We start from the raw sequence: 57,671 nt of genomic DNA, 5'->3' as shown, positions 1-57,671 counted from the left end.
AAGGAACAAGAACTACCTTATTTTCTACGGAATGGTATTGATAAAACACATCGCCGCATCGAATGTAGATATTTCCTTTCTGATCCTCAGCAAATGATTCAACGGTTATGTCTTTTGGATGCTTTGGCTCAAAGTAGAAGCGTCCTATCAAATTGAATTTGTATCTGGAAGGATGATAATAAAGAAGTCCCTGATTAAAAGTACCCAGCCAAAGACCTCCTTGTCTGTCATAAAACACAGTGCTTATTTCGGTATTAATGATGCTTCCATCCACTTTTTTTAATGTAGGGATGTATTGTTTTTCTCCGGTTAGGTTATTAATGATCCAGATTCCTGTTTTGCAACTGATGTAAGCTTTATGATCAACGGTAATTGCTAATGTATTAAGAGTATAGCTGGTTTCCAGTATTTTTTTCCAACTGCATTTTTGGATATCAAAAAAGAAAAAACCGCCTTTAATTCCGTTTCGTAATTGATAAAAACCTTTGCTTCCTTCAACTACCATCGAGGTATTCTTAAAATTAGCATGCTCTGCCGGGGAGTATGCGGTACTGCTGTAGCGTTTTCTTTTTGTTTTCAGATCATAACACACTACTGCTCCGGTACTGTAAAAGAGGTATAAGTTATTCTTAACGGAAGCCAAATCTTGTAAATTGCCATCATTGGCTCCTGTGTCTATAAAATAATCGGAATTATTTTTATAAAGTTTGTTCCTGCTCAGTAGCCATAGCCTGCTGTCTGAATCTACGAAAAGATTTTCGACAGGTTTTTTTAATCCTTTATTTTTAAAATAAGATCCCGGGTTCGGGACATATTTTTCAGTATACAGGTCTAAACACATCAATTTGTGAGTGTCTTTAATCCATAGAAGTGAATCCCTGTCTTTATAAATTCTGTAAAACCCATCGTAACCTTTTAGAGGAAAAACATGAGCAGCGGTCTGGTGTATATATTTAAAATTTTCTCCATCGTAGAGGTTTAAATTACCGCTGGTTTTAAAAACCATTCTTCCGTCAGAAAGCTGTAATATATAACGAATTTGATTATCACTTAGTCCTTCTAAAACGTTAATTGGCGAAAACACAAAATTACCGGACTGGGCACCGGCAACATGTATTGCTAACAGAATGATTGTAATTATTCGGGATAACGGATTCATTTTGTAATAATATCAAATAATTTTCAGTTTTTCTTCCTTACGAACTGAAAAAAAGTTTTTGGTTACCAAATTTTCTTAAATTTGTAATGCCGAAAATTGCTGAAAACTGCAATTTTAAGGTTTTTAAATTGTACAGAAGTTCTTTTATTTATTGGTCTTAACCGCTACTCAGATTACTATCCTTTTGGAATGATCGTGCCTTCTCGTCATGGGAAGTCTGAAACGTATCGTTATGGGTTCCAGGGGCAGGAGAAGGATGATGAGTTGAAAGGTGAGGGTAATAGCTTGAACTATACTTTTAGGATGCATGACCCGAGGGTGGGAAGGTTTTTTGCAACTGATCCGCTTGAGGCTAAATATACTTACTTAACACCATATCAATTTAGTTCTAATCAACCTATTCATGCTAATGAATTAGAAGGTTTAGAGAGTAGTAAAGAATTCGCCCCGAGTTTTTCTGCTCCTATTGCTAATCAAAATCCTAGAGCGCAAGCTGAAACTGTAAGTACATTACAACCTCGTGGTTACGTAGGGCCATCTTTAAATTCAACGCTTAATTATACGAATAGAATAGATATTGCATCTATTAATCCAGAAGTAAATGGTTTTAAAATGAGCAATCCTTCTGCACAGACTACACAAGTACAACATGCATTAGGAGAGTTTTATGATCAAGCAGGCAAATTTTCCACAAAGACAAACAGTTCTTTTATATCTACTTCAGAAAGATTTTTTGGTGGGAAATCATTTAAAGGTTTTGGTAATCAATTTTGGATTGATATGAATATTATAGCTAAGGAGGGTATTGGTTATACTTCAAATATGGAATTGCAGACATTAGTAACAAATAGCTTAGATGAATATCCTCGTGGGAGTAAATGGCTCAATGGGGATGTTCCGCTAAATAAAGAAGGTTTATTTACGGGTAATGTTCCAGCAAGTGCAGTTAGCGGTAGAGGAACTATGATTTTAAGAGGTCTTGGGACCGGTTTTAAATTTGTTGGAGTTGTAACAACAGCTTATGATGTAGGGAAAGCAGTTGATAAAAGTATTGCGATAAAATTATACAAACCTGCTGTAGATGAGAGTATTAGACAAGGAGGTTCTTGGGGTGGAGCTGCTTATTTAGGGCCTGCAGCTGCTGCTCTTTTCTCATTGACTGGACCTGGTGCTGTTGCAGCTGGAGTTGTAGGAGGAATTGTGGGGGGAATTGTAGGGGGAATTGGGGGCTATTTTGTTGCTGATTTTGTTGCTGATGAAATTGATAAAAATTAAATTTTTATGATAAAGAGAATTATAAAAAAAATAATTTATTTAAAACAATTAGTTGATTCCAATTATGGTGTTTATTATGGTTGGGAAGTGATTTATAATAATAAATTAATAGTCGAATTAAATTTTACATTCACAAGGTGTAGAAAAATGCATTTGTACGAATTGAAAATCTTAAATAATGAGTTTCTATATGATATAAGTTTAAAGGAAATAATTGAGTCTGGAGCTATCTTTAGAAATAAATATTTTAAATCAATACAACTAGTACCCGAGGTTGATTTCTATCTTACCTATTATCCTAATTTTAATTTAATTGGGGCAGAATATTTATTTATTGATTTTAAAAAAGATATTAAATACAATAAATTTTATGAAATAATTTTTGGTTTGTTATTTTTTTATCAAGAGTTAAAAGGACATAAGATTATAGAGCAAAATGAACATTGTAATGAGATGTAAATCCGAGAATTGGTAGTTTTTTTGCAAGAGATCCTTTATCACATGAATATCCTTGGTACACGCCTTATGCGTTCAGTGGTAATAGGGTTCTAGATATGGTTGAACTTGAGGGATTAGAGCCTAAAAAGAAATCATTTTGGGCAGGTTTTGGCGAATCAGTATTAAAAGGATTAATACAAACTGTAAACCAGATGGCGCTGATATATCAAACCAGATAGCTCAGATGTGACCCGATTGCGGAAATGTTTTCGTGTCCTCAACGATGGAGACACAAACAATTAAAAAAAATCCAGATAGCTTAGAAATGTTTTCCCTCATCACAACGATAGAAACGAAATATTAGAACTCCAAATCAGATGGTGACCATGAAAAAAAGTATTATGTTTTGCATTGTCAGCATGGACGATTTGTTGTTCTCTTGATATCAATTTTACTATAAATATTATCGGTTCAACTCAAACTTCAAGTTTCAAACAAAAGGATCGTTTATCAACAATTATTGCTTTCCAAAATAATTTAGATTATTCAGAAGAATCGCACCGAAGGGATAGGGATGGGGAAGCTTCAGTAGGAATTAATTTTTGTGATACAATTTAAAATAAAAAAGCTCCAGATTTCTCTGAAGCTTTGTGTAGTAGCCCGTAGCGGAATCGAACCGCTCTTACATGGATGAAAACCATGCGTCCTAACCGATAGACGAACGGGCCTGTTTTGCTAATGCGGGTGCAAAAATACAATGAAATTTAAAATAGACCAAATGATTTTTTAAAGTTATTGTTTTAATTGTTCTCAAAATATCATATTTAAAAATAATCAATCGTAAATGAGTTACGTTTTTTAAGGTGTATTTATTTGATTGATAATTGATTGTTTTATATAAAAAAAGAGTTAACAAAGTCTTTTTATTAAATAATGATTTTTTAATAAATTTTAAAACTATTTTAAAAATTATTGTTTTGAAAGAATATTCTTTTATGTTTTCTATTGCTTTTTTAGATTTTTATAATCTGCTTAACATAAAATGGCATGCTTTGCCTCAAATTACAAAAAAGTAATTGCCTTTTAATTGAATAAAAACAGCAATAATATCACAACTAAATTATTGTCTAAGCCTTGTCTAATTTTCTTCCTGGATTATAATAATCTTCAGCTAATGCTACGGTTTTGTCTTTTATAGCATTTTTGTGTATATAATCATATGGTTGAGTTATGAATTAAAAAAAACTACAATTTTTTTAGGGTTGTAGTTTTAATGTTTTGTATCTTATCGTTGTGGGCACGGAAAAAATTTCCGCGCTATAGTTGCGAACTATTTTATTCTAAATTATTATTTGATAATTTGAAGATAATTGTTTAAAATCTTTTAAAATAGCTAATCGTCATAAACTGTTTTATTGAAATTTATAGTAGTCCTAATTTTTTAGCTTTCCCTACAAGATCTTTATCGCTGCCTTTTCCTTTTAAAAGCTGATCTTTTATGTTAGCTTTTCTTTTTTCTATAGCACTCATTGAAAGTGGAATATACTTAGGAAGATTAATAGTTTTAACTCCTTTAGAAATTAAGATTAAGATTTCATTATCATGGATATCCCAATTTATATTTTTTTTAAATAATTCTCTTTGAGATTCTATTATAGTATGACTTTGAAATATCTCTCCATTAATAATTTTTTGGCAATTTGATGAAAATGATTGAGAATCAAAATCGCTTTTAGAAAAGAATCCTTCTGGATTTATCTTTTTTATGATTTGATTTATAGTTACCGGATCATTGTGCATTGTGAGTATTATTATCTTACAATTTGTGAATTTTTCTCTTATGAGTACTGCTAAATCTACGCCACTATCAATATTACAATCTTTATATGGAGGAAGCCTAATATCTAATAAAGCCAAATTAATATTTACTTGTCGTTTTAGACTTAAAAAAATTTTGTTATATGCATCTTCACAATTATAACTTTTTATAAAATTTGGTTTTTTTTTTAGAAAGCCACTTTCAGTTAATAGGTTTATATAGCCGTCAACAATCATAGGATGATCATCAACAATTAAAATCTCATAATACATATTTTATCAGTAATTTTCTGTCAATGCCCAAATCTACTGTTTTTTTAAAACATCTTTTTTTTTACGATATTTTTTTTGTTTTAAAAGAGCAGATATAACAAACTAATTCAAAAACAATTGTTTTTTAACTAAATGATAAAATTATTAAACCTATCTCTTGCAAAAGTATGAACTTTCTTTATTGACTTATTTTTTTAGGATTTAATAAAAATTACAATAATTATTAGCCTCATCACAACAGTAAAAATAAAAACCGTAAATTTTATCTGAAAACTCCGTAATTTTTATAGTAATGCTACTGTTATTTTCGTACAAATTAGTTGAATTTACCATTGAAAGTTTAATGTTTTAACACTTAGAAGAACTATTGTTATATAGTTTGTTTGGATATCAGTATACAATTTTTGAAAGCTGAAACAAAACATTTGCCTTGTATTATTAAAAGATAAAATCTCAAGAAAAACATTGCGGTTCAAAAACAATGGCAAATTAATGAACTGAGTTGAATTATTTTAGGACAATTGAAAAACAAAAGAAATTTCAATTAAAAAACTATAATAGCAGTTTGTAGTAATATTCTATTATAAAAGTATAATAATAAATAATTTAAGTACTTGATAGCAAATAAATTAAGAAAATAACAAAAAACGATTGTGGATATAAAATTTACCTTACCGCAGCAGGATATATATATTGATCAGCTTATACATCCTAATGAACCAATATACAATATTGGGGGCAAAATTGAAATCAAGGGAAATCTAAATATTGAAATATTTAATAAAGCCTACACCGAGCTTATTAAACAGCACGATGCTATGAGAATTATTATAGCTGGAGATCCAGAAAATGTAACCAATACAATATTAGATGAAAATACTTCTAAATTAGGATTGGTTGATTTTTCTCATTCTAAAAATCCACTTGAAGAAGCTACCTTGTATATACAAAAGGAATTTATAAAACCTTTTGCTTTATTTGATGGAAATCCTTTGCACGTTTTTACTTTAGTTAAAGTAACAGATAATTACCATTATTTATTATCGATTTATCATCATATAATAATCGATGGATGGGGGATCTCTTTAATGTTCAGTAGATTAGTTCAGAATTATAATGAGATTTTCGAGTTTGGAAATATTAGAACAGTATATCCTTTTAGCTATAATTGTTTCATAGAAGACGATGCCTTATATCAAAATTCCAATTCATTTTCTGAAGATAGATTATATTGGATACAAAAGTTTCAGTTTTTACCTGAAAATTTGCTTGAAAAAATAGATGACACTATAAAAATTAATAAAAGTAGTCGCAAAGAATTGATTATTAAAAGAGAGGTTTATAATCAATTAAATAGTTTAGCACTAGAATATAAATGTTCTACTTTTAATTTAATTCTGGGGATTTTATATACTTATTTTGGAAGAAAACATCAAAATAATGATTTTGCAATTGGCTTACCTGTTTTAAATAGAAGTAAATCCAAATTTAAGAAAACTGTTGGTCTCTTTATGGGGATTTCTCCTTTAAGAATTGCTTTTGATTTTGATTATTCTTTAAAAGATTTAATCACCAATATTAAAAATCAATTAAGAGATGATTATCGTCATCAAAGATTTCCCTTAGGTAAACTAATTCAAGACCTTGGAGCTTTTACTGAAAAACAGAGATTATTTAATATTACACTTTCTTATGAAAAGCATAATTATGCTGCTAATTTTCAAAATACCCAAACAAAGGTAATCCCTTTAACTCATGGATCAGAGCAGGTAGCTTTGGCGATCTATATTAGAGAATTTGATGAATCAGAAGATGTGAAAATTGACTTTGATTACAATCTTAATTATTTCGATGCTTTAAGAATATCAGAAACTATTAATCATTTTGAAAATTTAATTAACATTATTTTAGTTTCCCCGAATAAAAAGTTAAAAGAATTTGATTATTTAACTAAATCTGAAAGAGAGCGACTGCTGACTACATTTAACGATACATATGTAGACTATCCGAAAGAAAAAACTTTAATAGATTTATTCGAGGAACAAGCAGAGAAAACCCCATTAAAAGAAGCTGTAAAAGATGATTTTCAGTCCTATTCCTATTTTGAAATAAACAAGTTGTCAAACCAAATAGGGCAATATCTTATTACAATTTATGGCGAAAAGGATATATCACCAATTGCGGTTTTATTAGGGAGATCTGCTAATATGATAGCGGTTCTATTGGGAATATTAAAATCAGGCAGATCCTATATTCCATTGGATCCTACATTTCCAAATGAACGATTGAGTTATATTATTAATAATAGCAGGAGTAAAATTATTATAAGTGAAAAAAAGTATGAATTAGATGGAGTTGAAGATTTAGAAATAGTAGCGTTAGAAAATATTTTAGCAGGAATTAATGCATTTGACGATCGTAGGTCTAAGACTATATTACCTAAAGATACAGCCTATATTATATATACATCAGGTTCAACTGGAAATCCCAAAGGCGTTGAAATACGCCATCAATCCTTGCTCAATTTTTTGACAAGTATCCAAAAAAAACCAGGAATCAAAACAGGTGATATATTTTTTTCGGTGACAACTTATTCATTTGACATTTCAATTTTAGAGTTTTTTACGCCATTATTGTCAGGAGCAACTTTATATATTGCTAATCAGGAAATTTTAGCAGATCCGAACACTATTATTCTAAAATTAAAGGAGATACAACCAACTTTAATTCAAGCAACACCAAGTTTTTATCAAATGTTGTTTAATGCTGGCTGGCTGGGAGATAAAGGATTAAAAATATTATGTGGCGGCGATTTATTAAGTGAAGCATTAGCTGTAAAGTTAATTGATTATAATTTAGAAGTATGGAACATGTATGGACCGACAGAAACTACAATTTGGTCCAGCATAAAAAAAATAGAACATCCAAAAGATGCGTCGAACATAGGGAAGCCAATTGACAATACACAGTTTTATATACTGGATTCATTTTTAAGCCCGAAGCCAATTGGTACATCTGGAGCGATTTATATTGCAGGGGATGGTTTGGCGAGTGGATACTATAAAAATGAGACATTAACCAAAGAAAAATTTATCAAAAATCCATTTAATGAAACTGTTTTGCTTTATGAAACTGGCGATGTTGGAAAATGGAATGATGATGGTGAAATTAAGTTTTTGGGCAGAAATGATAATCAAGTTAAGATTAGAGGGTATAGAATAGAGCTAGGTGATATTGAGAGTGTTATATTGCAATTTTCAAAAACTTTAAAAGAAGTAGTTGTAGAAGCAAAGAAAGTTAACCAAGAAAAAGTATTGGTTGCTTATCTGATAGCAACTTCAGATATAAATGAATTGGGATTAAGAAATTTCCTTGTAAAAAAATTACCAGGATATATGATTCCAAATTTTTATGTAAAGCTAGACTCTCTTCCCTTAACCCCTAATGGAAAAATAAATCGAAAAAAGTTACCGGAGATTGAAAGTAAAGATATTCTTAAAAATGAGTATGTAAAGCCAAGAAATGAAATAGAATATCATTTAATTAAGATCTGGCAGGAAGTATTATTTATAGAAAGGATAGGAACAGCAGACAGTTTTTTTGAATTAGGAGGACATAGTCTCAAGGCTTCGGTTATAATCCATCGGATTTTAGTCGAATTGAAAATAGTTGTTAAACTAGTTGATTTTTTTAATAATCCTACCATAAAATCATTAACCAATTTTATTTTATTAAATAATATGACTAATGATTTGGTACTTTCAACAAGTAGTAAAATGGATATTTCTGATTTAGCAACACCTCCACAAATGCGAATGTATTTTCTGCAGAATTTGGATCAGAAATCAACGGCATATAATATGCCTGTGTTTTATAATGTAAAAGGGCAAATCAATTTTGAAAAATTTAAAAAGTCACTTGAAAAAACTATTAATCAGCATGAAATTTTGAGAACTTATTTTATTATTGAGGATACAATTTTAAAACAATTTTCAACATCTTTTTCCAATGTAAATATTGAGTACTATAGCATTTTTGATGATGAGTCTGAAAATAAAATACTTGGTTCTTTTATCAAGCCCTTTAATTTAAATGAATACCCATTATTTAGAGTTGCAATTGTCAATAAAGGGGATAATAATTATCTTATTCTGTTAGATTTTCATCATATTTTGATTGATATTATTTCTGCTGAAATAATATTTGAAGATTTTATTTCACATTATACAGAAGAGAAAACAATTAAATCAGCAGTTACATATAAAGATGCAATTAAAGAGGTGTTTTTTCTGGAGCATAATAAAGAGAGGCTTTTTTGGAAGAAATACTTAAAAGAATATCAAAGAAAAGAGTTTCCGCTGGATTATAAACGAGAATCAAAAGGCAGATTTAATGGAAAAAAATATGAGCTTGATTTAGAAAATGAAATTATAGGAGAAATTAAAAGAAAATCAGCTGAACTGGATGTTTCACTATTTCAAATACTAATTTCAATGATTTCTATTTGGATGTCAAAAATTCAAAAAACGGACGAAATTTTCTTAGGCATACCTGTTTCAGGCAGGGATAAAATACCTGAAAAAAGAGTAGCAGGATTGTTTGTTAATACTTTGCCATTAAAAATAAGTGTGAATGCTTGTAATTCAGTTGCAGAACAAATAAAGAATGTAAAAAATAATGTACTAACAGTTTTAGAACATCAGAATTTACAATTTGATGAAATTCTGGATGAAATTAAATATAAAAGGGAATTAAACAGAAACCCAATTTTTGATGTATTGGTTTCGTATCAAAATTGTAATAATTCTAATATTGAGAAAAGATTTGAAACAGAAATTAAAAGGATAGATACAGAGAATAACTCATCAATTTTAGATTTATCTATTTCAGTTATTGAAAATAAAGATTCTATAAAACTGGCTTTTGAATATAATGATTTTTTATTAAAATTAACTACAGTTGAATGTTTATCAAATGATCTAATCCATGTCATAAATGAGTCATGCAAGAATCCAAAACTTTTAATTTCTGACATTACTGTTGGTGAGTATAATAATAAAGATAATGTCACTCCTCAAAAAACCGAAAGAAATAAATCAAAACCAAAAAATGCAGATGACAGAGAAAATAACATTGAGAATGAAAGTTTGCAGTTAATTTGGAGTAAGATTTTAGGCGGTATAAATTTTAATGATAATGATGATTTTTTTGATATTGGAGGAGATTCATTGAAGGCATTAATACTATTAAACCGGGTTAATAAAGTTTTTAATGTAGATATAAACTTAAATACATTTATTGAGAGCCCAACATTTGAAGCTTTGTCCGATATGGTAAATAGTAGTAAAAAGAATGAAACTACAGAGTCTTTATATTCTCCTATTTACAACTTTAGAAATAATAATAATAACAATAAGCTTTTTTTAGTTCACGATGTTTCCGGAGATACAAATGCATACAATAGTCTTGTGCCATACTTATCTTCTGATTTTGATGCATATGGGATTAATTTTTATGAGAAACCAAAAAAATATCCAACAAATATTACTGTAGAAAAAATTGCCAAAAAGTATGTAGATGCAATACTTGCTATGGTTAGCGACAGTAATAATATTTACATTGCCGGATGGAGTGCTGGAGCAATTATAGCATTTGAAATTACCAGACAATTAGAAAAGATAAATAGGAATGTAGCAAAATTAATTTTAATTGATGGAGGGCTTTCAAATATAAAAGAAGAAAAAAAATTCACAAAAGAAGCTGAAACTAAATGGATCGAAAATCATCTAATGATGAATGATTTTGAGAATGATTTAATGGTTTCATATATGAATTTGGAAGAGATGTGGTTATATTTTATTAACAATTTAAAAATTAAGAATGATGTTTTGGGCGTCGTTAAAAATAAATTGAAATTAAAAATGTCAGGTCTCCCTTTTATTGATATTAATGAAGATTTAGACACTTTATTTTCAAAAATTAATTTGATGAGAACAATTAATTTATCAGTTGATAATTATAAAAACGACAAGAAAATTAATACAGAAACAATCATTGTAAAAGGTTCAAATTCTGATATTGATATTAATATTAAAAAATGGTATACAATCATTGATAAAATAAAATTTGATGAGATTGAAGCTGATCACTTTTCTATTTTGAAACATAAAGACATGATTAAATTAATTAAAAAAATATAATGGAAGCAATTTCAACAGGAACATTTGACACTGAAACTTTTGTAAAAGGAAAAGGAGCATGGTTATATGATAAACAAAATAAAGCATATTTTGATGGTACGTCTGGAAGTGGTGCGGTTAGTTTAGGACACCAACATCCTTATGTTACCAGAGCAATTATATCACAAGCCGGTAAATTATCTCACACAGGATGTAAATTGGGGTCAGATATTAGAGAGAAATTGGCTCAAAAGATAGTTAGTATGTGTCATTATCAGGATGGAGCGGCATTGTTTACGGTAACTGGAAGTGAAGCTGTTGAAGCAGCATTAAAAGTTGCAAGAGCATATACGGGAAGAAAAACTATTGTACACTGCAAATATGCATATCATGGTAAAACATCTGGATCATTATCCTTAACATGGAGAGAGAGTTTTAAAAAGTATTCTAATTTAAAAAATAATAATTATTTAAGTATCGATTTGCCGGATGCAGATGCTAATGATGAAGAACAAAAATCTCATATAAAAAATATCAATGAACAGTTTACAAAGCTTTCATTAAAAAATGATTGCCCTGCTGCTATTGTTATTGAACCTATACGTGTTACAGAAGGATTATTGTCTCTTAATAAACAATTTTTAGAGGATTTAATTAATACAGCTCATGCATTTAATTGTATAGTCATTTTTGATGAAATATATATTGGACTAGGAAGGTGCGGACAACTTTTTTATGCAGATCACCTGATTGCTAAGCCAGACCTTATTCTGATTGGAAAAACATTGGGAAATGGAATGCCTATATCTTTAATCGTAGGAGAAAAAAAAATAATTAATTCTCTTCCTAATGGTATTCAAACTTCAACATATTCCGGAAACCCTATTTGCTGTGCAGCTGCATATGCTAGCCTGGAAGTTATTGAAAAAGAACGTTTATGGGAAAAAGCTCAGGTTTTAGAAACCGAATTTTATGAGTTTTTATCAAAAGCAGCCCGAAAATATAAATTCATGTCAAATATTAGAGCTCATGGAGCATTATTTTCATTTACATGTGTAACTCATGATGGTAATCCATTTCCTGTATTGGCAAGCCAATTTAAAAAGAATGCATTAGATAAGGGGTTAATCCTTTTTTCAGGTGGATTTAATGAGAGTATTGTGAAATTAGCACCACCAGTATTGATGACTTTGAGAGAAAAAAGTCAGTTCAAATATTTAATAAAAGAAACATTGAGAAGTATTAATGTAATAATATCAGATATAGAAAATGGCATTTAGCAAATTAAACGATGAAATTTTAAAAAAAGATTTATGTACTGGGTGTGGAGCGTGTGATTTAGTATGTCCTAAAGACTACATAAAATTTAATGAGGTGTTTGCTGAACCTATTACTAGTAATATAGAGAATTTAAATTGTGGAGATTGCAATTTGTGCTATGATGTTTGCCCTGGTTTTGATGCTAAAACCGCTGAAAATGAAAAAATAATATTTGGAAGAGTAAGAAAAGATGAAGAAAGATGGTTAGGTATTACAGAAAAACTTTATGGAGGAAAATCGAATGATCCTGAAGTTTTTAACCGTTCATCTAGTGGAGGATGTGTTACTACCTTTTTACAGGCTGCTACGAAAAGATATCAGATAGATTATATTTTGGTAATGGGGAGAGATGAGATTAAGCCTTGGCGTTCTGCGCCTATTTTGGTTCAGGATGCCAGTAAGTTACTAAATTATTGTCAATCCACATATCAGCTATCACCATATCTTGGTAAATTAAAAAAAATTTACAGAGATCATCCTGAAAAAAATATTGCAATTGTAGGGTTGGCTTGTCATATTCAGGCCATAAGAAAATTGCAGCAAATTAAAGGGGAAATAGGGGAATGGGCCAAAAATAAAATTAAGTTTTTAATTGAAACGGCTTGTTCTTCGAACACTACATATGCAGGTACAGAAGAAATAATTAAAGAAATAGCTGGTTTAGAATTAGAAGATGTGAAAAGTATACATTATAGAGAAGGAAAATATCCTGGAAATATTGTAATACAAACATTATCTGATGACACTTATGAAGTTCCTTTTTGGAAGGCTCTTCATTGTTTTAAGAAGAATAAGACACACAGATGTTTATCATGTGCTGATTGGATGTCAGGGCTTTCAGATGTTAGTGTATCAGATGGAGATCCTAATATCTTTAAATCAAGTTTAGGATTGGATGATATAGAAAAACATGGACGTGTATTTATAAGAACTAAAATAGGAATTGAATTGGCTAATTACGCTGTTGATAATGATTTTATAACATTATGGGAAATTAATTTTGGTGATATTAATAAGAACCTTGGATTAGAAAGAAAGAAAAATAGAAGAATCTTTTATGAACAGGGAAATAGTCCCATTCCGTTAGCTCCGATTTTAAATTTCAAGGAAAATTCTGAGTACATAACAGATGAAGAACTCATCAAAATACCGATACAATTCAAAAATTAAATAAAAAGAATGGAAATAATTATCAATAACTTTTTAAATTCTTATGATGATTCTGATATAAGAGAGATATTACCATCAGATAAATCAATTTCACAAAGAGCACTTCTAATTGCATCCTTACAAGAAGAACCTGTAATTATAAAAAAGCTTAATTATAGTAATTCGATATTACCATTGTTAGAAGCTCTGAAAAAACTTGATGTCCCTTTTGAAAAGAAAAATAACGAAATTATAGTAGGAAAATTAAAAAAGAAAGAAACAACAGAGGTTCCGTATTTAAACTTAGGTTCTTCAAGTGCAGCTGCACGTTTTTTAATTGGAGTTTTAGTCGGATTGGAGATCAGTGCAGTAATTGATGGGGATAATACTTTAAGATCCAGACCAATGGATTGGCTAATAGAACCATTAATTGAATTAGGAGCTAATATTGAATATTTGGAACAAGAAGGAAAGCTACCTATTAAAATTATTCCTTCTAAAATTCGTTCTGGTTCTGTAAAAATAAAAATAGGAAGTGCACAAGCAGTTTCGGGAGTACTTTTTGCGGCTTATGCGGCAAAAATTGATGTTGATATAGAAAGACCTGTTATTTCCAGAGACCATACTGAACGCTTGCTCTCATATATAGGAAATATTATTACGGTTCATGAAAATAAAAGTTTGTCTTTTCGGTATAATAAAAACAACAAATATAATGAACACACTATTCCCGTTGATCCTTCAGGAATAGCTTATTTGATAGCAGCACATGTTTTGCAACAAAGGAAAACAAATCTTCATATTAAAGGAGTGTGTCTAAACTCAACCAGGATTGGATTTATTGAATTGCTTAAAAAATCAGGAGCAAAAATAGAGTTTGAAAATGTAAAAGAATATAAGGGTGAGCCTATTGGCGATATAGTAGTGCTTCCTTCTATTATACAAAAACCACTTTATTTAGATGATTCTTATCTTTTTCATTCTATGATCGATGAAGTTCCTTTAGCCATTTCATTATCATTATTTATAAATGGAGTATCTGAGTTTAAAAATTTAGATGAATTAATTTTTAAAGAAACTGATAGAATTGAAACGACTATTAAAATGTTAGAGAGCTATGGAGCTTCCGTACAACGCAATAATAATTCTATAAAAGTTTTTGGAAAACAAAAGTTAATTGCAGGATCTATTCCAAGTTTTTATGACCATAGAATTGCAATGTCGGCTGTTGTAGTAGGAACATCTTTAAAAGATGAATCAAGAATCTTGGAGTCAGAATGTATCAATACTTCGTTTCCAAATTTTACTCTTACCATGTTAAAGTTGGGTTATAAAATAGAAGAAGAATGAGAAAGGTAGTCGTAGAAGGAAAACTAGGGGTAAAAATAATTGAAACTAAAGAACCGATTTGTAAAGAAGGGCAGTTAAAGATTAAGAATGCCATTACTCTAATTAGCCCTGGAACTGAAATTCATTATATCAATTTATGTACAAGTAACAATACGAATTTGTCTTTAGGATATTGTGCCTCAGGGTATGTTACTGAAATAGGAAAGGGTGTAGCGGAATTTTCGGTAGGTGATAGAGTTGTAGCTATGGGATGGAACTATGCAACACATAGTGAGGTAATATGTGTTCCCTACAAATTATGCGTAAAAATACCAGATAATTTATCTTTTGAAAATGCAGTTTTTGCTAATTTAAACGCTACCGCTTTACATGCTATAGATAGGGCAAACATATTAATGCAAGATAATATTTTAATAATAGGATCTGGATTGGTAGGACAATTAATTGCTCAATCATGTAAGCTAATTACTTCTGATGTTACTATAATGGATTATTCATTGGAGAGATTGGAAGCGGCTTCTTATTTCGGAATTAATACACTGCATCTTACTGAAAAAGAATTTTCATTAAAAGGAGATTATAAAAAATTCACTAAAATTTTTCTTTGCTTCAGTGGTGAGATTTCAAATAAAATATTTGCAGAATATATTAAGACCATGAATAGCTTTGGGAATGGTGTTCATAGAAGTTCTATTACTATCGTTGGAAGATTTAATTCAGATATTTTTTTTTCAGTAGACATGGGAAATATAGATATCAAATATGCAGCTAGATGTGGAGAAGGTTATCGGAATGACGATTATGCCCATGGTAATACTGAAATAAAAGTAGTTCCAGGTGAACATACTGTAACAGAAAATTTATTAAGAAGTATAAAAACAATATCAGATGGTAAAATTAAATTAAAAAAATTAATTAGCGGTGTCTATTCTTTTGACCATGCCAGCGAAGTATATAAATTAATCGCAGACTCAAAAAGCTCATTAGGAATTCTCTTTAAATATGAATAATATATGCTGGATATAAAAAAAACAATTGTATCAAATTTTGAAAGACAGGTGCTAAAAACACCAAATTCTATTGCTATTAAAACAATTTCAGAAACTACTACATATACTGAGTTGAATAATAAAGCTAATAGTGCAGCCAAAAAAATGATCAGTTTCGAGAAGAGTTCAATAAAAGGACATATATCATTACTTTTTGGACATGAAATAGATATGGTAGTAGGGATACTGGCGGTATTAAAATCAGGAAACGCATATGTTCCTTTAGACTCATCGTATCCATTGGAACGATTAAAATTTATGTATGATAATTCAGAATCTTCGTTTCTTCTGACAAATAAAAAAAATAGTAATCTAGGACTCGAAATAACTAGGAATAAAGAGTCATTAATTTTTATTGAAGATTGTTATTTTGAAGAAACAAGTAATTTAGATCTGCCAATTAATAATGATGCTTTGGCATATATATTATATACTTCTGGCTCTACAGGGAATCCAAAAGGTGTGTGCCAAACACATCATAATATACTTCATCATATTGAGATATGGATTGAGAATTTAAAAATTACCAGTAATGATAACCTAAGCTTACAGTCGGCTTATAGTTGGGATTCAGCAGCACAGGATATTTTTGGAGCAATATTAAGCGGTGCATGTTTATATCCTGTTAAAATAAAAGAAGATAGTATTCATGAAATTATAAATTGGTATACAAATGAAAGAATTACTATATGGCATAGTACATTACCAATTTATAGAAGTATTTGTAAAGAATTAGAATCAAAAAACACTAATTGGAATTGGCTTAAATGTATTGCATTAGGCGGCGATGCTCTCCATCAAAAGGATGTACTATTATTCAATAATAATTTTAGTAACAAAACGATTCTTGTAAATGCTTACGGTTCGACAGAAAGCTCATCAGGTTTGATGAATTTTATAAGTAATAATGAAACATTTAAAGGTAATATTGTTCCATTGGGAAAACCAGTAAAACACACCGATGTATACTTGGAAAACGAGAATGGAGAAAGATTGACTGATGTTGAAGCAATTGGAGAGATTATAATTAAAAGCAAATTTATTGCTCCAAAATACTGGAATACAGATGATTCTATATATAACGCCAAATTTACCAAACAACCTGATTCAGACATAATAAAATATAGAACAGGAGATATCGGAAAGATTTTAGATGATGGAGCTATTGAATTAATAGGGAGGAATGATTTTCAGGTGAAAATAAGTGGAATTAGAGTCAATACGAGTGAAATTGAAGCAATTTTAAGACAAATCCCTTTCGTTCATGATGCTATAGTGAAAGCGTTTAATGATAAACTTGATACAAGTTTTTTGACAGCGTATATAGTATTAAATACTGGTATTGAATTTACAGTTAATGATATTAGGGATTATTTAACGGAAAGGGTGCCAATGCATATGATTCCAGAAAAATATATGTTTCTTGAAAAATTACCTCTTACTGCAAATAATAAAATTGACAGAGAACGTTTGCCTTACCCAGACAATTTAAGGCCTAGATTAAATAATTCTTTTTGTGAAGCTACATCTGAATTGGAAAAATTAATACTTAGCATCTGGAAAGAAATACTTGATATTGAAAATATAGGAATAGACGATCCGTTTTTTTATCTGGGAGGGAATTCTTTGAGATTAGTAAATGTGAATATTTTACTAAATAAAAGAATCAATAAACCAGTAAGTATGATTGATATGTATAGGTTACCAACAATAAAAAAAATGGCAAAATTTATTTCAGAGAATAACATTGATTCTGATATAAATGTAAATCTTGAAAAAGGAATACAAACAGCAAATAAAAGATTAAATATAAAGAGAAAAAATAATGGAAGATAAAGTTGCAATAATTGGATTGGGATGTAATTTCCCAGGTGCAGAAAATATTCAGGAGTTTTGGAAAAATTTATGCGAAAGCAAAGATTCCATTTCTAGTATTAGTGAGGAGCAGATCATTGCTGAAGGAATTGACTTAGCTACTATTAAGAAAAAAAATTATATTAAAGCTGCAAGTGTAATTAATAATCCATATGATTTTGATGCTTCTTTTTTTTACCTGAGTAAAAAGGAAGCTGAGAAAATGGACCCACAATTGAGAACCTTTTTAGAAACTTCATGGACAGCACTGGAAAATGCAGGGTATAATTCAGAAAAATATGAAGGAAATATTGGAGTTTTTTCAAGCTCCTTAATGAGTACTTATTTATTAAATAATGTGTATACGAGTAAAGAAAACTATGACGGTGATATTGACGCCTTGATTTCTGATATTTCGGGAAGAATGGGAAATGATTCTAATTATTTATCTACACGAACTTCATTTCATCTTAATCTTACTGGCCCAAGTATAAGTGTTCAGACAGCATGCTCCAGTTCTTTAGCGGCTGTCCACTTAGCATCACAAAGTATATTGAATGGAGAATGTGACATGGCTTTGGCAGGGGGAGTAGCATTGCGATTTCCTATGAATGTAGGATATTTATATGAGAAGGATAGTATTCTTTCGAGTGATGGAAAGTGCAGAGCATTTGATGCCGATGCATCAGGAACAATTTTCGGAAATGGTTGTGGTGTAGTCATATTGAAACGTTACGAGGATGCGATTAATGACAGGGATAATATTTTAGCAATTATCAAAGGATCAGCAATGAATAATGATGGTTCTGACAAAATAGGATATGTATCTCCAAGCGAAAATGGATTAACAAGGGTAATTAGTGAAGCGGTTGCAGTAGCTCAGATAGATCGAAATTCAATTTCTTATATTGAGGCGCATGGAACTGGTACCATAATGGGTGATACGATTGAACTTAAAGCTCTTAATAATGTATTTTCGGGTGATATAGGAAGAGATGCCCCATTTGCAATTGGATCTGTTAAAACTAACATAGGCCATTTAAGTGTTGCTGCAGGAATTGCAGGATTAATTAAGACAACATTAATGCTGCAAAACAAAAAGATACCTGCTACATTAAATTTTGATTCTCTTAATCCAAATTGTGAGTTTGAAAATAGCCCATTCTATGTCAATACTAAGTTAAAAGAATGGGAAACAGAACACCAATTTCCCAGAAGAGCAGGTGTGACTTCTATGGGAATGGGGGGTACTAATGTTCATATAATAATGGAAGAACATTTAAACACTGAAATTTCAACTTCTGACATTAGTAATTCATCTATAATTGCACTTTCTGCAAAAACACCTGAAGCTTTAAATAAAGCACGAATTAATTTAGCAGAATTTCTGGAAACCAATAGCCATATTAACTTAGCAGATATTTCGTATACAAATATTCTTGGCAGAAGAACATTTGATTACCGTTTAGTTACTGTCACCGATAATTTGAAGCAATTAAAAGAAAATTTATATAGTAATTCAAGCACTATTTTATATAAGAATGGACATCCTAGTGAGAAACCATTTGTATTTATGTTTCCCGGACAAGGCGCACAGTATGAAAATATGGGAAAAGATTTATATAAAAGTAACCCCACATTTAAAAAAACATATGATTTTTGTTTAAAAATAATTGACTCTGATTTAGGTATAAATTTAGCTGAACCATTATTAAACAATCAAGTAATAGATCATAAAAATACTAAATACATACAATTAAGTCTTTTTGTTTTTGAATATTCATTAGCAATGGTTTTGATTGAAATAGGAATAAAGCCTTCTTCATTGATAGGTCATAGTTTGGGAGAATATGTAGCGGCATGTATATCAGGAGTTTTTTCTATTGAAGATGTTTTAAAGATTATTTCAAAAAGAGGAGAACTGATGGAACAGGTCTCTAATGGAAAAATGTTAGCTATTTCTTCCACATATGAAGTAGTAAAAAAAATCATAGGGGAAAAAGTAGATGTAGCTGCAGTTAATGAAGCTTCGGTTTGTGTTATTTCCGGGGATGATAACAGTGTTAACGAAATTTTTGAAATTCTGCAGAATGAAGGTATACCTTCAAAGTATCTTAATAGCTCGCATGCATTTCATTCTAAGATGATGGAACCAATAATAATTGATTTTGTAGAATATGTAAGACAATTTCAATTAAACGCACCAACGATTCCTTTTGTATCAAATGTTTCAGGTGACTGGATAAATCCTAATGATGCGCAAAATCCACAATATTGGGGGGATCACATAGTATCTACTGTTAAATTTTCTAAAGGAATTGATGTATTATTAAATGATGTAGATAATATATTTATTGAAGTAGGACCAGGAAGCACCCTTTCAAATTACGTCAGGAGAAATCCAAATAAAGAACGTGGAAGAGTTATACTATCATCAATTGGGAAAACATTAGGCGGCAAATTTGAAAATATAGAATTTAAAAACCTTTTGGGAAGGCTTTGGCTTGAGGGAATTAATATAAAGTGGGAAACATATTTCCAATGGGAAGGGGATAAAAATAGGGTATCTCTTCCAACTTATCCATTCCAAAGAGAGACCTATTCAGTTCTTAGAAATAATAGTTATAATAACAAAAAGATATCACATAATGTAAAACTGGATATGCAAGATTGGTTATTTACACCATCTTGGAAAAGTAAAGACACTTTTAGTGATAAGAAAAAGTTAGCATTAGATGACCCATTGCTCGTATTTGTAAATGATACTCAGCATTCAAAAAATATTATTGATTTCTTGCAAAAGAATGATTTTAGTAATGTATATCTCGTATATCATTCAGATGTTTTATTAGTTGAACAAGATGTAGCTTTCATAAGAGCTGATCAACAAAATGATTATAATGTGTTGATAAAGAATCTTAAAGACAGTGGTAGGATTCCAAAACACATTATTCATACCTGGCTAGTTGGTGAAAAAGATGATGATAAAAATGAGTGTAATTTATTTGAAAATGTAAATTATTGGCATAAGATGGGTAGTTTATCTGCCGTGTTTTTAGCTAAATCCTTAGGATTTTATAACATTGTTTCACAGATAAAATTTGATATAATATCGAGTGATTTATATATCATTCTGGGATCAGAAAATGATAATCCAAATAAATCAACTATTTTACCCGTTTCTAAAGTTATTTCTCAGGAATATCCTCATATCACGTGTTGTATTTTAGATATAGAATATTCAAATACCAATATTTCAAATTTTGAATTATTGATAGAAAATATATTCTCTAATAATATAAATTCTTTAGCTGTTCGTTGGCCTAATATCTGGAAGCAGGATTTTCAAAAATATGAAGAACCAATTATAAACTCACAAGATGTATTAAATAACATTAAACAAGGAGGTATCTATCTTGTGACTGGAGGAATAGGGGATATTGGAATAAGCATTAGTAAAATGTTATCTCAAAAATATAATGCAAAACTTATAATAGTATTTAGAGATAAACTGCCTGAAAAAAAGGAATGGGAAAGAATCATTTCAGAAGGGAAAGAAGAAAAACAAATTAAACATATTCAAAATATTTTAGCTTTAGAAGCTATAAATGCAGATTTTACCCTGTATAATATTGATGTGAGTTCATTAATTGAAATGACGGAACTTGTTGAGAAAATTGAAGCTGATAAAGGAAATATTAACGGAGTTATTCATTGCGCTGGATTACCAGGTGAAAAATGGGATAGGACAATAGCCCTAACAAACGAAGAAACTTTTGAGTGGCATTATCAATCAAAAGTTTATGGGCAGTTAGTTTTAGAAGAACTATTTAAAGATAGAAATCTCGATTTTGTTATACTAATGTCATCGATAGCTTCTGCTTTAGGAGGATTAAGATTACTTCCTTATGCTTGTGCTAATAGTTATATGGGTTATGCTGCATCTTCAATTAATCATATAAAGCAAAAAAATGTTTGGACCGCTATTCATTGGGATGTCTGGCAACATCATCAAGATGAAAAAAGAGCATTGTCAAATATTGGCAGGATGATGGACGATAAAACAGTACTGCACGATGAAGGTTTAGCAATAATTGAACATATCATGAATAATAGGTTTCGACCAAGTCAAATGATTGTTTCTACTTGGGATTTGCAACTTAGATTAGATCAGTGGGTTAAATATATTTCAAGTTCTGAAAAATTATCTGTTGATATTGATTATTCTCACATTAGTAGTTCTGAAAATAATGGAGATAATGAAATAATGTTTTTTGTAATGGAACTATTCACTAAAATACTTGGTAATGTTGAAATAAGCGATGATGCAGACTTTTTTGAATTGGGAGGCGATTCATTAATAAGTGTTAGTCTGTTGTCTAAAGTACGGGATCGATTTGAAATAGATATCTCTTTGGCAAATTTCCTAGACAATCCCACGCCTTCTATATTGGTTAAAATGATTAAAGAAAAAATTTTATATAAAGATATTGATCAGCAAATTCTGGAATTTTCTAAATACTTTGAGTCTAATGAAATTTCTGCTTTGATTGAACAATTATCTTAACGAACAATAAATAAAAAAATATTATGGAATTTGGTTTAATTTTCTTTTCTGGCGATGAATCCAATAAATACAATTTAATTTTAGAGTCAGCTAAATTTGCTGACAAGCATGGATTTAATGCTATCTGGACTCCGGAAAGACATTTTCACAAGTTTGGAGGATTATATCCAAACCCTTCAGTAATTTCTGCAGCAATTAGTATGATAACTAAAAGAATTCAAATAAGATCAGGCAGTATTATTGCTCCGCTGCATCACCCTGTCCGTATCGCTGAAGAATGGTCTATTGTGGATAATCTTTCTAAAGGCAGAGCTGCAATTTCCTTAGCAACAGGTTTTAGTCCTATTGACTTCATTTTTCAGCCAGACAATTGGGATAATAGAAGAAATATTTCATTCGAATATGTAGAAATATTAAGAAAACTCTGGAGAGGAGAATCTTTATTTATGAAAGATGGGGTAGGAGAAAATACTGAAGTAGAACTTTTTCCTAGGCCGATAAGTAACGAACTTGAAATATGGCTTACTTGTACGAAAAGCGAAGAAACTTTTAGAAAAGCTGGGGAACTTGGATGTAATATTTTAACTGGACTAATTGATATGTCCACAGAAGAATTGGAGGCAAAATTACAAATCTATTTCAATACTTTAGAAGAATATGGTCATGACAGGTCTAATGTTAAAGTAACTATGTTACTCCATACATTTATAGGAGAAGATGAAGAAGATGTCAGAAAAATTGTTAAAGAACCCTTTATATCCTATTTGAAAACTTTTTTCAAAGTGGTGGATACATCTAACAAATCTGTTCATCCAGATAAAAATGTTGATAATATGAGTGCTAGTGATAGAGAATCTATTTTAAATTATGGATTTGAAAAATTTTATAATAAAGGTTCACTGATGGGATCTCCTGAGAAGTGTATGCAAGTAGTAAAAAGGATGAAAGGAATTGGAGTAACTGAAATAGCTTGTTTATTGGATTTTGGATTAGATGAAGATTTGGTATTAAAAAGCTTAGAGAAATTAAATGAATTTAAAAATATGAACTTTTAATTATGGAACAAATAACTTCTCAAATTGAGTCTTTATCAGAAAACATGAAGAGACAATTGTTAAATAAATTGAAAACAAAATATACTGAATGTTACGAAATTAACCCATTACAAAAAGCTGTTTCAGTTGAAGGCATTGCTTTGTCTTATGGGCAAAAAAGAATTTTAGAGATGACTTTGAAGTATCCCGAAACACCTGTAAATGTAGTTAGTCAAATGCTAAATATTAAAGGAGATGTCTCGATTGAATTACTGCAGGAAGCAATTAAAATCGCAGTTAAATTACATCAAGCCTTTAAGATTTTGTTTTTCCATGATTCGAATGGAGAATGGAAGCAAAAGGTGGGGGATAAAGAAAAATATTTAATACAAAAAATCGCCTTAAAAGACGATTATGAGGTTGTTAATTATGTAAGTAAACACATTGGTCTAAAAAATTGGCTTAATAAAGATAGCTCAAACATTGATTTTTTAATTTTTGAAAGAGAACAAAACAATTTTTCTATAGCTATAATTACACATAATTTATTTTTTGATGCTTGGTCCTATAATCTTCTTATCGATGATATATTGGATATTTATAATAGATTAAATAGTAAAGACCCTGTAGTTCTTCCTTCTAAAGAATATGATTTTTTAAGCTTTGTAAATTGGCAAAATAATTGGATTACTACGAAAGAGTCTAAAAATCAATTGTACTATTGGAAGGATAAATTTAAAGGAATTAAAAAATCTGAATTTCTTTTGGTAAGGAATGATGATATTAATCATTCTTATCACGGCAGTAGGATTTTATTCGATTTGGATCAAAATATTAAATTAAAAATTGAGAATATTTCTAAAGAATGGTCAGCAACACCTTTTATGGTACTTACTTCACTTATTCAAGCTTATATTCACAAGATCACAAGTGATACAACAGTTTTGATAGGAACAATAAACTCGAATAGAACGAGAAAATATTCAGATGAAATTGTAGGCTATTTGTTGAATTATGTACCATTGATTGCTTACTTCAAAAAGCAGCATACATTTGAAGAAATTGTGAAAGAAAATAAGAAAAATATACTTGAAGCTTTCGAAAACAAAGATATTCCATTTGAATTTTTAATGGAAAATATAGAATACAAATCTAAAAATAATCTTTTGTTTGATTTATTATTTATATACGAGAATATACCGGTAAGTAAAGAAAACTATAATGATTTCTCTTTAGAGAAACAGGAAATTGACAGATCTACTGCCCGTTTCAATATCACGCTTTCAATTTTTAATGATAAAGATTATTATGAATGTTTTTTAGAATACAATAAAGAGTTATTTATGGATACCTATATTGACGAATTTATAAATAATTTTAAATCTTTTGTAAAAGAAATATTAAATTAGAAAGTAATGAGCGCATATATCCATAGTATATTTTATGAATTAGGAGAAGAAGCTCCTATTTCCTCGTTACCTGAAGTATTGGAAAACGAATCATTGTACGAAATTCTAGATAATGAAGGTAATGGTTTTAAAAATTATTTGTTTTATGAGGAATCAGTTTTTGAATTTGCAGAATCTCTATTAAAAAAATATTTAAAACAAAATAATATAGATCCCTTGCAAATAGATCTTGTCATTTTTGCATCGGATTCTTTTTCAGATTTGCCAGGTAAGATGAAGAAATTGGGTGCTTTATTAAATGAAAATAATTTAATAAATGCTTACCCTTTATCGATAGGGTTTTCAGAATGTTCAAATTTACATATGGCTATCAGTATTGCCAATGCATTCGTAAATCAGGAAATCTACAGTAATATACTTATTATAGCATTAGATTTAACATCTATAATTTCTCCAATTTCTAGAATTGTAATGCCAGGAATTGCCGTTATGAGTGACGCAGCTTCCTGTTGCTTGGTATCCAAAGATTCAGATTGTGAGAAGTGGAAAATTTTATGTACTTCTCAAAAAACGCACCCATTATTATTACAGGGAAAGCTGTTAAGAAAAGATGAATTAGCATTGCGAATGAAAAGTCATTTAGAATTATTTGATGAATTATTTAATGCATATAATAAAGTTACTAAGAATGATATTGCTAAGGTTTTATCAAGTAATTTTCTGCCTTCGGTTTTGTCAGTTTTATTAACTAGTTGCGGATTTGAAAAAGATCAACTTTTTTTTGACGGTATTGCAAAATATGGGCATTGTCTGGGGAGTGATTGCTTAATAAATTTAAAAGATTACAGTAATTCAGGTATGTTGAAAGATAGGGAGAAAGTTATATTATATGGTGAAGGTCCTTCTCAATGGGGAGCTATAATGCTAGAATATTATTTAACTTAAATAAAGACAAATTAGGTTTTTGTATATCATAGCAGATCTATAATAGTAATAGGTTTTAGATATATATATTTAGGAATATGGATTAATTTCACTTGTAGTAAACTTTCTGAAGTTAAATCATTCTAAAAAAAAAACAATATAATTTTAAAATTTCAGATATGGAAAATCAATTTTTAATTCAAAAAGCTACTTTTTCAGATGCACATAATGTCGCTAATCTAATAATTTCATTGCTAAAAGAGTTGAATCTAACTTTAGAACAGAAGTTTGAGTTTGATAATGAACAGTATACGGAAATGGCACATCATTCATTGCTAAATGGAAATATTTTTAATGCATTTTTAGCCTATGATAGAGAAAATTTATCAACTCCAATAGGAATTGTAACAGTGGTATCATCATTTGCTATTTATAATTTAGGTGAATTTGGAACAATTACAGAGTTTTATGTTGTTCCAAATTATCGATCAAAAGGTTTAGGAAATGTCATGATAAAAAAGGTTAAGGAATTCTGCATTGAAAAGAAATGGAATAAACTAGAAGTTGGAGCTCCAACAGAAAAAAATTGGCCAAGGACGATCTCTTTTTATGAAAGTAATGGATTTAATAAAAAAGGCCCCAAATTAAGACTTGATATATGAGTTTTGAACTATTACCAAATGAAGAATCTTCTCAGGTAAGGATTATTTGTTTTCCATTCGCAGGAGGCAATAAATATTCTTATAATAAACTATTTGGGAATATTATAGAGTTTTTCTTCATTAACGGAGGAGTCAAAGGACTAAAATTAGAAGAGGAAGAATTCCTTGATTTAATTACAGAAGATATTGTCAGATTATCAATAAATAGTGATTATGTTATTTATGGACATAGTTTGGGGGCTTTGATTGGATATTTAGTATGCCAAAGAATTGAAAATCTAAGAGTTAAAAAACCATTAAGGCTAATCATTAGTGGGATGAATGCACCCTCAATAAAAAGGGAAAAAATATCTCACTTGCCTGATAAATTATTTTGGGAAGAAATTATTAAATTTGGTGGGATTCCTGATGAATTACTAAATTTTCCAGAGTTAATCGATTATTATACCCCCATTTTAAAAGCAGACTTGACAGCTATAGAGAATTATCAATATACAAAAAAGGAAAAATTAACTGTTCCAATTGATGTTTTTTATGGTTCAGAAGATACTACAATTGAAAAAATACAAGGCTGGGAAGAAGAAACTACAGAAAAAGTTACCATAATGCAAATGAATGGAAATCATTTTTTCATTTTTGATCATATTGAATTTTTTACAGAATATTTTAAAAACATAGTAAAGATTTAATTCATACCGGATTAAAATTTAAATTAAAAAACATTTATAAAATACCGTCAATGATTTGATTTATATTTATTATTCATATGTGTCTGAAGAAAATCACGAAAGATTGCTAGAAAATAATTTATCAGAGTTTTCAGTTGATTTTCAAAATAAAATTAGAAGATATAGAAGGTGGCAGGATGCACAATTGTCACTTCTAGGAAGAGTTTTATTATTTATGGGGGTTGAAGAAATTTTTGGAAATAGTCCTAAAGATAGAATGATAAAAAATACAAAGTATAATAAACCGTATTTTGAGAGTAATTTGGTTAAGTTTAATATTTCTCATTCAGGAGAAATTGTTGTTTGTGCTTTATGTGATAGAGATGAATTAGGTATCGATATTGAAAAAATTTCTGATATTGAAATAAATAATTTCAAATTACAAATGACCAAAAAGGAATGGAAAAATATTATTTTTTCGTATGATAAAAAAGAGGCTTTCTTTGATTATTGGACTCAAAAAGAGTCGGTTATAAAAGCACATGGGCATGGACTAACAATTCCGCTCACATCATTTGAAATTTTTGAAAACACAACCGAAATAAATGATGAAAAATATAGTTTAAAGGAAATAAAAATTAACGAAAAGTATAAATGTTATATCTCTTCAAAAAGAGATATAGGCGAAATTTGTCTAAAAGAGATAAAGATTCAATTTAATCAATTAAATAAAAAAATCTAATCAGGTAATTTTGCATGTAAGTGGGAAGTGACAGTTTTTCTGCAATTAAATCCCCTATTTGGGACAGTTTTTCATTCAATTCTTTTGGGCCGTTTTTAGCCAAAGAAGCAATAATTTCTTCAAGAGCATAAACATTTACATCTGCAAAAGCATCTCCCGTTCCCAGATAAAGGTCAGGATGATCGTGCGTGACATAAAATCGGGTAATTGGTTTTTGAAGATTCTCGGCAAATTGTCTAAATTCCTGTCCATACTGTGCAAAGAACTGTCCGTCAATTAAGATTAGTTCATTTGGGAGTTCAATAATGTGTGTTGCATTGGCAAACATAGGACCTGGTGAAACTAAAGTGTATACTTTTACCAGTCCTGTATCTTTGACTAAATAAGTTTCAGCCTTTGGGAGTTGATTTTTCATCGTATTATTTGTTATCAATTATACTGCAAATTTATTTCAAAAGCTGCGGCAGCTATTATCACTGTGCATTAGTGATTATAAATTTGTATTTTGAATGTTGTTAATCTGCAATTGAAAAAAAGAATTAAGTCTAAAAGAAACCCGAAGTAGAATTTTTAGTATTTTTATTTGTTTTTTTATCTAAAGCTTAAATGAGACAACAACTTGAAAATAATATTACAGCACACCTTAATCTGACTAAAGATGAAGTAAAAGCATTTTGTAATTTGTTTGAATCTAAAAAAATCAAAAAAAAGAGTTTCTTACTTCGTGAAGGAGAGGTTTGCAGATTTGAAGGGTTTGTAGTAAAAGGGCTTTTTCGGGTTTTTCATATTGATCAGAATGGCTTTGAACAGATTCTTTATTTCGCAGTAGAAAATTGGTGGATTACCGATATTGACAGTTTTATAAATGAAATCCCTTCACAGCTTTTTATAGAAGCGCTGGAAGACAGTGATGTTTTGCTTATTTCAAAAAAGGATAAAGAATTTGCTTATTCGAATCTGCCTGGGATAGAAAAACTTTTCAGAATAATGACCCAAAAAACGCATGTTGCACTGCAGCGTCGTATGATAGATAATCTTAGTAAAACGGCAGAAGTTCGTTATATTGAGTTTGCGCAAAGATACCCCCGGCTTATACAGCGTCTGTCTAACATTCACATAGCAGCTTATCTGGGAATTACCAATGTTTTTTTAAGTAATATCCGAAAGGAAATTGCATTAAAAAATAATTAAGAAAGGTGTTTTTTAAACTACTTTAATATTTTTAAAGGTCTTTCCATACCATCTTTGCATTGTAATTTAATCAATTAAAAGATGAAACTAATTTATATAATGGATCCTCTTTGCGGATGGTGCTATGGAAATACGGCCAATATTGTAAAGCTGTACGAAAAATACAAGGATAATCTGGATTTTACAATTCTTCCGGCAGGAATGTGGACAGGCGAAAATGCCCGAAAGCAGACTACACATATTGCTGCTTACATTAAAAAACACGATCCGCAGATACAGCAGATTACAGGTACAGAATTCGGAAATGACTATTTTAAGTTTATAGAAAATCAGGAAATAATCCTTGACAGCGAAATTCCATCAAGAGCAATAATCACGGCAACAAAATTATGGGAATCAAAGGCAGTACTTTTTGCTGCAGAAGTTCAAAAAGCAAGATACTGGTACGGAAAAGATCTAAATGCAGATGATACTTATCTAGCTGTCTGCGATATTTTAAATTTGAATAAAACAGAATTTTTAAAAGCATTCCATTCTGAAGTATTGAAACAGGAGACGCAGAACACATTTGTCAAAGCACTTCATTATGCACGTACTTATCCTACACTACTGGCGCAGGAAGACGATAAGATATTTATACTTGAACAGGGTTATGCTAAATTTGAAGCCATTACAAAACAAATTGATGCCCTGTTTTTTTAAACTAGTTTAATGTTTTAAAGCCTGCAAGATTTAATCTTTGTATGATTAAATAATGGAATAAAGAATTGCGAATTTTTATAAATTTTAATTTTATACAGTATGGAATCACATGTAAAAAGTTTCAAAACGATTGAAACTGAAAATTTGAATCTTAAAGTTTTTAATGCATCAGAAAATAGTTTTGGGGTTGCTTCAACAATCATTTCAGGAAAAGAAGATGTTGTTTTGATTGATGCCCAGTTTACTTTGGCTGAAGCCGAAATTGTGGCAGAGGAAATCAAAAAAAGCGGTAAAAAATTAGTAGCTGTTTATGTTTCTCACGGAGATCCTGATTTTTATTTTGGTCTTGAAGTATTTAAAAAACATTTTCCTGAGGTAACAGCTTATGCTGCCCCTGCAACAGTTGAACATATAAAGGCTACAGCACAGAAGAAATTGGAAATATGGGGAGAAAGATTAGGAAACAAAATTACCTCAAATGTTGTTTTGCCGCAGGTCATAAAGGGAAACAGTATTGATTTAGAAGGTCATAAATTAGAAGTTTTTGGGTTGGAATCTTTTCCGTCTAAAACTTTTATCTGGATTCCATCTATAAAAACAGTGGTTGGAGGGATTAATATTTTTGGGACTACTTTTAATTTATGGATGGCAGATGCACAGACAGTCGAAGCGCGTACGAACTGGATTTCAATTTTAGATCAAATTAAAGACCTGAATCCTGAAATAGTTATTCCGGCGCATGCTAATTCAGATTCTCCTTTTGATGTGGCAGCTGTGGTGCATACAAAACAATACATAGAGTTTTATGAAAAGGCTCTTCAGGATAATGCAACTTCTGAAAGTTTAATTGCAGCTTTAAAAGCAGAATATCCGGCACTTACTTTTGATACTGCTTTGGCTATAGGAGCAAAGGTGAATACTGGAGAAATGAAATGGTAAAAGTATAATATGCAGCCTGAATACATAAAGTGTTCAGGCTTTTGTTAAATAGAAAAACAATGACAAATCTTGATATTGTAAAAAGTACTTACGAAGGAAAAACTTCGGAAGAAAATGGTAAAAATCTAACTGCTTATGCAGCCGATGATATTTCATGGACAGAAGCAAAAGGATTTCCTTATGCCGGAACCTATATTGGTTTAGAGGATATTTTTAAAAATGTTTTTGGCAGGCTTGGAAGTGAATGGATCGATTATAAATTTACTCCGGAAGACTATGTCTGGAATGAAGATAAAGTAGTAGCCTACGGAACTTATAGCGGAACCTATAAAATTACAGGAAAAGTATTTGAGGCCAGAGTGGCGCATATCTGGAAATTAAAGGATGGAAAAATTATACGTTTTGAGCAATTTGTAGACAGCCAGTCTGTGAATGATGCGATTAGCTAATTAACCCAATTATGTTATATTAGAAAAAAACACTTCTTATTGCCGTAGGTCTGTATGCTCTTGTGTCAGTTATGATTTTGGATGTATCGTTTCCTGCAGGCTTTAACAGATCTTCCTGCGTTGTAATTTTCAGAGCTGCATAAAGGTAATGGTACAGATACTGTTACCTTTTTTTTAACCTGAAATGTATAGTTTGTTCTTATTGTATTCAGAATTTTTTACGCCTCGTCCTGATACTTAACTTTGCAGAAAATTTTAAATTATTGCGACGTTAATTCTATGATACCAGAAAAATCAAGGAGAGTTTATAAAAGAAAAAAAATCAAAACTGAACATTTAAAAGATTGTGGAATAATAAATCTGTATAGAATGATTATTTCTTATATCTATATCAATGATACAGAGTGGCAATATTGTCAGAGTATGCTTAGCAGTTCATTTTTTTTAAAAAAAAGTATGCTTCTAAATGAAAATGATGATTGTGATAAAATCTTTTTTGTAGTGAGTGGTCTGTTACGCATTTATTTTGCAGACGAAAAGGGTGAAGAGAAAACCTTTCACTTCTGTCTGGAGAATACTTTTGCCACCGACTATGAAAGTTTCTTAAAAAATGTGCCATCCAATCATTCTATACAGGCAATGGAAGATACTGTTGTTATCGTTATCTCCAGAGAAATGCTTCACAATTTTTACAATACAGTCAGGTATGGTGAGAAACTTGGCAGACTTATTACTGAGGAATATTTTTTTATTATTAATGATAAAATTAAAGCTCTTTATACCAATTCACCTAAAGAGCGTTATGTGTCTATGAACCGTCACTTTCCCAATCTTTTTCAGCGTGTACCTCAATATTATATAGCTTCATATTTGAATATTACTCCTGTCCATTTAAGTCGGTTAAAATATACCTTGCGGAAAGATGCTTAAACGCTTAACATTTGTTATTGTGCGTTCTCATTTAACTTTCTTTATTTGCTGTATTCAGGAATTACTGTTTTACAAATAAGTAGTGATTTAGATTTAATAATAGTTTGATACTAAATCAAAAAATGTGATGAGTAGCAATATAAACGATAATATAAGAAGTATAAGAGAACTTAAGAATTATACCCAGGAATATATGGCTGTGCGATTGGGAATTACACAAGCCGGTTACAGCAAAATCGAAAAAGGAAATGCCAAAATGAGTTTTGAGAAGTTAGAAGAAATAGCGGCTGTTTTTGAACTTAGTGTAGAAAATATTATAAGTTTTGAGACGAATCTTCATATAACAAATACTGTTAAAAGAAACAGTATGCTGTCAGATAACTATGGTCTTATGAATTTAAATTTGCTTTATCAGGACAAAATTATGCTGTTGGAAAAGTTGCTGCATAAAACTGATTCTGAACTTAGATGCTATAAGGACAAATTTGGGCTATTGTGAACAATTTTTATCTTACATGTTAAATAGCATCAGTGCTGAAATTTAGTTTTTAAAAACTCATAGATATTATAATGGCTTGATTCATAAATATTTGTTTTTACCCCTTGTTTAATAGTGATATGTCTACTGTATTTGTATATGGTTTTTTATAGTTTTGTTTTAACAGGAAAGTACTTAATCTGTAAAACTATTATCTAACCAAAACCAAAAAGTATGAAACAAAAAATTTTACTATTAGCCTTTTTAGCTTTCTTTTCGATACAACTGAAAGCACAGACCTACGATATCGTAGTTGCCAAGGATGGAACAGGTAATTATACCACTGTACAGGCAGCCGTGAATGCAGCTCCTTCTAATAGTTCCACCAGAACTAAAATTTATATTAAAAATGGTACTTATTATGAAGTAATTACGATTCCTTCAAATAAAACAAATCTGACCTTCGTAGGACAAAGTTCAACGGGAACTATTTTGACCTATAATAACTATGCATCCAAAATTAATCCGGCAACAGGAGCTGCTTACGGAACCTCAAATTCGGCAAGTACTTTCATCAATGGGGCAGGTTTTTATGCATTGAACCTTACGTTTGCTAATTCATCCGGACCTGTTGGACAGGCAGTAGCTGTTCGCTGTACTGCGGATAAAGCTGTTTTTAAGGACTGCCGTTTTTTAGGAGATCAGGATACTTATTATCCTCACAGCGGTAGATCTTATCATGAAAATTGTTATTTTGAAGGTACTACAGACTTTATTTTTGGAGGAGCCATCGCTTATTTTCAAAATTGTCAGCTTTACACAAAAGGGGGAAGCTCTTTAACTGCAGCTAATACTGCATCACATTTAGCATATGGCTTTGTATTCAATAATTGCCAGATTACAGGTTCAGGAAGTAATATTACGGATCTTGGCCGCCCATGGGGAGGATATGCATCGGTTACCTATATGAACACAAGTATGACTAATGCTATTAAAGCAGTAGGGTGGAATGACTGGGGTAACGCTGCTAATCAGGCTACGGCACGTTTTTCAGAATATAATAACTCAGGAGCCGGTTATGTTCCGTCTTCAAGAGTTTTATGGGCAAAAAAATTAAGTGTTGCTCAAGCTGCCTCTTATACAAAATTAAATGTTTTAAAAGCAAATGATGCCAATCCACAGGTTACCGATAACTGGAATCCTGATACCATCATTAATTCTGTTACATTAGGAGCTGCATTAATAAAACACGGAGCTGGAGGTTCTAGTCAAACCATAGCGATAAATACTGCTATTACAGGCTTTTATTATAACTGGGAAAACGCTGCCACAGTAACAATATCAGGATTGCCATCTGGAATCAATGCGGCTATAGATAATTCGGCGAAAACTATAACCTTAAGTGGAAAACCAACTGTGAGTGGCACTTTTAACTATACAATTACCACAGTTGGCGGGACTCCAAATGTTACAAAATCAGGAACTTTAACAGTTACCGCATCGACTCAAAAGGCTACTGCAGCTCTAGCGGTTACTTCACCGGCATTTCCGGGTGCCGAAGGTTTTGGACGTTACACCAGCGGTGGTCGTGGCGGACAGGTAATTTATGTTACCAATCTAAATGATTCAGGTGCAGGAAGTTTAAGGGCAGCCGTTACGGCAACAGGAGCGAGAACAGTAATGTTTAAAGTATCCGGAATCATTGCGCTTAATTCAGATTTAAGAATCAATAATGGAAATATCACCATAGCAGGTCAGACTGCTCCGGGTGATGGAATCTGTCTGAAAAATTACTCAGTAAATGTAGATGCTGATAATGTTATCATCCGATATCTTCGTTTTCGTATGGGCGACCAGGCACAGCATGAAGGAGATGCCATTGGCGGCAGGAATCATAAAAACATTATTATTGACCACTGTTCTATGAGCTGGAGTACAGATGAATGTGCTTCATTTTACGACAATGAAAACTTTACTATGCAGTGGTGCATGATGTCTGAAAGTTTGCGCGTGTCTGTTCACGACAAAGGAACTCATGGTTACGGTGGAATTTGGGGAGGAAAAAAAGCCTCGTTTCATCATAATATGCTGGCTCATCATGATAGTCGTAATGCCCGTTTTTGCGGAAGCAGATACTCGGCGCTTCCTAATCTCGAGATGGTTGATTTTAGAAATAATGTTGTTTATAACTGGGGCGGTAACAGTGCTTATGCTGCTGAAGGAGGATCGTATAATCTTACCAATAATTATTACAAAGCAGGTCCCGCAACAGCTTCAGGAGTAAACGACCGAATTATTTCTCCCAGTGCGGATGATGGATCTAACTCTCAGCCAGCAGGTGTCTGGGGTAGTTTTTATGTCAATGGAAATTATACTACTGCAAATTCAACTACTTCTGGCGATAACTGGAATGGCGTCGATCCTAATCCATCTTCAAAAAGTAAAACGGAGCTTCGTGTAAATACTGAATATAATTTTGGTGAAATGACTACACATTCTGCAACAAATGCCTACAACAGAGTATTAGCTTACGTAGGAGCAAGCTTTAAGCGTGATGCCGTGGACAGCAGAATTGTATCAGAAGCAACTAATGGAACCTTTACTTATACTGGTTCCAACGGTATTACTAAAGGGCTCATTGATACACAATCTGATGTTGGAGGCTGGCCAACCTACAATTCTACTACAGCACCTACAGATACAGATAAGGACGGAATGCCGGATAGCTGGGAAAATGCTAATGGTTTAAATAGCAACAATATTTCAGACGGAACAACTTATACATTAAACTCGGTATATACTAATCTGGAAGTGTACATTAATGGATTAGTAGCAGCGATTACTTCTAGTCAAAATCAAAATGGAACTGCTAATTATACAGATCCGGTTGCAGCAAATACTGAAATTTCGATAAATGAAAATGAAACGGGTTTCTGTTTTGTTGAAGGCACAATAGACAGTAATAATGCCGGATATCAGGGTACTGGTTTTGCCAATGCTAATAATGCAGTCGGTGCAGGAATTGAATGGTTTGTGAATACTTCTTCCGGAAATTATATCCTTCGATGGAGATATTCTAACGGAGGTACTACTTCAAGAGGTGCTAAAGTAATTGTAGATGGCGTTACTGTGGCTACTGCAGCTTTTAATGCTACAGCCAATTGGACAACCTGGGCCGAAAATTCCAGTTCTTTGGTTACTGTAGTGCTTTCTGCCGGTACTCATAACATAAGATTAGAAGCCACAACAGCATCAGGTTTGGCTAACATTGATAAGATAGAAGTAGAAGGGATTAATCCTGTCGCAATTAGTTGTGGCAATACATCTAAAAATGCTGTTTCTGACAATACACTTGATGTAGCTCTGGAGGTTAAAGCTGAAGTGAAAATATATCCTGTACCATTCAAAAATGAATTTTATATAGATTTTGGTACTATTGGAAAAGTCAAACAGATTTCGATATTCAATATGCTTGGACAACAAATTTACACAATAAACGAAATTACTGATACAACTGTAAAAGTGAACATGAATGCCAGTGCTGGTACTTATGTAGTTAAGATATTGACCGAAAAGGGTATCATAAATAAAACCATTATCAAAGAATAAGTTTTTATAAGCTTAAGTACTTTTTTGTTAACCCTGTCAGAAGCTAAAATTTCGGATAGGGTTTTTTATTAATTTTCCTAAACATTATTTAATATCTGGGAGCAAGTGAATATTAGAAAGTAAAACATACTGGGTATCTAAATTTTCCAAATATTGAAGAAAGTATGAATATTCTGTGTAAAATAATAATATCTACTTTTTTAAAGTATGAATAAGTATTTGTTATACAGTTTAATTAATGTTTTTGTAAAATATTTTTGTAAAAAACATTTTAAACTATACTAATTATATAGAATTAATATTGATTTATATATATCTGTAAGGTAGAAAATTTCTACATGACTTATCCAGAAAGACTGAGGGAATAGGCCCGATGATGTCTTAGCAACCTGTTACCAAATAAGGTACTAAATCCTTCGGCTGCGGTGGACAGATAAGAAAGATTTCCTTAGAAAATCTGAATAAGCTCATTATTATTAAATTTTTTATCACTTACATGAAAACTGAACTATTATTTTTAGATGCCATTCCAAACAATTTAATCTGCTTTTAAAAGAAGACTATTCTAAAGTTTTCCGAATGCAAAATCGTTAGTCTTTTTTAAACCCTGTCCTGTTTTATCAGCATTATTGATAGGCCATTTCAACATCGGCCCTGGGGATTACTATATCCAATTTTTAAAAACAAAATTCAATGAAAAAAATCTTACTAGTTTTAATTTTTTTGTTCAGCATACTTCCTGGAATGCTGAGTGCACAGGATCGAACGATAAGCGGAACCGTGAGAGGTTCTTACAAAGGAGAGCCTTTACCGGGAGTTACCATTATTGCTACAGAAAGTGGGAAATCTGCTGTCACAGATAGCAATGGAAAATTTTCACTATCCATAACGAAACAAGACAAGTTGTTGTCTATCAGTTATATTGGTTACGAAACGCTTGAAAAAAATACAGGTTCCTCATTTAATGACATAAGACTTATACCGTCTAGTACAGCTTTAAAAGAAGTACTTGTAGTAGGTTATGGTACGCAAAGCAAAAAAGAATTTACAGGTTCAGCTGCAAGAATTACGTCTAAAACAATTAAAGATATTCCGGTTCAAAGTTTTGAACAGGCACTGATTGGGAAGGCTCTGGAGTAAATGTTTCTAACCCGAGTGGTGTATTAAATGATGCTCCGGTAATTAGAATTCGTGGGGTAAATTCAATTTCCTTAAGCACTTCTCCTTTAATTGTTATTGATGGTATTCCGGTTAATTCCGGTGATGTGTCCACAACAAATTCGGTTGCCAATAACCCACTTTCAGATATAAACCCGGCAGATATTGAATCTATTGATGTTTTAAAAGATGCCGCGTCAACCTCAATTTACGGTTCTCGTGCTGCCGGTGAAGTTATATTAGTGACAACAAAAAAAGGAAAAGCAGGTAAAACTAAAGTTACCTACGATAGTTGGATTGGAATTACCAGAGCTACCCGATTATCGGATCTTCTGAATAATACACAATACGAAGACATAAAAAACGAAGCGGTACTCAACAGCAAAATATTAGGTGGTAATGAAAATAACGCTGCTGTAGCATCAGCACTTTTCTTTCCGTCTTTTAATGCTGATGGTTCACGTGTAAATACTAGCTGGAAAGATCAGGTATACCGTGACGCTGTTTCTCAAAATCATAATATCAGTATTTCGGGAGGAACAGATAAAACCAGATATTTTTTCTCTACCAATTATTCTAAACAGGAAGGAATTACAAAAGATAATGAATTCGAGAGAAAAAGAGTTAGGTTTAATATCGATTATGATGTAAACAGATGGCTTAAATTGGGTGGAAATCTTTCGTATAACAATACTTTTAATCAGGCACAAAATACAGGTTCATTAAGCAGCAGCGGATTATTATTAATTGGTGCGGCAAGTTTAGCTTTGGCACTTCCTCCAAACGTTGTTGTTTATAATAATGAAGGTTTATATAATTTAAGTTCTACAGGAACTACAAGTTCGGGAAATAACTTATTTACCAATACATTATGGGATCCCGGAGCATTGTTTGATAACAGTAAATGCACCAGTTCCAACGATCATTTTGTTGGAAATGTTCACGCAACCATTACCTTTTTTGACGGATTTAAATTTGACAGTAATTACGGAATCGACAGGCTAAGAGCAGAAAATATAACCTATTTAAGTCCAAATCTTGGATCTTCGGCATATGCAACAGGCGGATCTTCAACTAAATATTTCTATTTTAAGAATTTACAAATAGCCTTTCTTTTGACAGACGTTTTGGTAACAATCATCATATTTCAGCATTGGCAGGATATGATGTTCAGAAGTTCGAAAATTCATCCTGGGGGGCAAATCAAACCAATGCTTCAGATCCTTTCTTTGAAAATTATCAGGGGACCTGGGGAACAATAAGATCAGCCGGTAACAGTTTGTCAGAAAGACTTTTTCTATCTTCTTTTTTTAGGTTATCGTATGGCTATGCAGGGAAGTATTTTATTACCGGCAATTTCAGAAAAGACGGAAATTCTGCCTTGGGTCTAAAAAGCAAATACGGGAATTTTGGAGGAATATCTGCTGGATGGTCCGTTAGCGAAGAAAGTTTTTTTAAAAACAGCAAAATCACAGATTACGTAAGCTCGCTTAAATTAAAAGGAAGTTGGGGAAGAGTGGGTAATGGAAACCTTTCATCAGCGTATGCTTCACAAAATTTGTATGGTTCCTCAATTTATGGAACAGCTGCAACCTTGGCAATTTCTCAGGCAGGAAATTAAGATTTAGGATGGGAAACCAGTGATCAGACAAACATTGGTCTTGAAGCAGGTTTCTTTAAAGACAGATTACAATTGACAGCAGATTATTTCAATAATGATGTAAACTTCCCATATAAGATCAAATTGACAAACACAAGTTTGAAATAATAAATTATTTTTTTCTAAAGATTAAGTATCTCATATCACAAAACTGTTTTATGAGATACTTTTTTTAATGAAATATAAATCCATCTCCTGATGTTTACTAATTTCAAACAATCTTGAAAAATAAGTTCTGTTTGAATTTTAATTACTTGTTTACTAGTGTTGTAGTGTGTTTTGTTGAATTATCTAATGACTTTTAGGAAGGCTCAGCAGAATCTTATATTTCCTTCCTACCGGTAATTCAGCACTATTCAAAAGAATAATTTTGTTTTGCTTTACAGATGAAATATATGATTTATGATTAAAAAAATCTGATCCCGATCTACGAAAAATATCTCTTGGAGATACTGTACGATCTTACCTTACTTTATGAACAGGTATTTTATTTTTTAAATGGAGAATATGTAATACATGTCTCCTTGTATTTTGGAGGTATATACATTGAATAACTATGGATTTGGGAACTTCCAGTATAAATAATGTTCAAAACAATATGATAATTAATCCAAAACTTTAAATAACAAATCTTCAATGAATTGTGCTGTAAATTCTGTGTTTGTTTTTGAGGAAGCGTCCGTAAGTTTTGGTAAATTAACACTAAAGTACTGCTGTTGATGTGCTGTTTCAATCAGGGTAGTACTGAGTGATCTCGGATATTTATATTTTGAATTATACTCTGAAATAACTTCTGCTATTTTTGAGCACAAATCCTTATAAGGCTTAAAAACCTCATTTTTATTGATTTCTGTAACTTCTTTTACTAAATATACTTTACTGCTTTCCGCAATAACGATTTGATTAAGAAGCTTTTTATTATAATCAAATTGATTTGTACTTTCTGCAAATTCGTGAGTAAGTAAATTCACGATTATTTTTAATCTTTCTTTTTTATCAAATACGTTTTCTAATTTAAAAGTCACTAAAAATTCCATATAGCTCCAATACCAATTAAGAATGTAAAGCAAAAGGCGGTGTTTATTTTCAAAATATCGGTAAATGGTGGCTTCTGTACTGTGTATTTCTATGGCCAGTTTTTTAAATGTAAATTGTTCAAAACCAAGTTCATAAATAAGGTCAATGGATTTTTTTACCATCAATTTACCTAATTCGCTGCTTTCAGGATTACGCAAGAAGATTTTATCGTTTATATCAAATTTTACTTGAAATTCCATATCAATTACTGTTTAAGCAAATATAGTGAAACATTTAATGTTTAAAAGTAAATATATCTTAAAAAATATTTAACAATTATTTATAATAGTATTACTATCGTTTGAAATAGTTTTGTTATTTTTACATAACAAACCAAATCTAAAGTTTATGCTAACCAATACTAAAATACCCGTTTCCTATCTTTTCAAAAAGGTCAAGTATGAAATTCTCTTTGTATTAATTATTGGTTTATTGGTTCATTATCTTACGACTCAATTCGAAAATATTATTCCGATAATGCCTATAGCGATACCTGCATTTATAGGAACAGCAATTTCTGTGATTCTTTCTTTTAAACTCAATCAGTCTTATGATCGTTGGTGGGAAGCAAGAAAAATATGTGGAAGCATAGTTAACGATAGTCGTAGTTTTGTACTGCAATTACAATCCTTTGTAGCCAAAGAAAATCAAACCGAAATCAGAGAAATGGCCTTTAGGCATATTGCATGGTGTTATAGTCTGGGGCTGGGTTTACTCGGACTGGATCCTGTTGAAAACCTGGAAAACTTTATTACGGGGGAAGATATGCAGGAAATAGAAAAACAAAGCAATAAGCCTTTAGCACTTTTGTAGTTGAATACACTTCAAATAGCGGCATTGAAAGAAAAAAAATCAATTGATATTTTTTCGCAAGTTAAATTAAATAATACTTTGGTTAATTTTTCAAACTATATGGGAATGGCTGAACGTATAAAAAGCACTGTTTTTCCTATAACCTATCATATTTTTTTACATTTCTTTATCTACATCTTTATTGTTACGCTATCAATTGCGTTAAGGGATATAGAAAGCTATTTTGAAATTCCATTGTTATTAGTTATTTCGACTACATTTTTTCTCTTGGAAAAATCTGCCACACATCTGCAGGACCCCTTTAGAAATCGTCCGACAGATACACCAGTAACATCAATTGCCAGAACGATTGAAATAAATATTAAGGATTTATTGAAAGAAAAGGATATCCCTAAACAACATCAGCCAGAAAAATTTTATTTATCATAACTTTGTAAAATCAATCAAAATGAAAACGTTAACAAAAGAAATGCAAGCTGCTATTACTCCCTCTTTAGCTTTAGAATTATTGAAGGAAGGAAACCAAAGGTTTGTAAGCAACTTAAAAATAAATCGTAATCTTTTGCAACAGGCAAATGAAACTTCAGAAGGACAGCATCCTTTTGCTGTTATTTTGAGTTGTATAGACAGTAGAACTTCTGCAGAATTAATTTTTGACCAGGGACTTGGAGATGTTTTTAGCGTACGTATTGCCGGAAATATTATCAATGAGGACATTTTAGGCAGTATGGAATTTGGCTGTAAAGTGGCAGGTTCAAAAATTATTGTAGTATTGGGCCATACCAAATGCGGGGCTGTAAAAGGTGCCTGTGATCATGTCGAAATGGGCAATTTAACAGCACTGCTTACAAAGATAAGACCAGCAGTTGATGATGAAACTGAAACAAAAGAAAACCGAAATTCAGGTAATCCTGAATTTGTTGAAAATGTATCGAAAATCAATATTAAACGAACTGTTAAATCAATCATGGAGCGTAGTCCGATCTTAAAAGAAATGATTGAAAAAGGAGAGATTGGAATTGTTGGCGGATCTCATGATATTGCATCAGGAGAAGTAACCTTTTATCCTGAAACTATGATTTTTGGGTCTTAAAAATAGAGCATTATCATTATCTTTTAGTCAGCTTCAAAGATGTAATAATAATTAAAAACTCTAAAAAAGTGTATTTGTTTCCTTATTAAAACATAATTAAAAACAAGGGCTGTCTGATAAAGACAGCCCTAATAGTAAGGAATTAATTTATTTTTTTGATACTTCAATAGAAACTTTTCTAAACTCTTTTCATAGTTTTTCAATCTCTAAAGAAGTACGGCTGCAACTAAAATTAACTGGGCTTGAAGAGGAAAGTAAAGATTTAGAGGAGCTTTTAAATAATGGTGTAGAGAGTCTCTTAAAACTTAATGAATGTTACAATATTGGAAACTGGATAGGGTCAAGACACTTAATAGGTCCTATTTTTCCTGAAAAATTTACAATTTAAAAAAATGAGTTTCGAACTGCTAGGGTTAATGAAGTAGTATATCTAATATATTTGATCAACAGTTTTTTATCTCTAATTAAACCACTCTGCACTGAAAGTGCAGAGGTTTGTTTGACGAGGGACTGAAAGTCCCTCTTTCTATTTCATTCAAGAATGAAATTTGAATTATCATCCCCTTCTTTTCTTCTATGATGCTCTAAATATTCATTTACCATTTCATCAGTAATATTTCCTATACTTCAAACTCCGTAACCACTTGCCCAAAAATGCTGACCCCAGTAATGGACCTGAAGATCTGGAAATTCCATTTGCAATTTTCTTGAGGTACGTCCTTTTAAACTTTTTAGAATCGAACTAACATTCTTCTTTGGTGCACACTCGATATGTATGTGAACATGATCTGAACTCACAACTCCTTTTAAAATTTCAATTCCTTCAGCCTCGCATATCTGTATTAAAAGTTCACGGCAACGCTTTTGAATATCTCCCTTCAAAACTTTAAACTACTCAAACAACATGACATGTTAATTGGTTTACTGTATATCAACCTTTTCTTATATCTGTACTCATAATCTAAAGATAAAGATTTTTTCGAATTACTAAAGTACTGCAATAAATTGCAGGGTTTTAAACCCCAATCTGAGACCAATAAAAAAGGGACAAAGAAGAATTTTTCCTCTTTGTCCAAAGTAGTAGCGGGAAGCATTCAATTATCTAACCAGTTTATTGAGAATTATTACAATGTTTTAACATGTGCATTTTAATTGTCTCTCCGCTTTTTTGCACATCTATTCTTTTCAGATTAAATACCGGGTAGCAGTTAGTAAATATATAACGAAATGGTCTTATGCTTTTATTTCGACCTCTCGTGGATAAAAATCCCGCACTCGTGCCTTTTTTTTAATTTGAACTATGGCGTCATAGTAATTTTATTAAAGAAATGAGATAAGATGCATGCGCCAATTTGACTCAGAATCACTTTCCTAAACAAGACGTAACTAACCTGAAAAGGACCAAAATACATAAAAAAAATGGAAAATTCAAACGGCTTACAACAGCAAACATGCCCGTATCACGCTCAACAAGCAGCTGCAGCAGCGGTAACAGCACCATCAGCGGTAATTCCAGACATTACAACTCCGCTTGTATCAACAACGAATCAGCCGCCGGTTATTGGTACTTCTAATCTGGGACTTTTAAATAATTTTATTGGTACGTGGAATAGTCCTACGGGAGCAAATGCTACAGGTTACAATGTTATGCCTTTACCTCAAACAGATGCTCCAAATGGTTACATCACTAAAAACTTTCCTTATTTTGAAGAAATCTCATTTTCGGCTATAGCCGGCGGGGCACCAAATAGGGAAGGGCAATATACACAGGCAAGCAGTGTACTATTTTATGAACAAAGAGTGTACATTGCCAACAATGCCGATCCAAACGGAGCACAGCCCATTCAAAATACTTTAATTCATGCAGAGAACGGAACATGGCTTTATCACGTAATACAAAACCAGGTTGAAGGCCCTTATGGTCCTGGTTTTGTTCCAGATTCAAATCCAATTCCGGTACAAAATCCGGCAACGCAGTACAACAAACAAATTTCGGTTCCTCATGGAGTTTCGGTTTTAATGACGGGAGGACCAGTTGCTTCGGGAACAGGAAATCCGGTTTTTCCAAGCGCAGACAAAACTAAATTACCGTTTACAGATCCTGCTATAATTGATCCGTCAACGTATTTGACACAGCAATTGAATGCATTAAACAGCCAGGGGATTACTGTTGACAGTTACTCAAGTATTACAGTAAGTACTAGTAATGAAGGAGGTGCAGTAAGCAATATAAACTTTGAAACTTCTTTCGGAAAAGTGCTTTCAATGAACACTACCTGGTATGTTGAAAATTTAAGTAATGGAACAACTCAGTTGCAATACATTCAAAATATTGTTTTACAATTTTTGATTAATGGTATGCCAACTCAGTTTTTGCATATTGATGCGAATACGTTGCAGCTGGTAGAAACTTTTGTTCCGGTTAATGCGAATCAGGCATGGCAAAACACTGGAATTGCCGTACAGCCAGGTAATACAATAACAGTAAGTTACGAATCGGGTCTATGGACGGCAGATCCTCAAACGAATAGTGGTAACCTGTATGACGCAAACGGATGCCCGGACATTATTGTAACACAATCAGGATATCCTGTTCAAAATGTAAATATGGGTGCCCTTATAGGACAAGTTGGAAATAACGCTCCATTTTTTATTGGAAATGGACCCGTTACAACTCCTGCTGGTCAAAGCGGACCATTGAAGTTATGCATCAACGATGATTTAAATGCTGAATACGGAGCCGGATTAGCGGATAATACTGGTAGTCTTCAGGTACGTATAAAAATTTAAAAGACTAACATAAATCTCTTCAGTTTTATTACTGAAGGGATTTATTACCGAAAACAAAATACTCCTAATTCTAATAACCAAAAAATGAAACCTGCCAAAGAATTTACGGTCGCAGATTATCTGCTAACCCGACTCAAACAATTAAATGTCACCGAGGTTTTTCAAATTCCGGGAGATTATGTAAAACATTTTACACAGGCTCTGGAATACTTTGACGGAATTGAAACCATTGGGACTTCAAATGAACTAGATGCTTCTTATGCGGCAGATGCTTACGCACGTACCAGAGGTTTAGCTGCCGTATCTTTACAATATGGAGTAAGTACTTTCAGTGCATTAAATGCTATTGCAGGAGCTTATGTAGAGCGCAGTCCTGTTGTTGTAATTAGTGCTACACCCGGAGCCGATGCGCGACAAATAGGTAGTATGTACAATGTTCTTTATCATCACTCTACAGGTAATCTCAATGCAGATCAGGAAGTGTATGAAAGAGTAACTGTTGCTGCCGAGACATTGAGTACTTCTGCAGGCGCTCCTGAAAAAATCGATAAATTACTTATCGCAGCGCTTACACATCAAAGACCAGTGTACATAGCATGTTATAAAGAAGTATGGGGCGAACCTTGTCCAAAACCTTCTAATAAAAAACTGGAGGCTGAAATCATAAAAAGCGAACCAGCAGCGCTTGAAAATGCGGTTTCTCAGGCGTGGTCACAAATTAGCCAGGCCAAAACACCTGTAATTTTTGCAGGTGTAGAGCTTTTGAGACATAAACTAACCAAGCAATTAGAAGAACTTATTAAAGCAAGCGGAATGTTGTACACTACAACTTCACTCGGAAAAACGGTTCTGGATGAAAAAGGGGATAAATTTATTGGTACTTATTCTGATCAGGCTTCAATACCAGAAGTTATTAAGATAGTCGAAGCTTCAGACTGTATTTTATCCTTAGGAACTATTATTACGGATGATTATTTATGGCTGGTAGAAAATAAATTTTCGGATATGATTCAGGTAACAACTCAGGAAACGAGAGTTGGTTATTTTACCTATTCGGGAGTAACTTTAAAAGACTTCATCGAAGCCTTGACAGAACGATTTAAAAAAGCTTCAGGATATCCTTTAAAAGCAATAGCTCCGGCTCAGCCAAAATTCCCGGAACCATGGCGATCTAACTCAGATCCTAAATACGATGTAACTCCGGAAGTAATAACGTTTAACCGCTTTTTTGAGCATGCTACATCTTTTCTGCAAAAGCAAAAAATGCTGGACGATATTGTAATGACTTTTGGTGTAAGTTCATCAATGTATGTGGCTACCAATATTTACGGATTATCTCAAAACGCCTATATCTCTTCGGCTGCGTGGCAGTGTATTGGTTTTGAAACCGGTGCAGCTTCAGGAGCCCAGCTCGGAAGTGGCAAACAGGCCTGGACTGTAGCCGGTGACGGTGGTTTTATGATGATCGCACAATCACTTTCGACTCTTGTAAAATACAAGATCAACTCTGTAATTTTTGTAATGAGCAATGGAGTATATGCTATTGAACAAGTATATGTAGACATGGACTCGTTTAAGGCAGGCCCGGATCATAAGTTTGACGAATTCGATATTCTTCCAAAATGGGATTATCAGGCACTTGCCAAAGCATTTGGGGCAAACAGCTACCGTGCTGAAACGGTTACAGAGTTAGACGAAGTACTTCTTAAACTTAAGAAAAAAACAAATCTTCCAACCTTGGTAGAAATTGTGATTCCTCAAAAAGATCTTGCGCAGCAAATGGCAAGACTGGGAAATGAATAAAACCATTATCTATAAAAACTACTAAAAATTTAAAAACTATACTATCATGAGCAAAAAAACATACTCTATTTTTGGAGCAGGTGCAGCCGGACTCTATACCGCGTGGAGATTACTTGATGGGAAATCTAAACTCAATAAAAACGAAAAAATGCTCGTTAAGGGCGATGTATTAGAACTTTACGACTGGGGGAAATACGATTTTTCTAAAAAAAATCCGGGGACAAGAGAACCTGGTGCACGTGTTTGTACATGGCATTATAAAGATGACAAAGACAATTCGTACCTTGAATTAGGAGGTATGAGATATTTATATTGGGATGGCACTCCTGAAGGACCGGGACATCGTTTAGTGACTAAAACCATAGAAGAATTGGATTTAAAGAAAGATTCAGTTCCGTTTAATGAATCAGCAGACCCATTGATGTCTTTGCGTTCTAAAAACATGTATATCTCAGATATTAATTCTAACCAGCCAGCTCCCTATTTCGCAAACAATTACGCTCAGGATGCTCCGCCAGATGATGGTTTTACAACGATACAATCTGTAGCGATCACGCAAACATCTGGGCCGACTACGCGAAGAGAATGGTGCAAATTTTATGAAGAAGGAAGAATCAATATTGACATGCCCGATAGTTCGATCTTTCAAAAAGGAGACTTATTAAAAGAAATTGGATATTGGAACCTTGGTTATGATATGCTTGGACAAGAAGGATTTGGTTATTTATCTGATGGAAATGGCTATAGTTCAAACGTAGTAAACAGCAATAGTGCCCAGTCATTTAATGTGAATGATGAGTTTCTTCCGGGAACAGAATACAAAACATTAATAAAAGGATATTCCAGCTTATTTGACAGCTTATTTGAAGAAGTTGAAAAATTGGCAAAACAAAAAGGAATTACACTAAATTATTATCCAAATGTTAGGCTGCGTTCTATTTTGCACACCAAATCTGGAGTAAATTTTACAACTGCGACACGCAAAGATCCGGATGCACTTGCAGAAAGAAAAAAATGTGACGCAGCATTTCTTGCTATGCCTAGAGCAGCAATTGACTTAGTGGCGCAGGCAAGCAGATACAGTGATGAGGAAGGAATGGATGTATTAAATCATGAAAAAGTACAGTTGTATTTAGAATCTGTATTAATGGAACCTTCCTACAAAATAGGTATGTTTTTCGATACACCCTGGTGGAGAACAACCGAGGCCGGAAGCCCAACTTATCCAGCTAAGCTGACAAGTTATTTCCTGACACAAGAAGGAATTGAGAAATTAAAAAAAGAAAATTTCCCGTCTAAATATCTTAAAGAAATAGAAAAGGCTAAAAACCCAGTTATTATAGCAAATACCTTTAATGATAAAGCCAGTTTTATAGCTGCTGTAGAAAACGCAATTCAGGAGCGTTTAACTTTTAAAGAAGAAAAACAAATCTCAACTATTGCTGAATTAGATACTATTGGCCCAAGTATTACAGATATGCCTATTCGACAAGTAGTTTATTTTGGTGATAATGCCAGAGACGGAAAAGGGAAAAAAGTATATGGTATTTTGGCCAGTTACGATGATATTCTGTATGCAACATTCTGGAAAGCTCTAGAACTTGGACCAGATGCAACTCGTGAAATTCCTGAATCAAGAGATTTACAGCCACTTGAAGGGCCAAGAGACGCTACTTCGGTAATGGTAAAAATGCTTCGTTCACAATTAGCGTCATTGCATTTTGGACCACAGGCTGATTATTCGTATGTGCCAGAACCTTTAGAAACGAAATATATGGACTGGTCGCTTCCTCCTTTTAATGCAGGATATCATGCCTATAAATCGCATTATAATTTAGGTGATGTGCAAAGAAAAATTAGAAAACCATCTCAGCTCGTTCCAAATACAGACTGTGAAATTTTTATTGTAGGAGAAACCTATTCAAATGATCAGGCTTGGGTTGAAGGTGCATTTTGTACTGCCGAATCTGTTTTGAATGATTTCTTTGGAATCGAACCTATTATTGACGAAAAATACTATCCATTTATCAGTCCGGAATAATCTATTTTAACCAAAAACAAATGAAAACCAAAAAACTTTTTAACTTTTCTAACTCGGTAACAAAAGAGAATATCAAAGAGGTAATGCAGCAGGCAATTGCACTGGAGCTTGCTACAATTCCCACGTATTTATCGACCTATTATTCGATAAACAGAGCACAGGATCAGGATAAACTGTATGCTAAACTTCATGCGCAGCTTTCACAATCCGGTGAACGTACCGCTGCCGAAATTGACGAACTGGCGCAAGAACTGAAGGTTGATATATTAGTTTATTCGAATAAATCGGCTGCCTTAATTATGAGCGTTGTGATCGAAGAAATGCTGCACCTGGCACTTGCCTGTAATGTAAAACAGGCGGTTTGTCAGACAGCACCAGATTTGTTAGGGATTGGAAAAGTATTAACATTTCCAACACAATTAGACGGACATATTCCTGAATTTCAAATTAATGCAGCAAAATTGTCATTGAAGCAACTGACTACATTTTTACAAATTGAAAGCCCTGAACCATTTAAAGATCCTTATGCAAATGCACAATTGCTGGATACGGTTGAATATCAAACAATCGGTCGTTTGTATGAAATGATTATCAAATGTATAAAGGAGGATTTCCCGGGACCTTATAATTACAGACCCCAATTGCTTCCTCCGGATAATCCAAATCGTCCGAGACCGTATTATTCTCAAAATTCAATGAATACGGTACATTATGACAGAGAGCACAACCCTCAATTTGCTAATGCAGATGATAGCGGCGGACTTGTTGGAGTACATGACGCTCATTCGGCAATTGATGCGATAGAACGTATTATTGATCAGGGAGAAGGGAAAAGTAAATACAAGCAGCATACCTTAATTTGGGGCGAAAATAAAATGCCGTTACCAATGGATATTGTTGAGGGCAAAGTAGTTTTTTGGGAAGGCGATTATGATGATTCCGGGAAAGAACCTGCTCATTTTGCCAAATTTCTTGAAGCCTATACACTTGGCGGGCATTATCAGCAAAAGTTTCGTAACATTCAGGGCTTAGATGATTTCTTCAGCTATTTTGTATATGACACCGATGCGAATCCTAAAACAGCCGATTATATAGCTTCAAACAATCAGGCACTGGCATTATGTTCACAATTAGGTAATGCAGTTTTTGCTTATATTCTTTTAATGATTGAAGCCTGTTATTATAAAGACGAAAGTACACAATACGATTTATTCATTTTTGGTATTCATAAATCAATGATCTGGCTTTTGAGTGGAGTTGGTAACCAAATTAATCAATACACTTATACTAAAGGCAATCAGGCTTATAAAGGCGCTTTAACATTTGAACCTTTTTCGTTTGAACAAAGTTTCTTAAGACCAAAAGCACAAATCATGAGTTTGGTGGATCAATTGGCAAAAGCCGATCCTGTTAATTGGGGCTGGGCCATAAAAAGCGAAAACTATTTCCCGTCTTTACCAGACGTAGGATTGGATTACAGCATTGAAGCCGATATTCCTAAAGTACCAGGTACACCTTTTAGACACAATCATTAATATAAAAATATACAACATGTCAGAATTAGTAACAAAAGAACTTCATGTATGCATGGGGCTTAATTCATGCAAAAATGCGGGATATTCAGGAAATAATGATTGTGCAGGTCAGGGCGATTGCTCAACAGCAGTTGGTCATCCTTGCCACACGTTAAATGCTTGTAAAGGGCAGGGAGGCTGCGGGATTTTTGGAACTACAGAAGAACTTTGCCATCCCGGTGAAAATGATTGTCGTTATCAAGGCAGCTGCGGTGTGCCTATTTTGTCTTCTCGTTTTATGGCGCAAGGCCCTAATAAAGGCCTTAGCGTTTGGCAATTGGCCAGAATACGCTTTGAAGAAAAAAGAAAAGAAAACGGAGAATCTTTTGGCGAAGCTCCACAGCAATACGGACCAAGCGATGAGTACGTAAACTCAATTCGTGGTACTTCGGGTGTAGATTATTCTTCTTGCGGACAAAGCGGTTCAAGATCTTGTTCCTACATCAACAACCCTGCTGAAAGAAAAATTGCGGCAGCACAAAGAGTTTTGAAAATGGAAGAAGAAAGCGCTAAAAAATTACCAGAGAGTCTTTCAAATTGTCAACCCAAAAATAATGGACACTAGACTTGGATTACCCAATTTAGGATTGGGATTAGGACTCAGAAGCCAACATTTTGAACATATTCTGGAGAAAAACCCTGCCGTAGACTGGTTTGAGGTAATTTCTGAGAATTTTATGGATTCACATGGACGTCCGAGATATATTTTACAACAAATAGCAGAAAAATATCCCGTGGTAATGCACGGGGTATCGCTTTCTATAGGAAGCACTGATCCTTTAAATTTTGATTATTTAAAGAGTTTAAAGCAACTGGCAAGTGAAGTCAGGCCAGCCTGGATCAGCGATCATTTATGCTGGACAGGAGTTTTAACGACCAATTCGCACGATTTACTTCCGCTTCCGCTAAATGAAGATTCATTAAAACATGTTTGTAACCGAATTAGACAAGTTCAGGATTATTTAGAACGACCGCTGATTGTAGAAAACCCAAGTACCTACGCATCTTTCAATAATTCAACTCTTTCGGAATGGGAGTTTTTACGAATCATGACCGAAGAAACAGCTTGCGGATTACTCCTTGATGTAAACAATGTATATGTATCTTCTTTTAATAATGATTTTGATCCCGTAGAATACATCAACGGAATTCCACATGATAAAATAGTTCAGATGCATTTGGCAGGTCATCAAAATTGTGGCAATTATATTATTGATACACACGATAGAGAAGTAAATAATCAGGTTTGGAAATTATTTCAACTAGCTTATCAATTAGCAGATCAGGCATCAATTTTATTAGAATGGGATGGTAATATTCCAGCTTTTGATGTGTACCATTCAGAATTACTGAAATCAAAACAATATATGGATGCAGCATTTGTTGGAGTTGAAAAAGAAGTTTTTTCTATTGATAAAGAACAGGTTTCAAACCCATTGAATCTATTTGCGGTGAATAAACTTTCATAAACTCCAAAGATGCAAAAAACGGTAAAAATACCATTAAAAGACTTTCAGCAATGGATGCAGCAGCTTTTGCTCGATCCCTATCAGCAAACAGGAGTAAATCCTAATGATTTGCTATCGAATGCCACAAATGCAGCTTCAATTGAAGATGTAATTTGTCATTCAGAAAAACTTACGGCTCAGGAACATTTAGCTATTTACCAGCGAAGTTATATTGCACGATTAAGAAATTGTATGTCACAGCAGTTTAGTGCATTGGAATATGCTTTAGGTGAAGCGATTTTTTGTGCTTTCGCTGATGACTATTTGGCTTCAAACCCCTCAAATAATTACAATTTATCTTTTTTGGGAGCCCATTTTGCAGACTATCTTGAAAACAACAGACCCGATGCTAATGAAGATATCAAAGAAGACTGGATTGATTTTATGATTGAACTGGCCCGTTTTGAATATGCGATTGGTGTTCTTTTTGAAGAGAAGGCAGAAGAAAATTACCAGTTGGCTGCAATCGATACATCCGAAGATCAACTAAAGTTGGTACCTGTATTTGCTTTATTTAAGTTTCAGTTTCGGGTCCGAAAGTACTATTATGAATTCAAAAATGGGAAAAATCCCGCTCTGCCTTTTGGAAAAGAAAGTTATTGTGTGGTGTTAAGGCACAAATTTAAACTGTCCATTTACGATCTGCATAAAGAGCAGTATGATTTTCTGTGTTTTTTAAAAAAGAATAAGAATATGATTGAGACAAAAGAATGGTTTAATATGCATTATAAAGAGAATACAGTCCAGTTCGAACAGGTATGGAGCAGTTGGAAAGAATGCTGGCTGGATGCTCATTTTTTTAGAGTGTAACGAGATTTTGTCAGCTAAATCCTAAAATGGACAGAAAATAAAAAAGCAAAATTCAATAATGCGAAGCATGCTTTTCTTTTTATTATAAGCTGGCGGATATAGAGTTAATAAAATTGTTAGAATGGGGTAAATAAAAAAGGGACAAAGAAGAAAATTTCTTCTTTGTCCCAAGTAGTAGCGGGAAGTATTCAATTATCTAACCAATTTTTTGAAGATTATTATAGTATTATAGCATGTGCTTCTTAATTTTAATTTTGGGATATTATGATAACTAGTTTGAAGAATAAAAAGTGAACACTCACTTTGAAGTATCAAACTATTAAAAGAATAGATTGACATATAATAAAGATTCGATAATGAATTTACTGTTTAAGTTGTTGTAAATCAATATGTCTTTAAAGCATGTTAAGTCGCTTCATAAGCTCTGGTCTATTTGATCTACTCACCGGAATTACATCTTTTGCAATTAAAACACTATTATCTTCGATATCAATTATTTTTTTTATATTAATTATATAAGTTCGATGAACTTTTAAAAAAGAAGATACTGGAAGCTTATCTTCTATTTTTTTTAAAGTAGAATGTACAGTATAGTTTTTATTTTCGGTTTTTATCAGAATATAATCTCCTTTAGCTTCAATTAAATTGATAGATGAAATGTTTATTTTTATAAGTCTTCTATGTATGTTTACATAAAAATCAGTAGTAGTATCACTAGGCTGGATTAAATTAGTATCTGACATTCCATTGGAAGAAGGGAGTATTAGTTTTTTGGCTTCTATTTTATTAATTGCTTTTAAAAAGCGCTCTTCAGTAATTGGTTTTACCAAATAATCGACAATACATTTATATTCAAAAGCTTCGATGGCAAAATTTCTATCTGAGGTGATTAAAATAACTAAAGGTGGATTTTTAATGGTCTGGATAAAGTCAAAACCTGTAAATCCAGGCATATGAATATCTAAAAAAATAATGTCTATTGGAATAGTACTTTGATTAAGAAACTTTAAAGCTTCCATTGCATTTTGAAATTCATCTATAAAATTTAAAGCAGGATGTTTTGTAATCATCTGACCTATAATTGCCCTTGCAAATGCTTCATCATCTATTAAAATACAATTCATTTAGGTAAGTTTATAATGAATCGACAAAATCTTGCATTGTACTAAGTATTTCATCAAACTCTACTTTTAATACTTCTTTAAAAGCTACAGATTGTTTTTTTAAGCTAATTTCAAACTCTTCAGCAAGATAATAACTTTTTTCCATTCCCATAATGCTTATTTTATGTTTTATCTTATGAATAATTTCTGCAGTACCTGTAAAACAATTATTTTCAATTTTACTATGATATTCGTTTATTTCTAAAGGTAGCTCTTTTTTTAGGGTACTAATGATTAATTGCTTAAAAGCCATATCATCTCCCGAAAGATTATTTATATAGTTAAGATTTGGCTGTTCCATTAGTATTAAGAATTAAGAAAAATGGGATTATTTTATTTAAATTACTATCTATTAAAATTTGATTATAAAAAAAGAGATTTATTCAAATTACATACGTGTCATGTATGGCTCTTAGTAAAAGTAGTAATTTTTTTTCAAAATAGATATTGTATATCTTTAATTTTCCTCTATTTTATGACAAAATACGTGGTAAATTCTCTTTTTAAAAATTATTTAAGCATAGAATTTGATTTCCAAATTGTTATTTGTATTGTACTACATTCTAAACTGTGATAGTAATATATCTATAGAAAACTACCACTGGCCGACATACTAATTCCATTTATCTAAAAACATAATGAGACATTTGTAATAGAAATATATTTGTATCAGAATTAAAACTTAAATTAAAGATTACAAGAGTTTTATGATTATTTTTTTAAAATAACTTAACAAATTTTAACAATGAAATCAGGAAAGAAAAAAATTGGAATTACATTTAGTTCATTCGATTTATTGCACGCGGGGCATGTTCGTATGCTTGAAGAGGCAAAAATGCATTGTGATTACTTGATTGTTGGATTACAGACTGATCCCACTATAGACCGACCAGAAAAAAACAAACCTATACAAACAGTAGTAGAGCGTTATATCCAGTTAAAAGCCTGCAAGTTTGTAGACGAAATTATTCCATATACAACGGAAATGGATCTGGAAGATATTCTTCAGGCACTACCTATTGATGTTCGTATTTTAGGAGATGAATATAAAAATGTGGATTTTACAGGTCGAAAATATTGCGAAAAAATGGAAATTCAGTTGGTTTTTAACAAGCGCAATCATCGATTTTCAAGTAGCGGGCTTAGAAAAGAAGTGTATCTATGCGAAGCTATAAAATTGTAATAAAATTTCGAATTGGTAAATGAATAATTTTAAAAGCTGGTATTAATAGGAAGATTTTTTTTTGATTCTTTAACAGTTCGATTAAGAGTTTGTAAATTCTCGATATGCTAAACTTATAAAGCACTAGCTAGTTAAGTGTGTAATCTTAATTTTAGACCATGAGAGAAAATCATAAAAATATGACTGAATTTTTAAATGGAAAGAAGTTCAATTGTGTTCTATACAGACTAATAACTAAATATATGTAAATTAAATCTTACTTTATTTTGGTAAAACAAAACAAAAACAAACACCTTTTTCATGATTCTCTCTATTCTTCAAGTAGATACTACCATTCATGCGATCTAATATTGCTTTAATTGTTGCTAAACCAATGCCAGCATTCTTAGCATATTTTGAATTTACAGTTTCAAACAATTCAAAAACTTTTTCCCAATATTCTTGTGGTATACCAGGGCCATCGTCTTCATAGAGAAAAGAAAAGTCAGTTTCATTTTCTGTTAATGTTATCCAAACATTACATTCTTTTTTATCGGTATGTTTTATCGTATTAGATAAAAGATTTTGAATAATTTGTACAAAACCTATTTTGGAATGTCTTATAACTGCATCACAATTAATGCAATTTACATGAATTGGAGTATGTAAAGCACCATTATTCAGTATATATTGAACTATATTTTCTACGTTAAAATCTTCAAAATAAATTTCATCATTATTAACCTTCGTATATTCTAAAATGCCATTAATTAAAAAGTCCATGTATTCATTACGAGAATAAATTAAATCAATCCATTCTTCGAGTTCAGTATCCTTAATAAGTGTTTTATAATCTTCCTTTATAAACATGATTAAGGAGTTTATACCACTAATCGGAACTTTTAAATCATGAGTAAGTCGATGAGCAAACTGATTCAACTGTGTATTTTTTCTAAAAATTTCATTGTTTAATTCTTCCAAAAATCTATTTTTTTTTCGGAGTTCAAGTTGTGAAATTACTTGATTTGCCAGTGCCTTTAAGGATTCCTTCTGGCTCTCTGTAAGATCTTCTCTTGGTTTTGTATCAATAACACAAAGGGTTCCTAAAGCATAACCATCCTTAGTATTTAAAGGGGCACCAGCATAAAATATTACATGAGGATCATTAGTACTCAATGGATTGTCAAAAAACCTTTCATCTTTAGTCGCATCCGGAACAATAAACAATTCATTAGGGGTATTAATTGCATGCGCACAAAAAGAAAAATCCCTGGGTGTTTGAGTTGCATCTAAGCCATGGTGCGATTTAAACCATTGCCTGTTGTGATCTATTAAACTGACCAATGCGATAGGTGTGCCACAAATTGCAGCTGCTATTTTCGTCAGGGCATCATATTCTTCTTCGGATATTGTATCTAGTATATTATAATCTTTTAAGGACTTTAAACGAAGGTTTTCGTTATTAGGAATTTCAGGTTTGTACATACAACGGAATTTTATATAATCGATTAAAATAAATCTTAGATATTCACGGAAATACACCATTTCATAAATCAAAAATACTAAATATTATTACTAATTTTCATATTTTCATAAAGTTAAATTTATCTCTAAAATAGGACAAAATAGGAAGGAAGCATAACTTAAGAGTTTTTTACGTTTAATTTCTGTTTAGGCCTGAAATTAAGATGCAAAAAAAATGCCTTAATGCTATTGTGTTAAGGATCATAGTATTTAAATCATGAGTTTGTTAATCGTTTTTTTGGGCAGTAATTAAACGTTTTATTCTAAGTAATAACTCATTTGGATTAAATGGTTTATACACAAAATCATCGGCTCCTAAATTGAAAGCTTTTAATATGATTCTTTCTTCTTCTACACCTAAACAAGAGAGTACGATTATTGGAATGTGTTCAAAATTTTCTTTTGAATAGTCAATGATTTCTAATCCTGAACGGAAAGGCAGAATTATATCTGTAATAATCAGATTAGGTAAAAACTCCGCAATTTTTTCTATTGCAATTATACCATTTGGGCATGATGTTACCTCATATCCATCTTTTTCTAAGATATACTCCAGAATTTTTGTTGTTAATACATCGTCTTCGGCTATTAATATTTTTAAGTTTGAATTTTTCATTTTAATTAAATTATTTAGTAATAGTTAAATAAATTTTTGAGTTATACGCTTAAGTAATTTTATAAATAATTCATTATTAGTTATTTTTATTAATTGTTATTTTAATGTCAATGTTTATAGTTGTTTATAACATTAGATGGAAAAACTAAATACAATTAGTTGATTATCAAAAAACAAATAAGTGTGTAACTCAATAAATTTTAATATTTGATTCTCTTTCATTTTTAAATCAGTTCTATTAGACTAAGGTTATGGTATATTGGGCTGGCTTTACAATCATTAAGTCTTTTTCAGTTTTTATTAATAGATCTATTTAAAAACGAACAACCGTAATTCATTCATTTCTTAATAAATTTTAGGCATTAATTATTTTAAATATCAAGGGTTAAACTTTTATAATTTTAATTTTTTAGTATTGATTTTGGCGTAAATCTGTTTTTATAAATATTATAGAACTGTTTTGTAAATCTTTTTTAATAATCTCATTAACAATTGGTAATTTATTTTTTTTATGCAATTAAATTGTAATGAACAAGGTTAAGTAAAGAATATTTAAATATTTTTTTTTACAGAATTTAATTACAATTAATAATTTCGTAATAAGAAATATTAAAAGCTCCCTGGGGCGAGGAGCTTTTAAATTAACTAAAATTGTTTTGGATAATAATTTTATCGTTGGGGGACAATGTAATTATTACATTACAAATGTCG

Annotated in this window: 43 protein-coding genes, 1 tRNA gene, 3 pseudogenes and 1 riboswitch (1 of these 48 cut by a window edge); of the genes and pseudogenes, 37 read left to right on the top strand and 10 right to left on the bottom strand. The window is 31.8% G+C overall.

Annotated elements, in window-relative coordinates; genetic code table 11:
* Positions 1-1,159 carry the 5' portion of a helix-turn-helix domain-containing protein gene (locus FLACHUCJ7_RS18855; RefSeq protein ID WP_180910021.1) on the bottom strand. 1,409 nt of this gene lie to the left of the window's left edge, so only the first 1,159 of its 2,568 coding nucleotides appear in the window; its start codon is at positions 1,157-1,159; its stop codon lies off the left edge, out of view.
* Between the two features lie 96 nt (positions 1,160-1,255).
* Between FLACHUCJ7_RS18855 and FLACHUCJ7_RS18850 the strand changes: the two genes are divergently transcribed.
* From FLACHUCJ7_RS18850 to FLACHUCJ7_RS25560, 3 genes are all read left to right on the top strand, one after another.
* Positions 1,256-2,434, top strand: coding sequence for an RHS repeat domain-containing protein (locus FLACHUCJ7_RS18850; protein ID WP_180910020.1), 1,179 nt, complete (start codon positions 1,256-1,258; stop codon positions 2,432-2,434).
* Positions 2,435-2,440: 6 nt separating this feature from the next.
* Positions 2,441-2,893: a hypothetical protein gene (locus FLACHUCJ7_RS18845; protein ID WP_180910019.1), complete on the top strand. Its 453-nt coding sequence runs from the start codon at positions 2,441-2,443 to the stop codon at positions 2,891-2,893.
* Positions 2,894-2,988: 95 nt separating this feature from the next.
* A complete protein-coding gene (locus FLACHUCJ7_RS25560; protein WP_262891031.1) occupies positions 2,989-3,111 on the top strand; it encodes a hypothetical protein in 123 nt (40 codons plus the stop codon).
* A gap of 417 nt (positions 3,112-3,528) precedes the next feature.
* Here the strand turns inward: FLACHUCJ7_RS25560 and FLACHUCJ7_RS18840 are convergent.
* A tRNA-Glu gene (locus FLACHUCJ7_RS18840) sits at positions 3,529-3,600 on the bottom strand.
* Between the two features lie 694 nt (positions 3,601-4,294).
* Positions 4,295-4,963, bottom strand: coding sequence for a response regulator (locus FLACHUCJ7_RS18835; RefSeq protein WP_180910018.1), 669 nt, complete (start codon positions 4,961-4,963; stop codon positions 4,295-4,297).
* A 653-nt stretch (positions 4,964-5,616) separates the two neighbouring features.
* On the opposite strand from FLACHUCJ7_RS18835, the gene FLACHUCJ7_RS18830 reads away from it, so the two are divergent.
* From FLACHUCJ7_RS18830 to FLACHUCJ7_RS18770, 13 genes are all read left to right on the top strand, one after another.
* Entirely contained in the window at positions 5,617-11,163 is a 5,547-nt protein-coding gene (locus tag FLACHUCJ7_RS18830; RefSeq protein ID WP_180910017.1) for a non-ribosomal peptide synthetase, read from the top strand.
* Positions 11,163-12,422, top strand: coding sequence for a class-III pyridoxal-phosphate-dependent aminotransferase (locus tag FLACHUCJ7_RS18825; protein WP_180910016.1), 1,260 nt, complete (start codon positions 11,163-11,165; stop codon positions 12,420-12,422). Before FLACHUCJ7_RS18830 ends, FLACHUCJ7_RS18825 begins: the two co-directional genes overlap by 1 nt.
* Positions 12,412-13,632 carry a Coenzyme F420 hydrogenase/dehydrogenase, beta subunit C-terminal domain gene (locus tag FLACHUCJ7_RS18820; protein WP_180910015.1) on the top strand — a complete coding sequence of 407 codons (1,221 nt, stop codon included), beginning with the start codon at positions 12,412-12,414 and terminating at the stop codon, positions 13,630-13,632. The genes FLACHUCJ7_RS18825 and FLACHUCJ7_RS18820 overlap by 11 nt, the downstream gene beginning before the upstream one ends.
* A gap of 9 nt (positions 13,633-13,641) precedes the next feature.
* Positions 13,642-14,961 (top strand): 3-phosphoshikimate 1-carboxyvinyltransferase, encoded by a 1,320-nt coding sequence (locus FLACHUCJ7_RS18815; protein WP_180910014.1) that lies wholly within the window; start codon positions 13,642-13,644, stop codon positions 14,959-14,961.
* Complete coding sequence (locus FLACHUCJ7_RS18810) at positions 14,958-15,971, top strand: zinc-dependent alcohol dehydrogenase (protein WP_180910013.1); 1,014 nt, start codon at positions 14,958-14,960, stop codon at positions 15,969-15,971. The genes FLACHUCJ7_RS18815 and FLACHUCJ7_RS18810 overlap by 4 nt, the downstream gene beginning before the upstream one ends.
* A 3-nt stretch (positions 15,972-15,974) precedes the next feature.
* Positions 15,975-17,846 carry a non-ribosomal peptide synthetase gene (locus FLACHUCJ7_RS18805; RefSeq protein WP_180910012.1) on the top strand — a complete coding sequence of 624 codons (1,872 nt, stop codon included), beginning with the start codon at positions 15,975-15,977 and terminating at the stop codon, positions 17,844-17,846.
* Positions 17,836-22,431: a type I polyketide synthase gene (locus FLACHUCJ7_RS18800; RefSeq protein ID WP_180910011.1), complete on the top strand. Its 4,596-nt coding sequence runs from the start codon at positions 17,836-17,838 to the stop codon at positions 22,429-22,431. The genes FLACHUCJ7_RS18805 and FLACHUCJ7_RS18800 overlap by 11 nt, the downstream gene beginning before the upstream one ends.
* Before the next feature lie 23 nt (positions 22,432-22,454).
* Positions 22,455-23,486, top strand: coding sequence for a MupA/Atu3671 family FMN-dependent luciferase-like monooxygenase (locus tag FLACHUCJ7_RS18795; RefSeq protein WP_180910010.1), 1,032 nt, complete (start codon positions 22,455-22,457; stop codon positions 23,484-23,486).
* Between the two features lie 2 nt (positions 23,487-23,488).
* The gene (locus tag FLACHUCJ7_RS18790) at positions 23,489-24,874 is read left to right on the top strand and encodes a condensation domain-containing protein (RefSeq protein ID WP_180910009.1); all 1,386 of its coding nucleotides are present in this window, start codon (positions 23,489-23,491) and stop codon (positions 24,872-24,874) included.
* Between the two features lie 6 nt (positions 24,875-24,880).
* Positions 24,881-25,819 carry a beta-ketoacyl-[acyl-carrier-protein] synthase family protein gene (locus FLACHUCJ7_RS18785; RefSeq protein ID WP_180910008.1) on the top strand — a complete coding sequence of 313 codons (939 nt, stop codon included), beginning with the start codon at positions 24,881-24,883 and terminating at the stop codon, positions 25,817-25,819.
* 158 nt (positions 25,820-25,977) lie between these two features.
* The gene (locus FLACHUCJ7_RS18780) at positions 25,978-26,460 is read left to right on the top strand and encodes a GNAT family N-acetyltransferase (RefSeq protein ID WP_180910007.1); all 483 of its coding nucleotides are present in this window, start codon (positions 25,978-25,980) and stop codon (positions 26,458-26,460) included.
* Positions 26,457-27,149: a thioesterase II family protein gene (locus tag FLACHUCJ7_RS18775; protein ID WP_180910006.1), complete on the top strand. Its 693-nt coding sequence runs from the start codon at positions 26,457-26,459 to the stop codon at positions 27,147-27,149. The genes FLACHUCJ7_RS18780 and FLACHUCJ7_RS18775 overlap by 4 nt, the downstream gene beginning before the upstream one ends.
* Positions 27,150-27,228: 79 nt before the next feature.
* Complete coding sequence (locus FLACHUCJ7_RS18770) at positions 27,229-27,870, top strand: 4'-phosphopantetheinyl transferase family protein (RefSeq protein WP_230408869.1); 642 nt, start codon at positions 27,229-27,231, stop codon at positions 27,868-27,870.
* Here FLACHUCJ7_RS18770 and FLACHUCJ7_RS18765 read toward each other — a convergent pair.
* Entirely contained in the window at positions 27,845-28,285 is a 441-nt protein-coding gene (locus FLACHUCJ7_RS18765; RefSeq protein WP_180910004.1) for an MBL fold metallo-hydrolase, read from the bottom strand. The two genes, FLACHUCJ7_RS18770 and FLACHUCJ7_RS18765, sit on opposite strands and share 26 nt — an antisense overlap.
* A gap of 191 nt (positions 28,286-28,476) precedes the next feature.
* Here FLACHUCJ7_RS18765 and FLACHUCJ7_RS18760 point away from each other — a divergent pair, with 191 nt between their 5' ends.
* The 11 genes and pseudogenes from FLACHUCJ7_RS18760 to FLACHUCJ7_RS25640 form a co-directional block, all read left to right on the top strand.
* Positions 28,477-29,061, top strand: a complete 585-nt coding sequence (locus FLACHUCJ7_RS18760; protein WP_180910003.1) for a Crp/Fnr family transcriptional regulator — start codon at positions 28,477-28,479, stop codon at positions 29,059-29,061.
* Positions 29,062-29,142: 81 nt separating this feature from the next.
* Complete coding sequence (locus tag FLACHUCJ7_RS18755; protein WP_230408868.1) at positions 29,143-29,763, top strand: DsbA family protein; 621 nt, start codon at positions 29,143-29,145, stop codon at positions 29,761-29,763.
* Between the two features lie 99 nt (positions 29,764-29,862).
* Positions 29,863-30,702: an MBL fold metallo-hydrolase gene (locus FLACHUCJ7_RS18750; RefSeq protein WP_180910002.1), complete on the top strand. Its 840-nt coding sequence runs from the start codon at positions 29,863-29,865 to the stop codon at positions 30,700-30,702.
* A 59-nt stretch (positions 30,703-30,761) separates the two neighbouring features.
* Positions 30,762-31,151 carry a nuclear transport factor 2 family protein gene (locus FLACHUCJ7_RS18745; RefSeq protein WP_180910001.1) on the top strand — a complete coding sequence of 130 codons (390 nt, stop codon included), beginning with the start codon at positions 30,762-30,764 and terminating at the stop codon, positions 31,149-31,151.
* 279 nt (positions 31,152-31,430) lie between these two features.
* Entirely contained in the window at positions 31,431-32,081 is a 651-nt protein-coding gene (locus tag FLACHUCJ7_RS18740) for a Crp/Fnr family transcriptional regulator (RefSeq protein ID WP_180910000.1), read from the top strand.
* 127 nt (positions 32,082-32,208) lie between these two features.
* Positions 32,209-32,580, top strand: coding sequence for a helix-turn-helix transcriptional regulator (locus FLACHUCJ7_RS18735; RefSeq protein WP_078228667.1), 372 nt, complete (start codon positions 32,209-32,211; stop codon positions 32,578-32,580).
* A gap of 213 nt (positions 32,581-32,793) precedes the next feature.
* Positions 32,794-36,168, top strand: coding sequence for a pectinesterase family protein (locus tag FLACHUCJ7_RS18730; protein WP_180909999.1), 3,375 nt, complete (start codon positions 32,794-32,796; stop codon positions 36,166-36,168).
* Between the two features lie 340 nt (positions 36,169-36,508).
* Positions 36,509-36,608: riboswitch (SAM riboswitch) on the top strand.
* 253 nt (positions 36,609-36,861) lie between these two features.
* Positions 36,862-37,308 carry a carboxypeptidase-like regulatory domain-containing protein gene (locus FLACHUCJ7_RS18725; RefSeq protein ID WP_078228665.1) on the top strand — a complete coding sequence of 149 codons (447 nt, stop codon included), beginning with the start codon at positions 36,862-36,864 and terminating at the stop codon, positions 37,306-37,308.
* A 41-nt stretch (positions 37,309-37,349) separates the two neighbouring features.
* A complete protein-coding gene (locus tag FLACHUCJ7_RS18720) occupies positions 37,350-38,588 on the top strand; it encodes a TonB-dependent receptor plug domain-containing protein (protein ID WP_317170932.1) in 1,239 nt (412 codons plus the stop codon).
* A gap of 17 nt (positions 38,589-38,605) precedes the next feature.
* The gene (locus FLACHUCJ7_RS18715) at positions 38,606-38,947 is read left to right on the top strand and encodes a hypothetical protein (protein WP_180909998.1); all 342 of its coding nucleotides are present in this window, start codon (positions 38,606-38,608) and stop codon (positions 38,945-38,947) included.
* Between the two features lie 12 nt (positions 38,948-38,959).
* Positions 38,960-39,094 (top strand): annotated as a pseudogene (locus tag FLACHUCJ7_RS25640) (hypothetical protein); the annotation flags it as partial.
* Positions 39,095-39,591: 497 nt separating this feature from the next.
* Here FLACHUCJ7_RS25640 and FLACHUCJ7_RS18705 read toward each other — a convergent pair.
* A complete protein-coding gene (locus FLACHUCJ7_RS18705) occupies positions 39,592-40,263 on the bottom strand; it encodes a TetR/AcrR family transcriptional regulator (RefSeq protein ID WP_180909997.1) in 672 nt (223 codons plus the stop codon).
* 148 nt (positions 40,264-40,411) lie between these two features.
* Between FLACHUCJ7_RS18705 and FLACHUCJ7_RS25455 the strand changes: the two are divergent.
* Together FLACHUCJ7_RS25455 and FLACHUCJ7_RS18690 are read left to right on the top strand one after the other, a co-directional pair.
* Positions 40,412-41,305 (top strand): annotated as a pseudogene (locus FLACHUCJ7_RS25455) (bestrophin family protein).
* A gap of 19 nt (positions 41,306-41,324) precedes the next feature.
* The gene (locus tag FLACHUCJ7_RS18690) at positions 41,325-41,969 is read left to right on the top strand and encodes a carbonic anhydrase family protein (RefSeq protein ID WP_078228660.1); all 645 of its coding nucleotides are present in this window, start codon (positions 41,325-41,327) and stop codon (positions 41,967-41,969) included.
* A 531-nt stretch (positions 41,970-42,500) separates the two neighbouring features.
* Here FLACHUCJ7_RS18690 and tnpA read toward each other — a convergent pair.
* Positions 42,501-42,927: pseudogene (tnpA, locus tag FLACHUCJ7_RS18685) on the bottom strand (IS200/IS605 family transposase).
* Between the two features lie 461 nt (positions 42,928-43,388).
* Here tnpA and FLACHUCJ7_RS18680 point away from each other — a divergent pair.
* From FLACHUCJ7_RS18680 to FLACHUCJ7_RS18650, 7 genes are all read left to right on the top strand, one after another.
* On the top strand, positions 43,389-44,759 hold the full coding sequence (locus FLACHUCJ7_RS18680) for a heme-binding protein (RefSeq protein WP_180909996.1): 1,371 nt from the start codon (positions 43,389-43,391) through the stop codon (positions 44,757-44,759).
* An 84-nt stretch (positions 44,760-44,843) separates the two neighbouring features.
* A complete protein-coding gene (locus tag FLACHUCJ7_RS18675; protein ID WP_180909995.1) occupies positions 44,844-46,562 on the top strand; it encodes an alpha-keto acid decarboxylase family protein in 1,719 nt (572 codons plus the stop codon).
* Positions 46,563-46,608: 46 nt separating this feature from the next.
* Positions 46,609-48,603 (top strand): flavin monoamine oxidase family protein, encoded by a 1,995-nt coding sequence (locus FLACHUCJ7_RS18670; RefSeq protein WP_180909994.1) that lies wholly within the window; start codon positions 46,609-46,611, stop codon positions 48,601-48,603.
* Between the two features lie 20 nt (positions 48,604-48,623).
* Positions 48,624-50,138 carry a ferritin-like domain-containing protein gene (locus tag FLACHUCJ7_RS18665; protein WP_180909993.1) on the top strand — a complete coding sequence of 505 codons (1,515 nt, stop codon included), beginning with the start codon at positions 48,624-48,626 and terminating at the stop codon, positions 50,136-50,138.
* A gap of 16 nt (positions 50,139-50,154) precedes the next feature.
* The gene (locus tag FLACHUCJ7_RS18660; protein WP_180909992.1) at positions 50,155-50,742 is read left to right on the top strand and encodes a hypothetical protein; all 588 of its coding nucleotides are present in this window, start codon (positions 50,155-50,157) and stop codon (positions 50,740-50,742) included.
* Positions 50,732-51,646 carry an MNIO family bufferin maturase gene (gene bufB / locus FLACHUCJ7_RS18655; protein ID WP_180909991.1) on the top strand — a complete coding sequence of 305 codons (915 nt, stop codon included), beginning with the start codon at positions 50,732-50,734 and terminating at the stop codon, positions 51,644-51,646. Before FLACHUCJ7_RS18660 ends, bufB begins: the two co-directional genes overlap by 11 nt.
* A 9-nt stretch (positions 51,647-51,655) precedes the next feature.
* On the top strand, positions 51,656-52,495 hold the full coding sequence (locus tag FLACHUCJ7_RS18650; RefSeq protein ID WP_180909990.1) for an HvfC/BufC N-terminal domain-containing protein: 840 nt from the start codon (positions 51,656-51,658) through the stop codon (positions 52,493-52,495).
* A 395-nt stretch (positions 52,496-52,890) separates the two neighbouring features.
* On the opposite strand, the gene FLACHUCJ7_RS18645 is transcribed toward FLACHUCJ7_RS18650, so the two are convergent.
* The gene (locus FLACHUCJ7_RS18645) at positions 52,891-53,619 is read right to left on the bottom strand and encodes a LytR/AlgR family response regulator transcription factor (protein WP_031453289.1); all 729 of its coding nucleotides are present in this window, start codon (positions 53,617-53,619) and stop codon (positions 52,891-52,893) included.
* Positions 53,620-53,629: 10 nt separating this feature from the next.
* Positions 53,630-53,959: a hypothetical protein gene (locus FLACHUCJ7_RS18640; RefSeq protein WP_031453290.1), complete on the bottom strand. Its 330-nt coding sequence runs from the start codon at positions 53,957-53,959 to the stop codon at positions 53,630-53,632.
* A gap of 444 nt (positions 53,960-54,403) precedes the next feature.
* On the opposite strand from FLACHUCJ7_RS18640, the gene FLACHUCJ7_RS18635 reads away from it, so the two are divergent.
* Positions 54,404-54,841 (top strand): adenylyltransferase/cytidyltransferase family protein, encoded by a 438-nt coding sequence (locus FLACHUCJ7_RS18635; protein ID WP_031453291.1) that lies wholly within the window; start codon positions 54,404-54,406, stop codon positions 54,839-54,841.
* Positions 54,842-55,102: 261 nt separating this feature from the next.
* Here the strand turns inward: FLACHUCJ7_RS18635 and FLACHUCJ7_RS18630 are convergent, their stop codons facing one another.
* Complete coding sequence (locus FLACHUCJ7_RS18630; RefSeq protein ID WP_078228641.1) at positions 55,103-56,305, bottom strand: sensor histidine kinase; 1,203 nt, start codon at positions 56,303-56,305, stop codon at positions 55,103-55,105.
* Positions 56,306-56,570: 265 nt separating this feature from the next.
* Positions 56,571-56,960, bottom strand: a complete 390-nt coding sequence (locus FLACHUCJ7_RS18625; RefSeq protein ID WP_078228639.1) for a response regulator transcription factor — start codon at positions 56,958-56,960, stop codon at positions 56,571-56,573.
* Between the last annotated feature and the right edge of the window lie 711 nt (positions 56,961-57,671).

Source organism: Flavobacterium salmonis, assembly GCF_903819435.1.
GTDB classification, from domain to species: domain Bacteria; phylum Bacteroidota; class Bacteroidia; order Flavobacteriales; family Flavobacteriaceae; genus Flavobacterium; species Flavobacterium chungangense.
The sequence above is the reverse complement of the archived record's forward strand: the minus strand, read 5'-3'. Positions and strand labels throughout refer to the sequence as shown.

Coding starts and splice junctions, on each gene's coding strand:
- FLACHUCJ7_RS18810 (WP_180910013.1), top strand. CDS start 14,958: ATGAGAAAGGTAGTCGTAGAAGGAAAACTAGGGGTAAAAATAATTGAA.
- FLACHUCJ7_RS18625 (WP_078228639.1), bottom strand. CDS start 56,960: ATGAAAAATTCAAACTTAAAAATATTAATAGCCGAAGACGATGTATTA.
- FLACHUCJ7_RS18665 (WP_180909993.1), top strand. CDS start 48,624: ATGAAAACCAAAAAACTTTTTAACTTTTCTAACTCGGTAACAAAAGAG.
- FLACHUCJ7_RS18735 (WP_078228667.1), top strand. CDS start 32,209: ATGAGTAGCAATATAAACGATAATATAAGAAGTATAAGAGAACTTAAG.
- FLACHUCJ7_RS18730 (WP_180909999.1), top strand. CDS start 32,794: ATGAAACAAAAAATTTTACTATTAGCCTTTTTAGCTTTCTTTTCGATA.
- FLACHUCJ7_RS18845 (WP_180910019.1), top strand. CDS start 2,441: ATGATAAAGAGAATTATAAAAAAAATAATTTATTTAAAACAATTAGTT.
- FLACHUCJ7_RS18775 (WP_180910006.1), top strand. CDS start 26,457: ATGAGTTTTGAACTATTACCAAATGAAGAATCTTCTCAGGTAAGGATT.
- bufB (WP_180909991.1), top strand. CDS start 50,732: ATGGACACTAGACTTGGATTACCCAATTTAGGATTGGGATTAGGACTC.
- FLACHUCJ7_RS18660 (WP_180909992.1), top strand. CDS start 50,155: ATGTCAGAATTAGTAACAAAAGAACTTCATGTATGCATGGGGCTTAAT.
- FLACHUCJ7_RS18630 (WP_078228641.1), bottom strand. CDS start 56,305: ATGTACAAACCTGAAATTCCTAATAACGAAAACCTTCGTTTAAAGTCC.
- FLACHUCJ7_RS18760 (WP_180910003.1), top strand. CDS start 28,477: ATGAGACAACAACTTGAAAATAATATTACAGCACACCTTAATCTGACT.
- FLACHUCJ7_RS18640 (WP_031453290.1), bottom strand. CDS start 53,959: ATGGAACAGCCAAATCTTAACTATATAAATAATCTTTCGGGAGATGAT.
- FLACHUCJ7_RS18785 (WP_180910008.1), top strand. CDS start 24,881: ATGAGCGCATATATCCATAGTATATTTTATGAATTAGGAGAAGAAGCT.
- FLACHUCJ7_RS18670 (WP_180909994.1), top strand. CDS start 46,609: ATGAGCAAAAAAACATACTCTATTTTTGGAGCAGGTGCAGCCGGACTC.
- FLACHUCJ7_RS18740 (WP_180910000.1), top strand. CDS start 31,431: ATGATACCAGAAAAATCAAGGAGAGTTTATAAAAGAAAAAAAATCAAA.
- FLACHUCJ7_RS25560 (WP_262891031.1), top strand. CDS start 2,989: ATGGTTGAACTTGAGGGATTAGAGCCTAAAAAGAAATCATTTTGGGCA.
- FLACHUCJ7_RS18790 (WP_180910009.1), top strand. CDS start 23,489: ATGGAACAAATAACTTCTCAAATTGAGTCTTTATCAGAAAACATGAAG.
- FLACHUCJ7_RS18800 (WP_180910011.1), top strand. CDS start 17,836: ATGGAAGATAAAGTTGCAATAATTGGATTGGGATGTAATTTCCCAGGT.
- FLACHUCJ7_RS18690 (WP_078228660.1), top strand. CDS start 41,325: ATGAAAACGTTAACAAAAGAAATGCAAGCTGCTATTACTCCCTCTTTA.
- FLACHUCJ7_RS18805 (WP_180910012.1), top strand. CDS start 15,975: ATGCTGGATATAAAAAAAACAATTGTATCAAATTTTGAAAGACAGGTG.
- FLACHUCJ7_RS18765 (WP_180910004.1), bottom strand. CDS start 28,285: ATGAAAAATCAACTCCCAAAGGCTGAAACTTATTTAGTCAAAGATACA.
- FLACHUCJ7_RS18815 (WP_180910014.1), top strand. CDS start 13,642: ATGGAAATAATTATCAATAACTTTTTAAATTCTTATGATGATTCTGAT.
- FLACHUCJ7_RS18780 (WP_180910007.1), top strand. CDS start 25,978: ATGGAAAATCAATTTTTAATTCAAAAAGCTACTTTTTCAGATGCACAT.
- FLACHUCJ7_RS18755 (WP_230408868.1), top strand. CDS start 29,143: ATGAAACTAATTTATATAATGGATCCTCTTTGCGGATGGTGCTATGGA.
- FLACHUCJ7_RS18675 (WP_180909995.1), top strand. CDS start 44,844: ATGAAACCTGCCAAAGAATTTACGGTCGCAGATTATCTGCTAACCCGA.
- FLACHUCJ7_RS18745 (WP_180910001.1), top strand. CDS start 30,762: ATGACAAATCTTGATATTGTAAAAAGTACTTACGAAGGAAAAACTTCG.
- FLACHUCJ7_RS18725 (WP_078228665.1), top strand. CDS start 36,862: ATGAAAAAAATCTTACTAGTTTTAATTTTTTTGTTCAGCATACTTCCT.
- FLACHUCJ7_RS18650 (WP_180909990.1), top strand. CDS start 51,656: ATGCAAAAAACGGTAAAAATACCATTAAAAGACTTTCAGCAATGGATG.
- FLACHUCJ7_RS18750 (WP_180910002.1), top strand. CDS start 29,863: ATGGAATCACATGTAAAAAGTTTCAAAACGATTGAAACTGAAAATTTG.
- FLACHUCJ7_RS18795 (WP_180910010.1), top strand. CDS start 22,455: ATGGAATTTGGTTTAATTTTCTTTTCTGGCGATGAATCCAATAAATAC.
- FLACHUCJ7_RS18635 (WP_031453291.1), top strand. CDS start 54,404: ATGAAATCAGGAAAGAAAAAAATTGGAATTACATTTAGTTCATTCGAT.
- FLACHUCJ7_RS18680 (WP_180909996.1), top strand. CDS start 43,389: ATGGAAAATTCAAACGGCTTACAACAGCAAACATGCCCGTATCACGCT.
- FLACHUCJ7_RS18820 (WP_180910015.1), top strand. CDS start 12,412: ATGGCATTTAGCAAATTAAACGATGAAATTTTAAAAAAAGATTTATGT.
- FLACHUCJ7_RS18705 (WP_180909997.1), bottom strand. CDS start 40,263: ATGGAATTTCAAGTAAAATTTGATATAAACGATAAAATCTTCTTGCGT.
- FLACHUCJ7_RS18825 (WP_180910016.1), top strand. CDS start 11,163: ATGGAAGCAATTTCAACAGGAACATTTGACACTGAAACTTTTGTAAAA.
- FLACHUCJ7_RS18835 (WP_180910018.1), bottom strand. CDS start 4,963: ATGTATTATGAGATTTTAATTGTTGATGATCATCCTATGATTGTTGAC.
- FLACHUCJ7_RS18645 (WP_031453289.1), bottom strand. CDS start 53,619: ATGAATTGTATTTTAATAGATGATGAAGCATTTGCAAGGGCAATTATA.